Raw genomic sequence first — 57671 nt, forward strand, 5'->3', positions numbered from 1 at the left:
CCTACACCGCCAAGGACTACGGCCGCGCGGCGAGTGCGATCCAGCAGTACCAGAGCGCCGGTGGCAACGACGCGCAGACCATCGGCCTGTACGCGCAGTCGCTGTATCTGGCCGGACGCTATCAGGAAGCCGCTGCCGAAATCAGCCGCCAGATTGCCGCCGCCGAACAGGCCGGCCGGCGCCCGGACGACACGCAGCTGCAACTGCTCGCCAGCTGCGCGCTCAAGCAGAACGACATGAATGCGTACCGCCTGGCGCTGGAGAAGATCGTCACCTACACCCCCAAGCCGGATTACTGGCTCGACCTGATCGTGCGCACGGCCGGCCAGCCCGGGTTTTCGACGGCGCTGGACCTCGACGTCTACCGTCTGCGCAAGGCGACCGGCACGATGGACAAGGCCGGCGACTACTCGGAAGCCGCGCAGCTGGCACTGCAGGCCGGGTTCCCGAACGAGGCCAGGGCGTTCGTCGACGAGGGTTATGCGAAGAAGCTGCTCGGTCAGGGGGCGGACGCTTCGCGCGACCAGCGCCTGAGCAAGCTGGTGGTCAAGAAGATCGCCGAGGACAAGGCGACTTTGGCCGACGGCGAGAAGGCCGCCGCCGCACAATCCACGGGCGATGCGCTGGTCGCCACCGGCTTCAATTACGTCACGTACGGACAAGCGGCCAAAGGGATCGCCCTGATGCAGCAGGGCATCGCCAAGGGCGGTCTGAAAAATCCGGACGTGGCCAGGCTCCATCTCGGCTATGCGCAGCTGCTCGCCGGCAAAAAGGCGGATGCGTCGCGAAGCTTTGCCTCGGTGCGCGATCGCGAGGGCGCGAGCAACCTGGCGCGACTGTGGTTGATCGACATGCGCAGCGGCGCTCTTCGCTGATCTGCACATGTCGACTATCGACGAGACACTGCTGATTTCGGCCCCCGCGGCGGGTGTCCGGCTGATCACCTTCAATCGGCCGGCGGCACGCAATGCGTTGACGCTGCAGATGCAGGAAGCGCTCGACACGGCGCTGACCGCATTCGAGGACGACCGGGATGTGCGTGCGCTTGTGCTCGCCGGAGCCGGCGACCGGGCGTTCTCCGCCGGCTACGACATCCATGAAATGCAGCACTTCGACGAGGCCACGCTCGACGCTGCGCAGCAGCGCCGCGAAGTCTGGCTCTGGCATCTCGCGAGCTATGCCAAGCCGATCGTCGCGGCCGTCAATGGTGCCGCTCACGGCGCCGGCGCGATCATCGCCACTGCTGCGGACATCCGCATCGGCTGCGGCGCAAGCGACTTTCGCTACACGGCCGGTGCCTACGGCTATGCCAACAACACCTGGCAACTGGCACCGATCGTCGGTCTGGCGAAGGCCAAGGAATATCTGCTGACCGCCGCCCGCATCGATGCCGGTGAAGCCCTGCAAAGCGGCTTGCTCAACCAGCTTGTCGACGCCGCTTCGGTTCGCGAGCGGGCGATCGACACGGCGGCGATGATCGCCGCCAACCCGCCGGACGGCGTGCAAGCGACCAAGCGGCTGCTGCATGCGGCGATCGGCGATTCATATGAAGCCGCGTATCGGCGCGAGAACGCACTGATGCACGGCGCACTGCGCCCCGGCAAGCCGGCGGACATGTTCAAGGGATTTCTCGGCAAGCAATCGAAATCCTGATCAGGAGCCTGACGATGACAGATGAAAACGTGATCCGGAAAATGCGCGCGTTCGATCACACCTCGCCGCAGCAGATGAACGATCCGTACGCGATGTACGAGGCGTTCCGGACAAAGTGCCCCGTAGGGCGATCCGAGCAGCACGGCGGCTTTCATGTCGTGTCGCGCTACGCTTCGGCGAAGAAAGTGTTCGAGGACTACGGCAGCTTTTCGTCGACCGACGGCGTCGGCATTCCGCCGCATCCGTTCAGGATGTTTCCGATCGATCTTGATCCGCCGCTGCAGGCGAAATTCCGCCGTGTGCTGAATCGTCGCTTCACGCCAGAAGCCGTTGCCGAGAAGCGGGCCGAAATCCAGGGCGTGATCGACACGCTGATCGACGATTTCATCGAAATCGGTTCGGCCGATCTGGCCTCGCAACTGGTGCGTCCGCTGTTGCCGAGAATCGTGCTGCCGCTGCTCGGCGTGCCGTCGGAGGCACGGCAGCAGATGAGCGACTGGATCGAATATCTGACGCGTGGTCGCGCCACCGACATGCCGGGCGTCATCAAGGCCGGTGATGCGATCGGCATGTTTCTCGGCGGACTCGTGGCCACGCGCCGCGCCGCGCCGCCGGCCGATGACGTGCTCGGCATGCTCCTGGAATCGCAGATTGACGGCCGGCCGTTCACCGACGACGAGATCCTGCGCACCTTGCTGATCATTCTGTTCGGCGGTCTCGATACGACCAGCTCGGTGATGCTCGAATCGCTGCTGCATCTGGCCCGCAACCCGGCCGACAAGCAAAGACTGAAATCCGGCGAAGTGTCGTGGCAGATCGCGATCGAGGAGTTCGTCCGTTTCACGTCGCCGATCCAGGGTCTGCGCAGGACGGTAACGCAGGACACGACGATCGAAGGCGAGACGTTGAAGAAAGGCGACTGGGTATTCGGCCTGCACGGCTCGGCGAATCGCGACGAGGCGGTTTTTGAAAATGCCGGGCAGTGCCTGCTCGAACGACAACCGAACGCCCATCTCGCGTTCGGCAGCGGCGCGCACATCTGTCTTGGCCGCAATCTCGCGCGGCTCGAGATCCAGATCCTGCTCAGCACGGTGCTCGAACGTCTTGGTGATTTCGAAGTCGGGCCGCAGTTCACGCCGGACTATCTGGTCGGCGAAGCGCGCGGCATGAAATCGCTGCCGGTGCGCTTCACGCCGGCGCACAAGGCGGCTGCGGCCGGATTCGATCGCGGGGCGCACGCGGCCGGGGGCGCGCACGCCTGAGGTCGCCGCGCGTGCCGTCCGTCTCCCCGGTGCCGGCGATGTCCCATTGCCTGTGCCTTTGCCGCCCCGCTCGCATCGCGAACCGCGGGCGGCTCTTCTAATTCATCGAGCTTCTCATGGTCCAGATCACTTTCATCGAACACAACGGCAGGCAGCATCGGATCGACGTTCCCGAAGGGGAGTCCCTGATGCAGGCTGCGCAGAACAACATGGTGCCGGGCATCGACGCCGATTGTGGCGGCGCCTGTGCGTGCGCGACCTGCCACGTTTTCGTTGCCGATGACTGGATCGCGCGCCTGCCGGCGGTGTCCGACAACGAGGACGCGATGCTGGATGTCGTCGAAACGCGTCTTCCGGGCTCGCGGCTCAGCTGTCAGCTCAAGGCCGAGCCGTCACTCGATGGCCTGGTTGTCACGCTGCCGGCCAGCCAGCGTTGATGTACAGCACCACTCGCCGAGTGAAATGCCATGACGCTCATCCCTGAGTCGCCTCGATCCGGCGCTGCTGCGCGTTCCACCGATGCCGACGATCTGCAGAAGCTGCTGCGTCTGCAGCGTGCGGCGGTGATCGCAGAAGGCTACGTTGCGCAGAACGTTCGCGAGGACCGACTCGATCGCGCCACCGCGATGATGCTCGCGCATCGCAAGCGCTTGCTCGATGCCATCATGCAGGACTTCGGCGCACGCGGTCGCGACTGGAGCCTGCTGACGGAAGTCTTCCTGCCGGTACAGTTGCTGATGGCGGCGCGCAAGCAGCTCGGAAGCTGGATGCAGGCGGAGCGCCGCCAGGCACCGATGCCGTTCAGGCTGTTCGGCGCGCGCGCCGAAATCCAGTACCAGCCGCTGGGCGTGATCGGCATCATGGGAGCCTGGAATGCACCGATCAATCTGGTGCTGGCGCCGATGGTGACGGCGCTCGCGGCGGGCAATCGCGCAATGCTGTGTCCCTCCGACATGATGCCGGCGAGCGCCGCCGCACTCGCGGCCGCGGTCGACGACTATTTCGATGCCAGCGAGCTCGCGGTCGTTGCCGGCGGACTCGAAACCAGCAAGGCGTTTTCGGCCCTGCGTTTCGATCACCTGATGTTCACCGGCAGCCCGGCGGTCGGCGCGCAGGTGATGGCGGCTGCGGCGCCGAACCTGACCCCGGTAACGCTGGAGCTCGGCGGGAAGTGTCCGGTGATTCTCGGTGACGATGCCGATCTCGACGACAGCGCCGCGCGCCTGATCGCCGCCAAGACGCTCAATGGCGGGCAGGCCTGCCTCGCTCCCGATCTGCTGTTCGTGCCACGCCGCCGGCTCGATGATTTCATCACGCGGCTCGACGCGAAGATGGCGGCGCTGTATCCCGGTTCCGTGCAGAACCCGGACTACTGCGGCGTCGTCAATGAACGACATTACCGTCGCCTGGGTTCGCTGCTTGCCGAGGCCGGACAGCTCGGCGCGCGCGTCGTGCCGCTCGGCCTGGCCGGCGCCGACTTGCCGACACAGGACGATGCGCAGCGACGCCTGGCGCTGCACGCGATCATCGATCCGCCGGACGGCGCGCGTGCACTGGGTGAAGAATTGTTCGGGCCGGTGATGGTGATCATTCCGTACGACGACGTCCAGCGCCTCTGCACCCGCTTGCGCGAAATGGAAAAGCCGCTCGGCTTGTATGTGTTCTCCGGACGCAGCCGCTTCGTGCAGAAAGTGCTCGACGGCAGCTATTCCGGTGGCGTCACCGTCAACGATGCGATGTTCCACTACAGCGTGCCGGACCTGCCCTTCGGCGGTGTCGGCCGCAGCGGCATGGGCTCGTACAGCTTCGGCATCGAGGGTTTCCGGCGCTTCAGCCATGCGCGCTCGGTCTATCACCAGGCCGGTCCGGCGGCGCTGATGCGCGTGCTGCAACCTCCCTACGGTCGCCTGTTCGATCTCGCGGTCCGCAAGAATCTCGACCGGCTCGCAAGGCGCTACGAAAAGATCCCCGGACGTACGCGCGCATGACGGCATATCGGGCGCCGTTGACGCAGCTGCGTTACGCACTGCACGAGGTCTTCGACGTCGGAACCGCGCTGGCGGAGATGCCGGCGTACAGCGGTGTCGATCGCGCACTGATCGACCAGATCATCGACGAAGCGGCGGTGTTTGCCAGCGAAGTGCTGGCGCCGACCCGTGTTGCCGGCGATGCCGGCTGCACGCTGCGCGACGGCCGCGTCTTTCTGCCGGCCGGCTTCGCCGAAGCTTACCGTCGGTTCGTCGATGCCGGCTGGCCGGCACTGGCCTGTGCCGGCGAACACGGTGGGCAAGGGCTGCCGATGGTGCTCGGCAATGTCGTGCTCGAAATGCTCAACGCCGCGAATCCGTCGTGGGCGATGTTTCCCGGCATCGCGCACGGTGCCTATGATCTGCTGCACGCGCACGCCAGCCCCGAACTGCAAAGCCGATATTTGCCGAAAATCGCCAGCGGTGAATGGACGACCAGCATGTGCCTCACCGAAGCGCAGGCCGGCAGTGATCTCGGTCTGGTCCGCACGCGCGCCGAGCCCCTCGGTGGTGGCCGCCATGCGATCACCGGCGCCAAGCTGTTCATCTCCGGCGGCGATCATGATGCCGCTGCCAACATCGTCCATCTCGTGCTGGCGCGCTTGCCCGACGCGCCGCCCGGCAGTCGCGGACTGTCGCTGTTTCTGGTGCCGCGTCATCTTCCGGCGGACGACGATGACGCGACGCTCGCGGCCGCGATCAACGGCATCGACGTGGTCGCGCTCGAGCACAAGATGGGCATGCGCGGCAGCGCGACCTGCGCGCTCGCCTTCGATCGCGCGCAAGGCTGGCTGATCGGGACGCCGAATCGCGGCCTGGCCTGCATGTTCGTGATGATGAATGCGGCGCGGCTCGCGGTCGGCCTGCAGTCGGTCGGCGCCGGCGAACTGGCGTGTCAGCACGCGCTCGACTACGCGCAGTCGCGTGCGCAGGGACGCGATGCCGGCAACGCCGCAGTCACCCTGAGCGAGCACGCCGACGTACGGCGCATGTTGATGGCACAGCGGGCCTGGACGGAAGGCGGGCGCCTGCTGGCCATCTGGTTGTCCTTGCAACTCGACATCGAACGGCATCACCCGGATGCGGCTGCGCGCGAGCACGCGGCCGAAGTACTGGGTCTGCTGACGCCGATCGCCAAGGCCTTCCTGTCCGACAACGTGTTCGAGGTCGCGAATCTGGCCTTGCAGATTCACGGCGGACACGGCTACGTCAGCGAGCACGGCGTCGAGCAGATCGTCCGCGACGTGCGCGTGTTCTCGATCTATGAAGGAGCGAACGGTATTCAGGCTCTGGACCTGCTCGCGCGCAAGCTGCTGTCCGATCGCGGCGCCGCGCTCGGACGCCTGTTCGATGAAATCGAAAGCACGCTTGCCGGCGGCACCGATCATCTCGAAATCGCGGCGCTCCGGGATCTGCTCGCCGTCCTGCGCCCGCTCGTTGCGCAACTCGATCCGCTGCGTGCCAACGCTGTCGCGACGCATCTCCTGCGCGCGCTCGGCCTCGCGTTTCTCGGCTGGATGCTGCTGCGTGCCGCCCAGCTTGATGGCGAAGGCAGGCCCGACGGTCCGCGTGCGTTGATGAAGTTCTATTTCGCGCAGCTGTTTCCCGAGAGCGCCTATCGCATCGCCGTCGTGCGCGGTGCCTCGTTGCAGGAGCCGGCCACTTGAAGCTTGCACACTTGTGTCTCCCGGCGACGCTCGACACGCTGAAGATCGTCCAGCGCGACGAGCCGGATGTGCGGCCCGGCCTCGTGAAGGTCCGCTGGCGTGCATCGACGCTGAATTTTCACGACTACGCGGTCGTCACCGGTCGTCTGCCGAGCGCTGATGGCCGCATCCCGCTGTCCGATGGCGCCGGCGAGGTGGTCGCAGTCGGCGACGGCGTCACACAGTGGCAAGTGGGCGATCGCGTGATCAGCGTCTTCTTTCCGAACTGGCACGAGGGCAACCCGACGATCGCCAGGACCTTGACGATGACCGGTGACAGCACCGATGGCTGCGCGACCCAGTACAGTCTCGTCCCGCCTTCGGCGCTGACCGCAATGCCGCCGCATCTCGGCTTCGCCGAGGCGGCTGCCCTGCCGTGTGCGGCCTTGACCGCGTGGCGCGCGCTGGTCGTCGAATGTGCGATCAAGCCCGGCGATCGGGTGCTGGTACAAGGCAGTGGCGGCATGTCGCTGTTTGCCCTGCAGTTCGCGGCCATCGCGGGCGCCGAGATCTTTGCGACCTCGTCGTCACCGGAGAAGCTGGAGCGCATGCGCGCACTCGGCGCGCATCATCTGGTCGACTATCGTCGCGACTCCCGGTGGGGCGACACCGTGCGGCGTCTGGCCGGCGAGGGGGTCGATCATGTCGTCGATGTCGGCGGTGCATCGACGCTGGCGCAGTCGCTGAAGGCGACGCGCGTCGGCGCGAACATCGTCATGGTCGGCGTGCTCGGCGGACTCGAAGCCCCGCTGCAGATCGGCAGGCTGATAGCCAGGCAGCCACGCCTGCTGCCGATCGCCGTCGGCAGCCGGGAGATGCAATTGCAGATGTGCCGCAGCATTGCACTTGATGGTTTGCGGCCGGTACTGGACCGCAGTTTCGCCCTGTCCGAACTCGCCGAAGCATTTCGTTACCAGGAAAGCGGGCGACACTTCGGCAAGATCGTGATCGATCTCGACGCCGGCTGATCGCGTCGAGCGCGAAGCGCAACAGGTTCAGCGCTGCGAGCGCGGGATCGTCAGCTCGATGCCGTCGGTCGCGTCGTCGACCGGGATCTGGCACGACAGGCGCGCGCGCGGATGCGGTTCCGGGACATAGTCGAGAATTTCCGCTTCCATCGACGACTTCGGCGGCAGTTTCGCCAGCCAGTCCTCAGGCACATGGACGTGGCAGGTACCGCAGACCATGGAGCCACCGCAGTCGGCGTCGATGCCGGGCACGCCATTGGCGACTGCGACACGCATCATCGACGGTTCGCTGCCGCAGTCCAGTGCGATGCGCTCGCCTTCGGTCGTGATGAATACGGCACGTGTCATGTCGGGGTTCCTTGCAAGCCGTCCGGGTTCTTGTTCGTGCTGCCTAAATCTAATTATATTATATTTACGGTCGACGGCAATGACCAGAGCGTCGCGACACCCGTGAGGGAGGCAGCGGCCCGGAACGAGGAGAAAAAAATGACGCGCGATGCGGTGATCCGCTACGACTACCGCGGCCGCAGGGTGCTGGTGACAGGCGGTTCGCAGAGCATCGGGCTTGCGGTTGCGTCGGCATTCGCGGATGCCGGTGCCGACGTGTGCATCACCGGCACGCGCGCGGCAGCCGCCGACTACGATACCGATCTGACGCGCTTTCAGTACCACCGCCTGCGCCTGCAGGAAGATGAGGATCGCGCGCAGCTTGCGACGGTGCTGGGAAACACACTCGATGTGCTCGTCAACAACGCCGCGCAGGTTGGCGGCGATGAATATCGGACGCCGGATTTCGCGGCCACCATCGGCTCGAATCTGATTGGTGTCGCCGATCTCTGCTATCGCTTGCGCGCGAGCCTGGCGGCGCGCAACGGCTGTATCGTCAATGTCGGGTCGGTGGCGGCGTTCATTGCGCTGCGCCGCACGCCAGCCTACACGGCAAGCAAGGCCGGACTGCTCGGCTTCACCCGGGCGATCGCCGACGAATGGTCGCGTGAGGGCGTTCGCGTGAACATGGTGGCGCCCGGCTTCGTCGACACACCGATGACGGACTGGGCACGGCAAGACGAAGCGGCGTTCAAGAACCTGCTGCGGACGATTCCGGCGCGCCGATTCGCGCAGCCCGCCGAAGTTGCAGCGGCCGTGATGTTCCTCGCCGCACCGGAGGCAGGCTACATCACCGGGCAGAGCCTCGTCGTCGACGGTGGCCTGATGCTGCGTTGAACGGGAGACGCCGGTGAGCGACGAAGTCTTTACCCGCGATCTGTGTTCATGGCTGGACGCCAATCTGCCGGCCAGTCTGTGTACAGCCATGCCCGAGGATGAAATTCCCTGGGGCGGCAGTCGGGGAAGGTTTCCGAATCCGGACACGCGGCGCTGGATGGACGCGATGGCGGCGCGCGGCTGGACGGCGCCGACCTGGCCGCGCATGTATGGCGGCGGCGGTCTCGACGCGACAAGGGCGGCAATCCTGCAGCAGGAACTGAGGCGACGGGGCGCGCGCCCTGCGCTGTTCTCTTTCGGTTTGTGGATGCTCGGTCCGGTGCTGCTGGAATACGGAAGCGAGGCTCAGAAGCAGCGCTTCCTGCCGCCGATCGTGCGCGGCGAAGCGCGCTGGTGCCAGGGCTATTCCGAACCGGATGCAGGCTCCGATCTGGCATCGCTGCGCACGAAAGCCGTCGATGCGGGGGATCACTGGCGTGTCGACGGCCGGAAGATCTGGACGAGCTATGCAGACGAAGCGGACTGGATCTTCTGTCTCGTGCGGACCGACACCGGCCGCAAGCACGGCGGAATTTCCTTCCTGCTGATCGACATGAAAAGCCCGGGCATATCGACGCGGCCGATCCGCCTGATTTCGGGTTCGTCACCGTTCTGCGAGACCTTCTTCGATGACGTTGCCGTGCCCAAGGAACATCTCGTCGGGCCGCTGAACGGTGGTTGGGAGATCGCGCGAAAGTTGCTGCAGTACGAGCGGCAGAATGTCGCCGCCGCAGGCTTCGGCGGCGAGCTGAAGAGGATCGAAGCGCGTGCCCGGCAGCTGTTCGGCATCGACGCGCAAGGCCGGATCGCCGATGCGGCGCTGCGCGAGCGGATCGCCCACGCGGACATGTACGAGTACGCGACGCGGCTGACGATGCAGCGTGCGCAGCGCGAGGTCGATGCCGGGCAGGCCAGCTCGGCATCGTCGGTCGTCAAGTACGCCGCAGCACATGCCAACCAGCAGCACTACGAGTTGATGATTGAAACGCTCGGCTACGAAGGCCTCGGCTGGCAAGGCGCTCCCTATGAAACCGAGAGTCTGGAACAGACCCGCAAGTGGCTGCGCTCGAAAGGCAATTCGATCGAGGGCGGCACATCGGAAATCAATCTGAATGTCATTGCGCGCCGCGTGCTGGGTTTGCCGGGAGGCGCATGAACGCGATCGACATGCAGGCCGATATCGAGATGTTCGCCGACTCGGTGCGGACGTGGATCAGCGACCATGCAGCACTGTCGGCGCAGCGCACGCGTGGCGGAAACGCCGATCGGCAGCGCTGGCACGCGATGGCGGCGCTCGGCTGGGGCGGGCTGACCATCGGTGCTGAGTACGGTGGTGCCGGTCTCGGTCTTCCCGGCCTGTGCGCGGCGATGACGGCACTGGGCCGTGAATTGCTCGGCGCGCCGCTGCTGTCGACTGCGGTTTCGAAATCCCTGTTCGAAAACGCCGCGTCCGCCGAGCAGCGCGCCATCTGGCTGCCGCGTCTCCGTGACGGGGCCGTCGTCGCGCTCGCGATCGACGAGAGCGCTCGGCATGAGCCACAGCGGATCGCGACGATGGCGAGCACCGATCGCCAGGGCTGGCGCCTCGACGGCCGTAAAACCATGGTGATCGATGCCGGGCTTGCCGATGCCGTCGTCGTCGTCGCCGGCATGACGGGGGAGGCGTCCCGAATCGGCCTGTTTCTGGTTCCGGCAGACGCCCCGACCCGCAATCCGCGCCATACCATCGACGAACGCGATTACGCGGATTTGCATTTCGACGGCTTGCGGGTTGCCGCGTCGGCCTTGCTCGGCGGCGCGCCTGTCGACCGCGAAGTGCTGGATGACGCACTGGACGTCGCGCGCATCGGCCTGGCGGCGGAAATGCTCGGCGTCGGTGCGCGTGCGCTTGATTTGATCGTTGATCATCTATGCACGCGTCGGCAGTTCGGTCGCGCGATCGGCGAGTTCCAGGCATTGCAGCACCGTGCCGCGATCATCAAGGTCGATCTGGAACTGGCCGGCTCGGCGCTGGCGGCAGCGGTTGTGGCCGATCGAAGGGAGCGTCCAGCCCATGCCTCGCTCGCAAAGGCGATGGCCGGCGAAGCGCTGCATCGCGCTTCGGTGGAGATCGTGCAGATGCACGGCGGCATGGGCATGAGCGATGAGCATGTCGCGGGTCTGTTCCTGAAGCGCGCGCGTGTCGCCGAAGCCTTGTACGGCAATCGCAGCTTCCACGCCGGGCGCTGGGCCGGCCTGCACGGCTATTGAGATCGTCATGAACTTCGAACTGGACATGGCGCAGTGCCTGCTGCGCGACAATCTCGACAACTTTCTCGCCAGGCAGTATCGCTTCGAGGCGAGACGCCAGATCGTGCTTGGCGAGCCTGGCTGGCAGCCGACGCTGTGGCGTCGTTTCGCCGACGAACTGGGCCTGCTCGGCGCCGGTTTGCCGGAGCAGGCCGGTGGCAGCGGCGGTGGCGCCATCGAGCACATGCTGGTGATGGAGGCCTTCGGCAAGGCGCTGGTCGTCGAACCCTATCTCGAATGCTGTGTGCTGGCTGCCGGCGTGTTGGCGCGCTCGCCGGGGGATGCGGCAACGGCGTTGCTTGCGCGAATCGCCGAGGGTTCCGCCATTGTCGTCCCTGCATGGTCGGAGCCAGTCGGGGGCGTCGCCACGCAGGCGAGGCGCACGCCCGACGGCTGGCAGCTCGACGGCCGCAAAGCGGTGGCGGTGGCGGCGCCCTGGGCGACGCATCTGATCGTCAGCGCCCAGGTGGAAGGCACAACAGGGACCTCACTGTTCGTTGTGCCGCGGCAGGCGCAAGGTCTGGCGTTGCAGTCTTATCCGACCATTGACGGGCGGCGCGCCGCCGATCTCGAATGTGCCGGTCTCGCACTGACCGCCGAAGCCTTGCTGGGCACGGCGGGAGCGTCGCAAGCCCTGCTGGAGCAGATGCTCGACGAAGGCGCCGCAGCGGTCTGTGCAGAAGCCCTGGGCGTGATGGCGCGGCTGCATGCAGACACGCTTGCATACGTTTGCGAGCGTCGTCAGTTCGGACAGGCGATAGCCGGTTTCCAGGTCATCCAGCATCGTCTGGTGGCGATGCATCTGAAGATCGAACTTGCGCGAGCCGCAACGGTATTCGCGAGCCTGTCGCTGTCGAAGACAGCGCGCGAACGCGCGCTGGCGGTGTCGACCGCCAAGGTGACGGTGGCCGAGGCCTGCCGCTTCGTCGCCCAGAACGCCGTGCAGCTGCATGGCGGCATGGGCATGACGGATGAACTGCCGCTCGGCAGCTACTTCAAGCGTGCAACGGCGATCGAGCGCGAGTTCGGCGATGTCGATCACCATCTGCGCCGACATGCGCGACTGGAGCGAGTGGCGGCTTAGAGGCCGAGCGTCGCTTTCGCCAGGATGTTGTACTGAATCTCGGTCGAGCCGGCGTAGATCGTTCCGGCGCGATCATTGAGATACCGCAGGGGCGCGACCGCAGCGGCAAGCGGCCCCCGGGTCTGGCCGCAGCCGTGCGGCAGCCTGACATCGCCGCCCGCCCGGAAAGCTTGCGGTTGATAGGCGCGGCCGTAGGCGCCGGCGGCATCCAGCGCGAGCTCGGTGAGATGCTGGCTGAGTTCGGTGCCGACAATCTTCATCACCGACGCCGCGAGTCCCGGAGAGCCGCCGGCGGCGATCGTCGAGAGCGCCTGCAGTTCGTACTGCTCGAGCGTGGTGGCACGAATGCGCGCCGCTGCAAGGCGCGACGCGAACAGCGGATCGTCGAGCAGCGTGCCGCCGGCATCGTGCGGCACGGTCGCCGCGAACGCGCGCAGTTCGTCCAGGCGCAATTGCAGCTCCGGGGCAGATGCCAGATTGCTGCGCTCGAATTCGAGCTGGAACTTGGCGACGGTCCAGCCGTCGCCGATGGCGCCAAGCACGTTGCGCTTGGGAACGCGGACCCGATCGAAGAACACCTGGTTCTGGATGTGTTCGCCGGACGACATGACGATCGGCCGCACGCTGATACCCGGGCTGTGCATGTCGAGCAGGACGAAACTGATGCCGCGCTGCGGTTTCGCTTCGCGCGATGTGCGCACCAGTGCGAACATCCAGTTCGACACGTGTGCGTGCGTGGTCCAGATCTTCGAGCCGGTGCAGACCAGATCATCGCCGTCGTCGATCGCCGGCATTTGCAGTGACGCGAGGTCCGAGCCGGACTCGGGTTCGGAATAGCCCTGACTCCAGAGGACGTCGCCACTCAGTGTGCCGGGCAGAAAGCGCGCGTGCTGGTCCGGCGTGCCGAAGCGGATGATCGCCGGGCCGACCATGTGCACGCCGAGCGGCGGTGGTGGCGCGCCGGCAGCGAGTCGCTCGCGGGTGAAGAGGTAGCGCTGCACGGCGCTCCATTCGCAGCCGCCGTGTTCGCGCGGCCAGCTCGGTGCCCCCCAGCCACGTGCGGCGAGCTTCTTCTGGAAGGCAATCGATGCGTGATGATCGGGATAGACGCTGGTCATGCGCGTGCCGGCGGCACGTAGTTCGTCATCGACTGCATCCGCGAGAAACGCGCGGACTTCGTCACGGAACGCAAGATCGGCATCGCGCCAGTCCAGATACATCGCCGGCCCTTACTCGCCTTTCCAGCGCGGCGCGCGCTTCTGCGCGAACGCCAGTGGCCCTTCGCGGAAGTCCGGCGAGCGAAACATGTCGCGCACCGCGTCGTAGCGCAATTGCCTGCGGTAGGCGTCGGCCTGCGTCGCTTCGTCAGCACCTTCGCGGACGATGGCTTTCGACGCGCGGATCGACATCGGGCTGCAGGCCAGCATTTCGGAAGCCCAGCGCCGCGCCTCTTTCATCAGGTTCGCCGCATCGGTGACTTCATTGACGAAGCCGAGTTTGAGTCCTTCTTCGGCGCCAACGCGTCGGCCGGTCAGGATCATGCCCATCGCCTGCTTCAGCGGAATCTGCTGTGTCAGCCGCAGCAGACCGCCTTCGAGCGCGGCGAGGCCGACTTTCGGCTCGGGCAATGCGAACACCGCGCTGTCAACGGCAACGATGATGTCGCAGGCCAGCGCGATCTCGAAGCCGCCGCCCATGGCGGTTCCGTTGACGGCGGCAATCACCGGTTTGTCGAGATTGAAGCGGCCGGTCAGGCCGGCGAAACCCTTCAACGGCGGCGCAAAGCTCTCGCCGCGTGCCATTGCCGTGGCGGTGAATTTCAGATCGTTGCCCGTACAGAACGCGCGTTCGCCGGCGCCGGTGATGATCGCGACCCACTGCGACGGATCGGCGGCGAAGTCATCGAAGATTTCCGTGAGTTCCGCATTGGCCGCCGGATGCAGTGCGTTCATCGCCTCCGGGCGATTCATCGTGACGATGGTCAGGGGGCCTTCGCGCTCCACCGTGCAGTAGCGCCTCGGCAGGGCGCGGCGATCGCGCGGTGTGTCGCCGATTTCCCAGACCGGCAGGCCGAAGGTGTCGATGCGCACCTGGCCGACGGTGCCGATCGCGTTTCGTTCAGTCGACAGCAGCGGCGCCATCGACGCCTCGTCATCGGCTATGACCTTGGCCATCACGCGCTGACCCGTGGGTGTGCGTGCGACGACGATGCCGTGCAGCGGGGCGCCGTCGCGCGCGTAGAGAACGGTGTAGGTCTCGATCGTCGCCGCGCCGACGTAGTCGTCGGCGAGCGCCGGCACCGCATCGCCGGCGCGATCCGCAAGGTCCTGCACCGAATAGTCGAGTGCGAGCGCGGCCGGCGCCGGCCGCTGGCTCAGCACCAGCGTGTGATGTTTGTTGACGTAGCCGCCCTGGCCGTACAGCAGGCCGATGTCCTGTGGCGTCGCGCGCAGGATGCGCACCATGGAGCAGACGGCATGCGACATGTAGTTGTTGAGCGGACCACCGAAGAAGGTCAGCCCTCCCGCGACGGTCGGCGTGCAGGTCTTCGCGTCGAGGCCGAGCGTGCGCAGCGCCATCTTCGGCACCACCGGGAAACAGCTGTACAACTCGACGTGATCGAAGCGTTTGACGTCGCCACCCACCAGTTCGACGCTTTTGCGAAGCACCGCCTCCTGCGCCGTGCTGTGCGTGTAGGCGTCTCGCTTCAGATAGTCCTCGGATTCCTTCGCGGCTGCGCCGCCCCAGACATGGATCATGCGATCGTCCGCGACACCGGCGGCGCGCGCGAACGCGAGGCTGGTGACGATCACGCCGGCCGCCTGGTTGACCGACGGATTGGCGACCATGAACTTCGGGTACGGCCAGTTGATCAAACGATTCTGATCGCCGATGGCGGCGATCGTCGCGGCGTCGGGCGCCTTGCGGATCCAGGCCCGCTCGTTGCCGGCAGCGACCGCTGCGTATTGCGCCCACAGCTGCGCGGACTCGGCATGTGCCTGCGCCGGCGTCTGTTGCCAGGCGGCCTGGGTCGCCATCTCGTACAGCGGATAGATTTGTGCGGGATCGGTGACGCCCAGCTTTTTTGCGACGGCGCTCATTTCGAAGCGGCTGGAAGGGAAGCTGACAGCGGCTTCCCTGGATGCGGCCGGTGTCCACGCCAGCTTCGCCTTTTCCTTCATGGCGCGATTGCGCGCGTGCATCGCTTCGCCGCCGACGATCGCCGCCGCCTGTTGTTCGCCGCGTGCGATCCGCACGGCCGCCTCGTGGATCAGGCGGATCGGGGTTTCGCCGCCCATGCTGGCATTGACTTTGCGCGCCGGCGCGATGCCGAGCCGCTCGCAGAGCAATGACACCGGATCGGCGTAGCGCCAGCTGATCAGGCCGATCAGTTCGATCGAATCGATGCGCTTCAGCAGTGCCGCGCCGGCATCCTGCTCGGCGGCGCGCAGCGCGCGTTCCATCAGCGCGACCGGTTCCAGCGCGTCCGCCGGCTGCGTCGGACGATCGACGAATTCGCCGACTCCGACGATGACCGGAATGTGTTCGGCGTTCATCTCAGTGCTGCTCACGCGCGTCCTCCCAGACCGTCAGACCGTCGAGTGCCTCGATGCCGCCATCGAACGCCAGCAGCGGATTGATTTCAAGCGAGACCAGGTCGGGGCCCAGCGCCAGCGCGGCGTCGCCGATCGCGACGATGATCTTCGCCAGTGCCGCGCGATCGACTGCCGGCGCACCGCGGAAGCCGTCCAGCAAGGCGCTGCCGCGCAATTCGCTCAGCATGGTCAGTGCATCGTCCTCGCACACCGGCAACAGCCGCAGACTGGTGTCTTTCAGCACTTCGACGAACACGCCGCCGAGCCCGACGGCGATCGCCGGACCCCACTGCGGATCGCGCATGGTGCCGACGAACAGTTCGACACCGCTGCCGCGCATCGGCGAGACAATCACGCCGTCGAGCCGGGCGTCGGGCCGCGCCGCCTGCACGCGCTGCATCATCTGCTCGTACGCCGCGCGCACAGCCTCGGCGTCGCCGAGCCCGAGCGCGACGCCGCCGACTTCGGTCTTGTGCCGGATGTCCGGTGACGCGATCTTCAGCACGACCGGCGTCGCGAGCTTCTGCGCACATGCCGCCGCGGCTTCGGCCGACGTGACGACCTGCGCGGGGATCACCGGCACGCCCCGGTCGGCGAGAAAATCGAGCACGGCGCGCTCGCTGTCCGGACGCAGCGCCGCTTCCGGCACCACGTTGCGTGCCGTGCGGGCGCTGCGCTGCCAGGCGCCATGGCGCAGCAGCTGGCCGAGCGCATTGAGGCCGTGGCGAACGCCGCCGCCGCTGTAGATCACGCCCAGCTCTTCGGTCAGCGCACGCGCCTCGCCGGTGACGCCGCTGAAGGTGTGGCTGAACATCACGCAGGGCTTGCCGGACTCGCGGAAGCCGGCGCCGACCTGGCCGATGAAGCGCCGTGCGAAGCCGCGCGCGTCTTCCTTCGGCGGGGTATCGAAGACGAAGCTCAGTGCGGCGATCTTCGGGTCCTGCGCCAATGTCCGCAGCGAGCGGGCAATCAGTTCCGGTTCGACCATGGCGGCGCCCGTGACGTCGAGCGGATTGTTCGGCGTCGCGAGCGGCGGCAGCACCTCGCGCAGCGCCCTGCCGGTGTCCGCCGACAGGGTCGGCAGCTCGATGGCCTCGGCCTCGGCCTGGTCGGTGATGATTTCGCACATGCCGCCGGACATTGCGATGAACGCGACACCGCCGCCGTGAATCGCGCCAAGCCTGGCGAACAGATCGCTGGTGACGACCAGTTCCTCCAGCGAATGCACACGCGACAGGCCGAGCTTGCGGCACAGCGCATCGAACACGCGATCGTTGCCGACCAGCGAACCGGTATGCGCCTGTGCGGCTTTCGCCGAAGCCTCGCTGGACCCGACCTTGAGCACGACCACCGGTTTGCCGGCAGCATTGGCCGCATCGATCGCGTGTTCGAAGCGGACCGGATCGCGGACCGATTCGAGAAACAGCGCGATCGCCCTCGGTTCCGGCTGAGCCGCGAGATATTCGATGGCGTCGGCGACCTGCACGTCGGCTTCGTTGCCGGTCGAGATCATGTGCGTCAGACCGACACGCTGCTGATGGGCGAACTGCTCCAGCTGACTGGCGAGCGCACCACTCTGCGAAACCAGCGCGACCTGCGGCGTGCCGCCGGCCCGCCGCAGCGGTGTCGTCCAGATCGGCGTACCGGCGACGAAGTTCGCATAGCCGAGGCAGTTCGGGCCGAGCATGCGAATGCCGGCGACGCGTGCCTTGTCGGCGATCTGCTGCTGGCGCTGGCGGCCGCCGTCACCGGTCTCGGCGAAGCCGCCGGAGAGGATCACCGCACCGCCGATGCCGGCGTTGTGCAGGTCGTCGAAGACTTCGAGCATTTTCGACTCCGGCACCATCAGCAGGGCTGCGTCGATCGGCTCGCCGACGGCCGAGCAGGTCGGCGCCGCCTCGCTGCCGAAGATCGTGCCGCCCTTGGGGTTGATCATGTGGACCCTGCCGGCGTAGCCGAAACGCCGCAGGTTGTCGACCGCGGCGATCGACCAGACCGAGCGTTCGGTGGCGCCGACCAGGGCGATCGAGCGGGGATTGAACAGCGGCTCCAGCGAACCGGCGGACGGCCGGGCAGGCGTCACCGGTGCGGACGGTGCAGGGGATTTCGACAACGCGGTTCTCCAGTGGCGGCGTGCGCAACCGGCAATCCGAAGGGCCGGGGCTTCACGCGGTCTCGTTTTGTCTATTACCATTAGATAATAGAGTCGGCCGACGGCCGGCACAAGACAGCCGAGGAGAAGCGGATGCAGAACAACCAGACCGGTGCCCCCGTCTACAGCATGACGATCGGCGGCGAGCCGGTGATGACGACGGCGACGATACCGGTGATCAACCCGGCGACCGGCTCGGTGTTTGCCGCCGCCCCCGATGCCGGTGCCGCCGAGCTCGATCGCGCGGTGTCGGCCGCCCGCGCCGCGTTCGCCGGCTGGCGCGCGACGCCGTTGGCGGAGCGCCGCGCACGGCTGATCGGCGCGGCCGAGCGGATAGAACAGAACGCCAGGGAACTGGGCGCGCTGTTCACCCGCGAGCAGGGCCGTCCGGCCGGCTTCGCCCGGCAGGAAATCCACGCCGCTGCGTACTGGTTTCGTGCGATGGCGGCGATCGATGTGCCGGTGGAGATCGCCGAGGACAGCGAGACCCGCCGCATCGAGGTTCATCACGAACCGCTCGGTGTGGTCTGCGCGATCGTGCCGTGGAATTTCCCGGTGCTGCTGGCCGCCTGGAAGATCGCGCCGGCCCTGGTGGCCGGCAATACGATGGTGCTGAAGCCGTCGCCGTTCACGCCACTGTGCATGCTGCGTATCGCCGAACTGCTGCGCGACGTGCTGCCGCCCGGCGTGCTCAACGTGATCAGCGGTGGCGATGCGCTCGGGCCCATGATGACCGCCCATCCGGGGTTCGCGAAGATCAGCTTCACCGGCTCGACCGCGACCGGCAAGCGGGTGATGGAATCGGCGGCCCGCGATCTCAAGCGCGTGACGCTGGAGCTCGGCGGCAATGATGCGGCGATCGTGCTGCCGGATGTCGACGTCGATGCGGTGGCCGAGGCGCTGTTCTTCGGCGCGTTCTACAACACGGCGCAGGTCTGCATCGCAACCAAGCGCCTGTACATCCATGACGACATCTACGACGCCTTGCGCGACCGCCTGCATGCCATCGCCAGGAGCGCCCGGGTCGGCGACGGCGCGCTCAAGGAGACTCAGTTCGGGCCGCTGCAGAATGCGCCGCAGTACCGGCGCGTCAAGCAGTTGATCGAGGAGACCAGGGCCGCCGGTCACGTATTGCTCGAGGGCGGACCGGTACCGGAGCAGGGCTACTTCCTGCCGTTGACCCTGGTCGACAACCCGCCGGACGATTCACGGGTGGTCGTCGAGGAAGCGTTCGGCCCGATCCTGCCGCTGCTGCGCTACCGGTCGATCGACGAGGTCGTGGCCCGCGCCAACGCCAGCGAATACGGACTTGCCGGCGCGGTCTGGTCGGCCGACGTGGACAGGGCGCTTGAAGTTGCCCGACGCCTTGATACCGGCACCGTCTGGATCAACCAGAACCTGCAATCGACGCCGCAGGCGCCGCTGGGCGGACACAAGCATTCCGGCATCGGCGTCGAAAACGGCCTGGTCGGCCTGCTCGAGTTCACGCAGACCAAGTCGATCTACATCCCCAGGCAGGCCGGCTACAAGACCGGTTTCTGAGCGGCGCGGGCCACGGGCACGGTTTGACGCGTGACACGTGGCGGCATAATCTAATGAAGTAAGATAAAAGAACGGAATCCCATGTCAGATACCGCAAGCATGAGCGAGTCGCAGCAGGCGTCCGACGGCCAGTACGAGGCCGCGCTGCACCTGACGCGCCCGGAAATGGCGCACATCGAGCCGTGCACGACCTACGTCGACGCGCGCACCTATCTCGATGATGCCGTGTTCAAGCACGAGCAGACCGTCTTGTTCACGCAGTTGCCGGTACCGGTCGCGGTGTCGCAGGACCTGCCGAGGCCCGGTTCCTACCTCGGTGTCGAAGTCGCCGGCGTGCCGGTGATCCTGACGCGGCCCAAGGACGGGACCGTCAAGGCATTCCTGAACGCCTGCATGCATCGCGGCACCCGACTGCTGGAAAAGGGTGAATGCGGCGCGGCACTGAAGCTGAGCTGCCCCTATCACGCATGGACGTACAACCTGCAGGGCAAGCTGATCGGGGTGCCGCGCGAGGAAATCTTCGACAAGCTCGACAAGACCCGTTACCAGCTCAGCGAACTGCCGTGCTTCGAAGGCGGCGGCCTGATCTGGGTCAGTCTCGACCGCAGCGCGAGAGTCGATGCCGAAGCCGTCGGCGCGGAACTGATCGGCGATTTCGAGGCGATCGGCCTGCCGGCCATGCGGATATTCAAGACGCAGGACTACGACCTGCAGGCAAACTGGAAGCTGATCTCGGACGCATTTCTCGAGGGCTACCACGTCACGCGCCTGCATGCCAAGACACTGGCACGCTTCTTCGTCGACGCGCCGCAGATGATCGAGCGCATCGGCCGCCATCTGCGCCAGACATCCGGCAGCCGCCGCGGCTTCAGCGGCGCCGATGTCAGCCGCAGCTGGAACGAGTTGCGCAAGGCCGTCGTCTACGCCTACATCGCGTTTCCGAACGTCATCGTCGTCACCAGTCCGGTCTATGTCAGCGTGGTGATCCTGACGCCGCTGGCGACCGGCCGCACGCTCGCGCGCTACGTGATGCTGGTCGACGACGCCGAGCCGACGCCGCAGTTGCAGGGCGTCTACGAGCGTTCCTTCAAGCTGATGGCGGACGCGTTCGGCGACGAGGACTTCCGCGCCGCCGAACTCAGCCAGGAAGGCCTGCGCAGCGGCGCGCTGAAAACGCTGACGCTGGGCGGCATGGAGCAGGGCGTACGGCATTTCCACGATGTCATCGAGGAATGTTCGGGCGTGCCGACGGCGGCTTGAGGCATCGACGCCGGCAGGTTCCGACAGCAAGTGTGGGCATCGCATCCACGCAGAGGAGAGCATGGACAGTTTCGATTACGTGATCGTCGGGGCCGGAGCCGCGGGCTGCGTGCTCGCGCATCGGCTGTCCGAGGATCCGGCGGTCCGCGTGGCGCTGCTCGAAGCCGGGCCGAGCCACAAGCATCCGATGATCGCGATGCCGAAAGGTCTCGGCGTGATGATCAAGAACCCGAAGTACACCTGGCCCTTCCCGACTGCGCCGGAAGCCAGTACCGGCGGCAAGTCCGAGCCGTGGACGAGGGGCAAGGTGCTCGGCGGGTCGACCTCCGTCAACGGCCTGATGTACGTTCGCGGCCAGCCGGCGGACTTCGACGAAATTGCCGAACAGACCAGCGCCGACTGGTCGTGGCAACACATCGGCGCGGCCTATCGCGCGATGGAATGCCACGAGCTCGGCGGCGACGCGACGCGCGGTGACGCCGGCCCGCTGCGCATCACGATGCCGGGCGAGAAGAGCGTGCTGACCGAGGCGATGATCGCCGCCGGCGTTTCGATGGGCCTGTCGCGGCGCGGCGATCCGAATGCGCCGGATGGCGGCGAAGGCATCGGTTACGCGGCGCGCAACATCTTCGATGGCCGCCGCCAGGACGCGGCGACGGCATTCCTCGATCCGATACGCGCGCGACCGAATCTGAGCATCGTCACCGAGGCGCCGGTGCAGCGCATCCGCTTCGATCAGTGCCGGGCCGTTGCCGCGCAGGTGGTGCGCGACGGCAGGATCACCGAATACCTGGCGCGCCGCGAGGTCGTCGTGGCCGGAGGCGCACTGTCGTCACCCGGCCTGCTGCAGCGCTCCGGCATCGGCCCGGCTCGCCTGCTGCAGACGCTCGGTATTCCGCTGGTGTGCGATGTTCCCGAGGTTGGTCAGAACCTGATCGAGCATCGCGCGATCCTGATGTCCTGGAAGCTGCGGAAACCGGTGTCGCAGAACCCGAGCTTCGGCGGCTGGCGGCTGTTGCGTTCGGTTGGCCGGTATTTCTTGTCGCGGTCCGGGCCCATGGCGGCGGCGACCTACGAGGTCGGCGCCTGGCTGAAATCGCGACCCGAGCTGGTGCGGCCCGATCTGCAGTTCCTGATCGCGCCGTTTTCGCTCGATCCCGAATCCGGCCGCACGCGCCCCGAGCGATTCCACGGCTTTCACATGGTCGCCTATCCGTTGCGACCGACTTCGTGCGGCGAGATCAACATCGACTCGACCGATGTGCAGGCGATGCCGGTGCTGCGACCGAACCATCACGCGACCGCGCACGACCGCGAGCTGATGATCGCCATCGTGAACAGCGCGCGCGCCTATGCGGCGCAGCCGGCGCTGCGCGAGCTGATCGAGATCGAGACCTACCCGGGTCCGGATTGCCGCAGCGAGGACGAGATGATCGCCGCCTACGACAGCGGCGGCAGTTGCGGCTATCACGCGGTCGGCAGCTGCCGCATGGGACGCGACGAGCGTTCGGTCGTCGATCCCGAACTGCGCGTGCGCGGCGTCGACGGCCTGCGCGTGATGGACACTTCGATCATGCCGCAGATCCCGGCCGGCAATACCAACGGGCCGACAATGGCGATGGCCTGGCGCGCCGCCGACATCATCCGCCGGGCGGCCTGAGCGATGAGTACCGACAAGCACTCCGCTGTCCGACACACCGCCGGTGCCGACGGACCGTACTGGCAGGCGCTTGCCGAAGACCGGCTCGAACTGCCGCGCTGCGAAGGCTGCGGTCGCTGGCACTGGCCGGCGGTGTTCCGCTGTGGCGAATGCGGCAGCTGGACGCAGCACTGGCACGCGGTACCGGCGGAAGGCACGATTTTCAGCTGGACACGCAGCTGGCATGCCTTTGATGGCAGCGAGGGCATCGGCGTGCCGTATGTGTCGCTGATCGTCGAATTGCCGCAGGCCGGTGGCCGCCGCCTGCTCGGCCTGCTGGAAGGCGATGCCGCGGCGCTGCGCATCGGTGCGCGCGTGCGGGGCCGCATCGCCGTCACCGAGATCTGGGGCGAGCGCATTCCGTCGCTGCGCTGGAACCTGGTCGACGGGGGCGCCGCATGAGCGCCGGCTTCAAGGCGTCGGTGTCGGTGGCCGGTGTCGGCCTGCGTCAGTACCGACGCGCCCGGGCACCGCTGCCGGAACGCGGTGTGCTGGTGCGGGCGATCGTCGATGCCTGCGAGGACGCCGGCTTCGATCCGGCCGACGTCGACGGTTTCGTTGCCTATGGCGACGACAAGAACGAGCCCGTGCGCCTGATGTCCGATCTCGGCACGAAGGAGCTGTGCTGGTCCTCGCAGGTCTGGGGCGGCGGCGGCGGTGGCATCGCGGCGGCGTTCGGCAATGCCGCGGCGGCGATCGCCAGCGGTCAGGCTGGCGCGGTGATCGTGTTCCGCACGCTGGTGCAGGACGACAGCGGCCGCCTGTCCGGTGCGGTAATGCGCCACCATCTCAATGATCACATCCTCGGCGCCGGCCTGGTCTCGCCGGCGCAGCTCTGCGCGCTGCGTGCGCAACGCATGTTCGAGCATCACCGCGTGCCGCCATCGGTTGCCGAGCAGCTGGTGCGGGCTTCGTACTACCACGGCGCGCGCAATCCGAACGCCGTCAGCTACGGCAAGGAGCTCGATCTCGACGCCTATCGGAGCGCACGCTGGATCGCCGAACCGTTCCGGCTGTTCGACTGCTCGCGCGAGAATGACGGTGCCGGTGCCTTGCTGATGGTGTCGACCGAACGCGCACGCGATCTCAGGAAGAAGCCCGTACAGTTGCTCGGTGTCGCGCAGGGGGCGGGCAAAGGCTGGGGCGATCTGCTCGAAAACGACGACGACTACGCCTCGGCCGGATTCGCGTCGGTCGCACGCCGGCTGTGGGCACAGACCGGCCTGACGCCGGCCGACATCGATTGCGCGCAGCTTTACGAGAACTTCAGTGCGCAGGGCATCGCCTCGCTGATCGATCACGGCTTCTGCACGTACGAAAACGTCGCCGAGTTCGTGCGTTTCGACAATCTGATCGCGCCGGACGGAACGCTGCCGATCAATACCGCAGGCGGCAATTTCGCCGAAGGCTTCATCCACGGCATCGGCATGGCCGTCGAGGCCGTGCGTCAGCTGCGCGGCGAATCGGCGAACCCGGTGCCGAACGCGAAGACCTGTCTGCTCGCCGGTGGTCCCGGAGCGCCGACGGTCAGCTCGGCGATCTTCAGCAACGAGGTCGTGTCATGAGCGCACCGGCATGAGCAGCGAGTATCGGTGCATTCGTTACGACGTCAGCGACGGCATCGCCACGCTGTGCTATCGGCGGCCTGACAAGCTCAATGCGTTCACGGCGCAGATGACCCGTGAAGTCATCGACGCCTTCGATCGCAGCGACGCCGACGATGCCGTGCGTGCCGTCATCGTCACCGGCGCGGGCCGCGCTTTCTCGGCCGGTGCCGACCTGTCCGGTGGCGCCGATACGTTCGCCTCGTTTTCGCTGCAGGGTGAAGACTCGCCGCTGCGGCCCGACGGCAGTTTCGACTACGGCCGCGAGTGCGCGCGCGACATCGGCGGTCTGCTGACCCTGCGCATCTTCCGCAGCCTCAAGCCGGTGATCGCCGCGATCAACGGCGTCGCTGCCGGCATGGGCGTGACCGCGACCCTCGCCATGGATTTCCGGCTCGCCGTGCCCGGTGTCAAATTCGCGTTGCCGTTCGCGCGTCGCGGCATCGTGCCGGAATCGGCCTCGGCGTATTTCCTGCCACGACTCGTCGGCCTGCCGAAAGCACTGGAATGGTGCTACGGCGGCAACGCCTTCCTGTCGGACGAAGCGCATGAGGCCGGCCTCGTGCAGTCGCTGTACGCGCCGGACGAGCTGTTGCCGGCCGCGCGTGCGCTGGCCCGCCGCCTGACGGAAGGCTCGGCGCCGGTGTCGGTCGCGCTGACCCGGCAGATGCTGTGGCGCGGTCTCGACATGACGCATCCGATGGAGGCGCATCGCATCGACAGCCGCGGCGTGGTTTCGCGCTCGCGCAGTGCCGACGCGCGCGAGGGCGTGCAATCGTTTCTCGACAAACGCGCGGCCTGCTATCCCGACCGCGTTTCCACGGATATGCCGGACTTCTTTCCGTGGTGGCAGGAACCGCCGTATCACTGACGACATGAACCCGTTCCGACATTTCGCGGCGGCCCGCCACGGCGCGCCATTTTCGCAACACTGATGGGAGTGGTAGATCGATGGCTCAGACGCTGATCAGCGCACTGCAATGGTGGTCGCGCGAAACGCCGGACCATGTCGCGCTGCGTGTCGCCGATACGGCGGTCACGTTCGCGGAACTCGATCGCTGGACCGCGCGGGTCGCGGCCTGGCTGCGTGACGACGGTGTGCAGCCGGGCGACCGCGTCGGCACCATCGCCGGCACTTCGCTGGCGCACTGTGCGCTGCTGATCGGCAGCGTCCGGGCCGGCGCGATCGCTTCGCCGCTGAGTCCGCGCCTGTCGGCACGTGAAACCATCGAGTTCTGCGAGGACACCGCGCCGCGATGGGTGCTGACCGACGCCGATCAGGCCGGCAAGCACGAAGGCCTGAACGCGATCGGCTGCCGCACGGCGACGCTGGCGCCGATCGCCGCGTTGCGCGACGGCGGCGGCCCCGCCTTCACCGCCGACGCGGCGCCGGACGATGCCGTTGTCATCATTGCCACCAGTGGTTCGACCGCGCGGCCCAAGGGCGTGGTCTACACGCATCGCTCGATGCTGGCCTATGCGCAGGAGTTCGCGATCGAGGAGCCGTTCATCGGCTCCAGTGCGCGCATCCTTGCGCTGCCGCCGCTGTCGACCTCCGGTGGTTTCGTGCAGTTGATGGAATTCATGGTGCTCGGTGCCACCGCCCGCTTCGAGTCGGGGTTCGACGCCGAGCGTGCGCTCAAGCTGCTGCAGGACGAGCGCATCAATGCCTTCCAGGGCGTGCCACTGTTCTTCGAGCGCATTGCCGCCTGCGAGGGCTTTGCCGCCGCGGATCTTTCGGAGCTGAAGTTCACCAGCGTCGGCGGCGCGCCGGTGTCGCGTGCGCTGCTCGACATCTGGCAGCAGAAGGGGTGCCTGTTGCGTCAGATCTACGGCCAGACCGAAGCGGGCGGGGCGATCAGCATCATGAGCAAGCAGGATGCCGCGCAGCATCCGGAGAAGGCCGGCCGCGGCGGCATGTTCACCGAGCTGCGCGTCGTCGATCCCGAAGGCCGCAGCCTGCCGCCGAACGAACTCGGCCAGATCCTGATCCGCGGCCCGTCGGTCATGAAGGAATACTGGAACAACCCCGAAGCGACCGCGAAGACGCTGATCGACGGCTGGCTACACACGGGCGACCTCGGGCGCATCGACGAGAACGGCAACCTGAGTTTCGTCGACCGCATGAAGGACATCATCATCTCCGGCGGCCTCAACATCTCGGCCGCGGAAGTCGAGCGCGTGGTCGCCGGCTTCGATGGCGTGTTCGAGGTGGCGGTGATCGGCGCGGCCGATGCGAAGTTCGGCGAGACACCGCTGGCGATCATCCATTCGACGCTGCCGCTGCAGATCGAGCAGATCGTCGCCCATTGCAACCGCAACCTCGCCGACTACAAGGTGCCGCGCTACATCGTCGTCGAGGCAGAACCGCTGCCGCGGTTGCCGACCGGCAAGATCGCCAAGCCGGCGCTGCGCGCGCGCTTCGCTGCGCTGCTGCCGAACCTGCCACGCGTGCGCTGAGCATGCCAGACGACCGGAGACCGGCCATGTATTTCACGCCCGAGCGCAACGAACGGCTGGCCCGCAAGCTGTTCCGCCACATCGCCGAGACCACGACCGATCGCCTCGACGACATCTTCGAATACGAGCTGTCGATCTACAGTTGTCCGGAAATCGCGAAGCGCGAGTGCACGCAGATCTTCGAACAGGTGCCGATGATGGCGGCGCACGCCAGCCAGATCGCGACGCCGGGGTCGTTCATCACCGTCCAGCTCAATCGCAGCAGCGTCATCGTCACGCGCAGGGCCGACGGCAGTGTCGGGGCCTATCTCAATGTCTGCCGCCATCGCGGCTCGCGTCTGGTCAGCGTCGCCGGCGGCCAGCGCAACCGTTTCACGTGCCCGTATCACGGCTGGACCTACGGCAACGACGGCAAGCTGCGCGGCATCGGTTTCGCCGACTCGTTCGGCATGAAGCCCAATGACGACCGGAATCTCGTCGCGCTGCCGGTCGAGGAGCGTCACGGCTTCATCTGGATCGTCGAGAACCCGGCCGGCACGATCGATGTCAAGGCGCATCTCGGCGCCGGCATGGATCAGGCGCTGGGTGAATACGGGCTCGACAAGTGGTTCTTCTACAAGGACCACGTCTTCGACTTTCCACAGAACTGGAAAGTGATGATGGACGGTCTGATCGACGGTTATCACGTGCAATTCCTGCACGGCGCGACCATCAGCCCGTACTTCTATCCGAACATGATGGGCATCGAGGTGTTCGGCAACAACGCGCTGTGGGGCAATCCGCGACGCAAGATGCAGGAGCTGGCCGACCAGCCGCCGGAACAGGCGCCGCCGCTCGACCGCTACGCGATCATCGGCAATCTGTTCGTGCCGAACGCCGTGATGGTGATGCACCCGCATCACATCGAGTTCTGGACGATCTACCAGAACCCGGACAACGTCGCCGCCTGCCGTGTGCACCTGCGCTACCTGACGCCGAAGGCCGAGCACGATGCGCGCGGCGTCGAGATCCTCGACAAGAACTGGAAGATCGCGACCGACGCGATCATCAACGAGGACGTGCCGGTCGGCAACGGCATCCAGGCCTCGGCCCGGATGCCGCACACCGGCACGGTCTGCCTCGGCCGCAACGAGGTGACGAACCAGTTGTTCCATCGCGCGTACCGGGCCTACATGGACGCGCCGCGCTGAGCAGCGGCGGCCGCGTCCATGGACCGGCCGCGACGGATCGAAGGAAGTCCGCGCCATCGTGACGCGGACCGTGATCGAGGAGGAGCGCGCGATGCAGCTCGAAACGCCAGGGCGCGACACAAGGCGTGGCGCCAATCCGCCGACCGGCGCCGACGGCGAGCACGCGACCTTCTGTCGCCTGTGCGAGGCGCATTGCGGCCTGGTCGCGACCGTGCGCGAAGGCCGCGTCGTCAAGCTCGCACCCGACCGCGACAATCCGCACTCGCTAGGCCATGTCTGCGTGAAGGGCACGTCGGCCGCGCAGATCACCTACGATCCGGATCGCGTGCTGAAGCCGCTCAAACGCGTCGGTGGCGCCGGCGAATTCGTCGAGGTCGGCTGGGACCAGGCACTCGATGACATCGCGGCAACGCTGAAGCGCATCCGCCGCGAACACGGTGCGGAGGCGATCGCCTCGTATCTCGGCAACCCGACCTCGTTCGCCAGCGAGAACTTCATCACCCAGCTCGAATTGATGGCGGCCATGGGCAGCACGCGCCAGTACGGCGCCAGCTCGCAGGACACCAGCGCGCGCCTGCTCGCCAATCATCTGGCCTATGGTGCGCCGTGGACCACCGGCATGCCGGACCTGCCGTCCTGCGATTTCCTGCTCATCATGGGCGGCAATCCGATGGTTTCGAATGGCTCGCTGATGTGGGCGCCGCGCATTGCTCACGATCTCGACGCGATCGCCGCGCGTGGCCGCGTGGTCGTCGTCGATCCGCGTCGTTCGGAAACGGCGGCACGCTACGAACACCTGCCGATCCAGCCGAACGGCGACGTCTGGCTGCTGCTCGGCCTGCTACGCGTGCTGCTCGACGAGACCCTGCTCGACGAGGCACTGCTCGCGGCCAGCGTCAGCGGCTGGCCGGCGTTGCGCGGCGAAGTATCGAGGCGCGACGTCGAGCATTGTGCGGTGGCCTGCGGCGTGCCGGCGCAGGCGATCCGCGAGCTCGCGCGCGGCTTCGTCACCGCGCGGCGCGCCTCGATCTACGGCCGCATCGGCATCTGCCGGGGTCCGTATGCGACGCTGGTGAACTTCCTGCTGACCGCATTCAATGCGATCACCGGCAGCTACGACCGCGAAGGCGGCACGATGTTCGGCCGCGAAGTATTCCCGCGCGAGAAGCCGGTCGTCGGCGGCTATGGCGAAGCCCGCACGCGCATCGGCGGCGTGCCGGCGGTCGCCGGTTTTCTCGCCAGCGCGACGATGCCCGACGACATTCTCGTCGACGGACCGGACAAGGTCCGCGCCCTGCTCGTCACCTGCGGCAATCCGCTGCTCAGCGCACCGGGCGGCGAGCGTCTGGAGGAGGCCTTGCAGGCGCTGGAGCTGATGGTGTCGTTCGATCTCTACGTCAACGAAACCAATCGGCTCGCGCACTACATCCTGCCCGGCACGAGCTTCCTCGAACGCGCCGACGCGCCGGTCATCGGCTTCGGCTTCATGATCCGGCCGTTCCTGCAGTACAGCGACGCCGTGATCAAGCCGCTGGGCGAGGCGCGCGACGAGTTCGACAGCTATCTGGCGATCGTGCGACGCATGGGTCTCGGCGCCCCGGCGGCCTCGAAATGGCGTCGCCGCCTCGGCAAGTGGCTGCGCTGGACGCCGCGGCCGCTGACGCTGGTCGACATCGGTCTGCGCCTCGGCCCGGTCGGTGACCGCTTCGGCCTGCGCCGCGACGGCTGGTCGTTCAAGCGTCTGCGCGCACATCCGCACGGCGTGATGGTCGATCTGCCGCACCCGTCGAAGGACTGGCGCGAACGCATCGCCTGGCCGGACCGGCGCATTCACGTCTGGCATGAAGTGATCGAGCGCGAGTTCGCGCGGCTCGGCGCCGACGTCGCGCCGCGCGAGAAATTCCGCCTGCTCAGCGTGCGCGAGATCCGCTCGCTGAATTCGTGGATGCACAACGTCGGCCGCCTCGTGCGCTCGCAGAAGCCGAAATTGACGATGCACCCGGAGGATGCACGCGAGCTTGGCGTCGGCGAGGGGGATGCCGTGTGGATCAGCACGGCGGTGGCGCGCCTGCAGGTGCCGGTGACGCTGTCCGACGAGGTCGTGCGCGGTGCGGTCTGCTATCCGCACGGCTGGGGCCATCGCGGCGGCAGCTGGCAGACGGCGAACCGCACCGAGGGCGTCAACATCAATCGTCTGCTCGGTCTCGGACTGGACGCGATCGAGTTCGTGTCCGGTTCGTCCCTGATCGACGGCCTGCCGGTCTCGATCGAGCGCGTCGGGCCGGCGCAGGCCGACGTCAAGATCCAAGACAGGGCAGCCTGAGATGCAGGATTCGCACTATCGCTTCGAGCGCATCATCGTCGAACGCCGCGAAGGCGGCGTGGTGCTGTTCACCATCAATCGTCCGGAGCGCATGAACGCGACCGACGACGTGCTGCATCGCGAGTTTGCGCTGCTGCCGCGACTTTTCGACGAAGACGAAGAAGGCACGATCGCGATCATCACCGGTGCCGGTCGCGCATTCAGTGCCGGCGGCGACTATGCGACGATCGCATCCGACGACAACGACTACGCGCGCAAACTGGCGATGACGCGCGAAACGCTGCAGCTCGTCGGCAGCCTGCTCGACTGTCGCAAGCCGATCATCTCCGCGATCAATGGGCCGGCGGCCGGGGCCGGCCTCGCGCTCGCGTTGCTCGCCGACATCTCGATCGCCAACGAAGACGCCGTGCTGTGCGACGGCCATACGCGCATCGGCCTCGCCGCCGGCGATCATGCGGTGCTGATCTGGCCGCTGTTGTGCGGACTCGCCAAGGCCAGGCTGCATCTGCTGACCTGCCGCAGGATCAAGGGTCGGGAGGCCGAGCGTATCGGCCTGGTGTCCGAAGCCGTGCCGCCTGCCGATGTCTTGCCGCGGGCGTTCGAGATCGCCGCCGAACTCGCGGCACTGCCGCCACTCGGCATCGAGTTCACCAAGCGTTCGCTGAACCTGTGGCTGTGCCAGGCCATGCCGGCGTTCGAGGCATCGCTCGGTTACGAGCTGCTGACCTCGTTCAATCCGCAGCTCCAGGCGCGCGTGGGTCAGGTCGCCGGCGGCGCCGCGCGATGAACGGCCGACTGCAGGACAAGGTCGCGATCATCACCGGCGGCGCCAGCGGCATCGGTCTGGCGAGCGCCGAACGTTTCGTCGCCGAGGGCGCGAAGGTCGTCATCGCCGACATCAACGATGCCGCCGGCCGGCAGGTCGAGGCGCGCCACGCCGGCGCCTTGCGTTTCCGGTCCTGCGATGTCGCGGTCGATGCCGATGTCGAAGCACTCGTCGCGTTCGCCATTGAAACCTTCGGCCGGCTCGACATCATGTTCAACAACGCCGGCATCCAGGGCGATCGCGCCGGCTTCACCGAGATCGAGGCGACCTCGTTCGATGCGATGCTGCGCCTGCTGACCGGCTCCGTGCTGTCGGGCCACAAGTACGCGGCGCGGCAATTCCGTCGACAGAACAGCGGCGGCGCGATCCTCTCGACCACCAGCGCCGCCGGTCTGCTCGGTGGGTACAGCAATCTCGGCTACACGGCGGCCAAGCACGCGATCGTCGGCATCGTGCGCGCGGCGACCTTCGAGCTGGCGCCGTACGGCATCCGCAGCAACGCGATCGCGCCGGGCGTGACGGTGTCGCCGATCATGGCGAGCAGCTTCGGCGTGCCGGCCGAACATGCCGATGCGTTCCAGGATTTCATCGCCGAGCGCTGCGCGGTGCTGCAACCGGTACCGCGCGCCGGACGACCGCGCGACATCGCCAATGCCGCGCTGTTCCTGTGCAGCGACGAGGCCGAGTGGATCAGCGGTGTCGTGCTGCCGGTCGACGGCGGCGGCACCGCGATCACGCATTGCGATCCGACCACGGTCGTCGCGCAGGCCGGCATGGAATTCATGAAGACGGCCTCCTGAGATGTCGGAGTCGATGACGATCCGCTTCGAGCTGGTCACGCCGGAGCTGCTGACGCGCATGCTCGCGCTGCGCTGGCCCGGCATCCACCTCACCGATGTCGAAGTGCTGCGCGCCATTCCCGGCACCGCAACCAAGCTGCATCTGCGTCTGCGCTATGAGAAGGAGATGCCGGGCGCGCCGGCCACGCTGTGGCTCAAGGGCGGTCTCGAAGCGCACTCGGCCGACTACGCTTCGCTGTACGCGACCGAAGGCGGTTTCTACCGCGAGTTCGCTGCGATCATCGCGCCCGGCTGTCCACGTAGCTGGTATGCGCCGCCGCTCACCGGTGACGCGCCGCCGTATCTGCTGCTCGAAGATCTGGTCGCACGCGGCGCGCGCTTCGGCGATGCGCGCGAGGCGCTGAGCGTCGCCGAGGCGGAGCAGGTACTCGACAACCTCGCGCATGTGCACGCCGCGCGTTCGGTACACGAACTGGCGGAACATCCATGGTTGCCCGATGCAGCGACACAGGTATTTCCGACGCTGATCGAGGCGTGGACGACGCCGGCGCACTGGACCGCGCATCTGGCTTTGCCGCGCGGGCAGGCGGTCACGCCGGCCTTGCGCGATGTCGATCGCATCCGCGCGGCGCTGATGGCCTTGGTCGGCATCTCGCGCGCCGCGAGCAGCGGGCTCGTTCACGGCGACGCCCACGTCGGCAACCTGTACTTCGATGCCGATGGCGGTGCCGGTTATCTGGACTGGCAGACCGTGATGCGGGGCTGCTGGGCGCACGATATCGCCGAATTTCTCGGCTCGGCGCTGGCCGTCGAAACGCGGCGCGAGCACGAGCGTGCCTTGCTCGACCGCTATCTGCGCACCCTGGAGGCGCTGGGCGGCGCCGCACCGTCGTTCGACACGGCCTGGCTGTTGTATCGCCAGCACATGATCTGGGCGTACATGTGGGTGCTGTGTCCGGTGCAGCTGCAGCCGGAAGCGATCTGCACGAGCAACGCCGCGCGCGCCGTCGCCGCGCTCGAAGACCTCGATACGCTGCGTGCGCTCGGCGCCTGAAGCCGTCTGGGCCAGCGGGCGACGCTAGCCGAGCAGCGCGCCGCTGTCGCGATACGGCTGCGCCGCCTGCGCATCGAGGCCGAGCCAGTCGCGCAGCACTTCGTCGGAGTGCTGGAACTGCGCCGGTGCCGCGGCCGGCGCGAAGGTCTGACCCGAGGTCTTCACCGGCGTGCCGGTCAGGCGCACGGTGCCGATGCCGGGATGCTCGGTTTCGTAGACATTGCCGCGTGCGACAAAGTGCGGATCGCGCGCGAGTTCGGCGCGCGTGTTGGCGGGACCGCCCGGCACGTCGTGTTCGGTGAACAGCTGCATCCACGCCGCGCGCGGACGCGTCGCGAAGATCGCTGTCAGCTCGCGGTGGATCGCATCGTCGGTCGCGGCGGTATCGCCTTCGTTGCGCGCCAGCAGATCTTCGCGGCCGATCGCCGTGCAGAAGCGTTTCCAGAACTTCGGCGACAGGCCCTGGAAGAAGACCTTGCTGCCGTCCTGCGTCTGGTAGGCACAGAGCCGCGACCAGCCGGCCATCTTGCCGGCGCCGTTGGCAAAGCCCGGCCGCTCGTGCAGCAGGTCCGGATTGAGTTCGACGTTGACGCCTTCGGGTAACCAGTGCGCTGCCGATTCCGCGCCGCTGACTTCGATCTGCGCGCCGATGCCGCTGCGCTGTGCACGCACGACGGCCGACAGCACGCCGACTGCGGCATACAGGCCCATTGCATGCATGCCGACCGGATTGCGGCCTTCGCGCTCGCGCGCTTCGAGTGCGTACGGATTGAGCGACGACAGCGCGCCGAACGCATCGAACGACGGCCCGTGCGAGCCCAGGCTGTGGTATGGCCCCGTCAGGCCGAGGCCGGACAGCGAGCAGAACACGAGCCGCGGATTGTCGGCGCGCAGTGCGTCATAGCCGAGGCCGAGGCGCTGCAGCACGCCGGCGCGCATGCCCTCGATGACGACATCGGCCTGTGCCGCCAGGCGGCGAAACAGGGTGCGGCCGTCGTCGGTCTTCAGATCGAGGCCGATGCTCTTCTTGCCGCGATTCCAGCGCAGATGCAGAAAGCTGGGCCCGTCTGGCGCGCCAACGGCCGGCGAACTGCTATGGCGCAGCGGCTCGCCGTCATGGCCTTCGATCTTGACGACTTCGGCGCCCATGTCGGCGAGATAACCGCCGAGGCTGGACGGACCGAGCTGTGCCAGTTCGACGACGCGGATGCCGGCGAGAAAGTCGTAGCCGGACACCTCAGGCCGCCCCGTCGAGATCGCGCGCCAGCTGGCGATGCAGATGTGCACAGGCCAGCTCGCTGCGGCCGTAGCGGAAACTGCCCTGCGGCCAGGCCTGCGCGTTCTGCTGGATCCAGCGCTCCATCGGCCAGTCTTCCTGCGTCGCCGCCTGTTCGAGAATCTCCCAGCTCTTGTGCACGCGCTTCTCGATCTGCTCGTCGAGGATGTCGCTGCGTACCAGGAAGCGGATCTGCACGGTGCAGCGCGTCGCACGGTCGAGCGCCGGCCAGACCGTCCAGAACTCCACGTGCTCGGGCGCGCCGATCATCATCGAGTTCGGATACAGCACGAGGTTGGAGCCGATGTACCTGGAGCCACCGTCGAGGGCGCTGCCGTCCTTGGCCATCGTGCGCAGCTTGGTGCGCGCGCCGAAGTGCTTGCCGTGGCGGCCGTACTCGCGGAACACGCCGACGTTGGTTTCGATCAGCTTGCCGACGCCGTTCTGATGGAGGAAGCGGGGGTGGATGATGTCGATCGCGCCGTCCATCACCAGCTTCCAGTTGATGTCCATCGTGAACGACTTGTCGATGACGATCCGCGAATCCTGCAGCCGCCAGGGCGCGATCTGGGCATCGACCTGCGGACCGAACCAGTCGGCCAGTGTGCGCGTCGCATCGTTGGCGAGATCGACGTAGACGAGGCCGTGACGTTCTTCGCATCTGAATGCGATCAGACGGCTCTGTTCGCGTTCGATGCTGCCGAACGAGGTCTCGTACGGCACATGGCGCAGGCCGCCGCCGTCGCGTTCGTAGGACCAGCCGTGATAGCGGCACATGAACACGCGCTTGTTGCCGGCGGCGTCCTGCTCGACGCGGCCGCCGCGGTGGCGGCACATGTTGAGATAGGCGCGCACGCCGCCGTCGCTCTGTCGCGAGATGATCAGCGGCAGGCCGAGAATCTCGCGCGTCACGAAGTCGCCGGGGCTCGGCAGCTCCGAGCAATGCGCGACCAGCAGCGGCAGGCGCTTCATCAACGCGATCTCGGCCCTGGCGCGCTGCGCATCGACGAAATGCGAAACCGGCACGAACAGATCGTCGGCGGCGAGATCGGTCGTGTCGCGACGCAGATGCTCGATGAGCTGGGAGACCACATCGGCATCGACCTCGATATCGAGATTGCTGTTCATGTCAGGGGTCCGGGCTCAGGGCGCCAGCTGCGCAAACAGTTCGGCCAGCTGCGTGCGCGCGATCTTGTTCGAGGGGGTCTTCGGCAATGGCTGGTCACTGAGGCGCAGCTGCTTGGGGGCCTTGTAGGTGCCGAGCAGCGTGCGTGCATGGTCGAGGACGATGGCCGCATCCTTGAGCGTCGGTGCATGCACGATCGCCGCGACTTCCTGACCCCAGCGCTCGCTCGGCAGGCCGAGCACGACGCATTCGATGACGCCGGGGATCTGCGCCATTGCGCGCTCGACTTCGGCAGGGTAGATGTTGACGCCGCCGGAGATCAGCATGTTCTTCTTGCGATCGACGATGGTGAAGCAGCCGTGCTCGTCGATGCGCGCGAGATCGCCGGTGCGGTACCAGTCACCGTGGAAGGCGGCGCGTGTTTCCTCCGGCTTGTTCCAGTAGCCCGACATCAGTTGCGGACCGCGCGCAAGCACTTCGCCGACCTCGCCGTCGACGACCGGGCGGCCGTCGCTGTCGCAGATGCGCAGCTCGATGCCCGGCAGCGATTCGCCGCAGGAGGCCGGAAAACGCACTGCCTCCTCGAGGCTCGGCGACGAGACGCCGGCACAGCCTTCGGTGAAGCCGTATTGCTGGCGAATCGTCACGCCCTTGCTGCGGAACTGCTCCAGCAGCGGACGCGGCACCGGCGCGCCGCCGGTATAGGCGCTGCGCAGTTGCGACAGATCGGCCTGCGCGAAATCCGGTGCCTGCGCGATGCGCTCCCACAGCGCCGGCACGCCGCCGAAAAAGGTGATGCGTTCGTCGCGCAACAGTCGGTATGCGCGCATCGGGTCGACGGCCTTCTCGACCCAGGCCGTGCCGCCGCAGACCAGCCATGGTGCGAGATTGGAGATCACGCCGCCGGTGAACGCCAGCGGCGCCAGAATCAGCATCCGTTCTTCGCCGCCACGCAGCGCGAAGTTGAGGATCAGGCCCTGCATCGCCGCATCGACGGCACGATGCGTCATGGTCGCGCCCTTGGGGACGCCGGTGGTGCCCGACGTGTAGCAGATCGCCATCACGTCGTCGTCGCCGAGTTGCGCGTCGGCACAACGCTGGCCGCTGGCGATGACCGCTTCGTAGGCAGTGGATGATCCCGCTGCGCGCAAGTCGAACACGCGCAGTTCGTCGGCCGCTGCGTCGCCGGCATCGATGCCGAGCTTGGCGATCAGCGCCGCGGTCGACAGCACCGCGACACAGGCGGCGTCGGCGGCGATCTGTTCGAGCTCGAAGCGGCCGAACATGACGTTGAGCGGCACGAAGATCGCTCCCATGCGCAGCGACGCGAGAAACTGCACGCACCAGGGCAGCGAATTGCCGAGCAGTACACCGACCCGGTCGCCCCGGCGAACGCCGATGTCCTGCAGGTGCGCCGCCAGCGCCGAGGATGCACGGTCGACGTCGGCCCAGCTCAGGGTCTGGTCTTCGCAATGCAGCGCCGGCGCCTCGCCGCGACGCTGGCTCCAGAATCTCAGATAGCGGGAGAGATGCACGGCTCAGGCTCCGTTTCGTGTTTCAGTGGCCGGCGTCGGCGCGGATCAGGTCCGCCGCCTTCTCGGCGATCATGAAGGTGGCGGCATTGGTGTTGCCGCTGGTAATCGTCGGCATCACCGAAGCATCGATCACGCGCAGGGCGCCGATGCCGCGCACGCGCAGTTGCGGATCGGTGACGGCACCCTCGTCGCTGCCCATGCGACAGGTTCCGACCGGGTGATAGGCCGGCGCCGCCTTTGCGCGGATGTAGGCCGCCCAGTCGGCGTCGCTGCGCGGCAGCGGATCGGGCCGACGGTCGGCGATCACCAGCTTTTCCAGCGAAGGCGTGCGGAACAGCCGCGCGATCAGTTTCTGACCGTCGATCATGGTCTGCAGGTCGCGTTCGTCGGCAAAGAACTGGTGAACGATGCGCGGCTTGCCGTCGACATCGAGTTCGACGCGGCCGCGACTCCTGGGCTGGCACAGTGTCGCCAGCACGGTTGCCGTCGGTTCCTTCGGCATCGCGGCGCTTGCCGTCGATTGCGTGTCCGGCTCGATGTCGTAGGCCAGCGGCAGAAAGTGCAGCTGCACGTCGGGTTCCTGCAGGCCGGCACGGCTGCGTGCGAGCGCCATCGCCTGCACTGCGGGGGCGCCGAACGCGCCGCGGCGGCCGAACACGAACTGGCCGGCCATGCTCAGCATGCCGAGCGGATGCATCTGCGAATTCAGGCTCGGACGATTGATGAATTTGTTCTGGCCGACGCCCGCGTGTTCCTGGAGATTGGCGCCGACACCCGGCAGGTGATGGTGGCTGGCGACACCGACTGCCTGCAGGGCGGCGCCGGGGCCGACGCCGGAACGCAGCAGCAGTGCGGCGCTGCCGACCGTCCCGGCGCAGATCAGCAGCTCGCGATTTGCGCGCACCGTGCGCAGCTCGCCGTTGCGCGCGACCAGCACACCGTTCGCGCGACGTCCGTCGAAACGTATCGAGCGGGCTTCGGTGCGCGTCATCACGGTGAGATTCGCTCGACTGCGGGCCGGTCTCAGGAACGCCTTTTCGGTGCTGCAGCGCCAGCCGTCGCGCTGTGTCGCGTCAGTGAGAAAGGCACCTTCCATGTTGCCGCCGTGATAGTCGGCGAGCCGCGGCATGCCGGCCTCGCCACAGGCCGACAGGAAGCTGTCGCACAGCGGGTGCGCTTCGCGCATCGGCGAGACTGTCATCGGGCCGCCGCGGCCGTGGGCGGGATGCGGGCTTCCCGCCCAGTCCTCGGATTTGAGGAAGTAGGGCAGTACGGCGTCAAAGCCCCAGCCGCTCGCGCCGGCAGATTCCCAGCGATCGAAGTCCTGACGCGTGCCGCGAATGTAGACCTGGCCGTTGATCGAGCTGCCGCCGCCGAGCAGTTTGCCGGCCGACCACAGAAAGCGGCGGTTGTTGATCGAGGGGTCCGGTTCCTGCAGGTAACGCCAGTCGTAGGCGGGATGGCCGACCAGCCGCGCGAAGCCGACCGGCAACTGCACGAGCATCGATTTCGCTTCGCCGCCTGCTTCGATCAGGATCACGGAGGTCCGCGGATCTTCGCTGAGGCGCGCGGCCAGCAGCGCACCGGCGCTGCCGGCGCCGACGATCACGTAGTCGGCCGCCGGGGCGTCGGCAGTGCTGGTCGCAGCCGTCGGGATGCGATCGTCCATGTTCTCTCTCCATGTCGGTCGGTCGCCGACTGTGCATGCCGGGGGTGCCGGCTCGGGCGGGCGGAATCATGCGATATAAATCTAATGATGTAAAATAAAAACCGGAACCGATTGCCACCGGCTTACGCATGTCCGGTATTGTCCATGAGCAATTGCGTTGACGATTTGTGAAATGGACGAAAGCAACGCGAGACAAATTTTGGATTTTGTTCTATTCTTCGATTTACCTAATGTCGTAAGGCCGTCGGTCGCCGCCTCGAGACGCGGCCGTCCCAGAACATAGAGAGACCCGGATGGAGACCACCCTGAAGCCGAAGGTTCCGGACCACGTTCCCGCGGAACTGGTGCACGACTTCGATATCTACAACGACGAGCAGATCAAGCGTGATCTGCATGCGGCATATGCACGCCTGCATCGCGAAGCGCCGCCGGTTTTCTACACGCCCGCCAATGGCGGTCACTGGCTGATCACGCGCCACGATCTGATGTCCGAAGTCGTGCGCGACTTCGAGACTTTCTCGGCGCGCGAATCGCAGATTCCGCGCGTCGAGAACGCGCCGCTGCTGATTCCGCTGAACCTCGATCCGCCGGAGCACACCTGGTATCGGCAGGCGGTGGCGCCGTTCTTCGGGCCGCGCTCGGTCGCGGCGCGTGAAGCCGAGCTGCGCGATTTCGCGCGCGAGGTGGTCGGCAAGGTTGCGGCGAAGGGAAGTTGCGACTTCGTGCGCGATGTCGCCGCCCCGTTTCCGGTCACGGTCTTCATGCGCATGATGGGGTTCCCGCCGGAACGCTTCGACGACTTCCGGGCGCTTGCCGACCGCTTCTTCAATGCGCGCGAGCCGCAGGAGATCGGCGCCGTGTCGCAGGCCATCATCGGCGAGCTGATGGGCTTGATCGAGGTCAAACGTGCGCAGGCCGCAGCCGGCGGCGAGAAGGTCGATCTGCTGTCGCAGCTGCTCGACGCAAAGATCAACGGCGGACCGATCCAGGCCGACAAGCTCATCGCGCTGTGCTTCCTGCTGTTTCTCGGCGGACTCGACACTGTCACCAATGCCCTGAGTTTCGCGATCCGCTATCTGGCCGGCGACAAGCCGCTGCAGAAGCGCCTGCGTGAAGATCCGGATGCCTTGATGCCGTTCGTCGAAGAGGCGATCCGCCTGTACGGCGTCGTCAACACGCCGCGGCTGGTCACGCACGACTGCGAGAAGCTCGGCGTCAAGTTCCGCGCCGGCGACATGGTCCTGTGTCTGCTGCCGATGGCGGGCTGGGATGCGATGAAGAACGACAGTCCGGAGAAGTTCGACATCGACCGCAAGGCGCGGTCCTATCTGACCTTCTCGACCGGCCCGCATCTGTGCCTCGGCCACTTTCTCGCACGCCTGGAACTGCGGATTCTCTACGCGGAGTGGATCAGGCAGATCGGCGAGTTCTCGCTGGCAGACGGCTACCTGCCGAGCTATCGCGCCGGCATGGTGATGTCGCTGGAGTCGCTGCCACTGACCTGGAAGACGGCAGGCTGAGCGGTCCGCTGGTCGACGGTGCTGCGCCGTCAGCGCCCGGTCACGCGCCGGCGGGTGGCGGGCTTCTTTGCCGGCGCCTTTTTCGCAACGGCTTTGCCGGCCTTGCCGACGGCCTTCGGCACCGTGGAGGTGAAACCGTCCAGATAGTGGCGGACCGTTGCGACGAACAGGGCTTCGCCGTCGAGGTGATTGGCTCGCAGCGCCTCCGACAACTGCGGCAGGCGGCTGCGATCGAACTGCGGCATCGGTTCGATGCCGCGCGAGCGATAGGCCGCTTCGAACAGGGCCGAGCCGAAGGTCAGTTTCTCCAGGCCTTCGACCAGCACCATGCGTTGCTCCATCGGGATCGGGTACAGGCCGATCCAGTGATCGTAGGCGCCAAGCAGCAGATGCCTGGGGAAGAACTGCAGCAGCAGCGGCGCCGCGTTCGGATGCTGCAGGATGGAACGGCGCACGGCGATGTTCAGCGCGAGCATTGCCTCCTTCCAGTCCGGCGAGGGGTCCCTGGGCAGCTTGGCGTCCATCAGGATCAGGCGCGCGACTTCCGCCATCAACTCCGCCTTGTGCCGGAAGTGGTAGTACAACGAGGGGGCCTTCACTCCCAGACGTTGCGCGACCAGTTCCAGGCTCAGCGCGTCCAGACCGTGGATGTCGATTGCGCCCAGAGCCGCACGCGCGGCGCGCTCTCGTGAAATCAGCGGTTTTGCAGGTCTGCCCACGGTCTTCCCTTGATCGGATGAATTTGCGCGATTGCGGCGGCGCCGCCGCGATCTGCCGCAGCTTTGGATTCCCGGCAAGCGCTGTCAAGCGAGGCCGGCGATCGTGGCACGGCGCCGGCGCTCAGGCCGCCGGTACCAGGCTCGCCATCGCCACCTTCTGCGCTGCTCTTGCCGCCAGATAGGCCGGCCGTTGCTGCAAGCGGCCCCAGTACGCCTGCAGGGCCGGCGACAGGTCGCCCAGCAGCTTGAGCATGCGTGCGAGGACGAAGGCATAGCCGACACTGATGTCGGCCACCGTGAAGCGGTCGGCCACCAGATATTCGCGATCCTGCAGTGCACGCTCCACGAGTTGCAGGCGATCGAGGAAGATCGTCCGATGGTCGGCAACGACGGCCGGCTGCCGTCGCGGCTCCGGCTCGAAATGGGCGTAGCGCATCATCGTGGCGAGCGGCGTGGTCAACGAAGCCTCGCCGAAATGCAGCCAGTTCAGCCAGGCGCCGAAATGCGGATCATCACTCGCCACGGCCAGTCCGCGGCTGCGGTCGCGGCATGCCAGGTATTCGAGGCAGGCCGCCGATTCGAACAGGATCTGCTCGCCGTCGAGCAGCAGCGGCACGGTCCCGGTCGGATGCAGGCTCAGCAACTCCGGTGCGTGCACGCGCGGCGGGAACGCCATGGCCTTGAGTTCGTACGGCAACTGCAGTTCCTCCAGCGCCCACAGGCAACGCAGCGAACGTGCATCCTGGCAGTGATAGAGCGTGATCATGATCTGGCCGTCTCCCCCGGCGCATGCCACTCGTCGATATGATGCTTGATTGTATCTATCATTATTAGTTATAACAAAGTCGATCGGCGACCGGACGAGCACGATGCAGCGACTGGATGGCATGAAGGGCACGATGGCGCGAGCGTGCAGCGGCCTGGCCCGGCAGGCGCGCCTGTTCGTTGCCATGCGGTGGGCCGGCATGCCGCGATGACGCCGATCACCGCCGCCGTCGTCCGCGAGCCTCGCGGGCGCTTCACGCTTGAGACCCTGCAGCTCGACGAGCCGCGCGACGATGAAGTGCGGGTCCGCATCGCCGGCACCGGGCTTTGCCATACCGACCTGAGCATCCGCGATCAGCAGGTTCCGTTTCCCTTGCCGGCGGTGCTCGGCCACGAAGGTGCCGGCGTGGTCGAAGCGGTCGGCACCGCGGTCAGGAGCGTGCGGCCCGGCGATCACGTGGTGCTCAGCTTCGCGTCCTGCGGCCGTTGCGCCGCCTGCGACGACGGCAGACCACCGTATTGCGAATCGGGCCGGACGCTGAACTTCTCCGGCCGACGCGGCGATGGCAGCGGAGTGTTCAGTGGCGCATCGGCTGCGGTGACCGGCCGCTTCTTCGGCCAGTCTTCGTTCGCCAGCCACGCGCTCGTGCAGCAGAGCGGCGTTGTCAGGATCGCCGACGATGTGCCGCTGCAGCTGATGGGGCCGCTGGCCTGCGGTCTGCAAACCGGTGCCGGCGCGATATTCAATGTGCTGAAGCCGGTACGCGGCAGTTCGATCGCGATATTCGGTGTCGGCACGGTAGGCCTGGCAGCGGTGATGGCGGCGCGCATAGCCGGCTGCGCGCGCATCATCGCCGTCGATCAGCACGCCGGACGCCTGGCCCTCGCGCGCGAACTCGGTGCGACCGATGCCATCGACGCGTCGACCGCAAAGGTCGTGCGCGAAATCCTGGCCTTGAGCGGCGGCGGCGTGCATTGCAGTGTCGAATGCACGGCACAAGCCTCCGTGCTGGAGCAGGCCGTACGCGTGCTGCGGCCGGCCGGCAGCTGCGTACTGCTCGGCATGGCGGCCCCGGACGCCGAGGTCCGGCTCAACATGCTGAGTCTGCTCAACGGCCGCTGCCTGCGCGGCGTGATGGAGGGCGACAGCGTGCCGCAGACCTTCATTCCGCGGCTGATCGAACTCTGGCGATGCGGCGAATTCCCGTTCGAGCGCCTGGTCCGTTACTTTCCGTTGTCCGACATCAACGAGGCGGTTGCGGCCGCCGAGCGCGGCGAGCTGATCAAGGCCATCCTGACGCCCTGAGCGCCGCGCGCATGGCTCCGCGGCGCGTTGTTTTACGTGTCTATTGTCATTAGGTATAGTGACGCGACAGACTGCCTGAAGGCGGCGCCCGAGGAGGTCTTGCGGTGAGCGAAACGATCTACAGCTACTGCCAGTACTGCATGTGCATGTGCGGCACGAAGATCGTGGTCGATGGCAATCGGGTAGTCGATATCGAGCCCGACCGCGAGAATCCGTTCAGCTGGCGCGATTTCTGCCGCAAGGGCAAGACCGCCGCGCAGGTCATCGATCATCCGCAGCGGTTGACCCGGCCGATGAAACGGGTCGGCGATCGCTACGTCGAAGCCAGCTACGAGGAAGCGATCACCGACATTGCCGCGCGCCTGCAACGGATCATCGAGCAGCACGGTGCGGACGCCGTCGGCAGCTACAGCGGCAATCCGCTCGGCTTCAATTTCGCCGGCACGATGTTCTGGAACGGTCTGCTCGATGCGATCGGCACCGGCAATCGCTACTGGGTCGGCTCTGTCGACCAGAACAATACGCACGTCGTGCAGGAGCAGATGTACGGCACCGAGCTGATGGCGCTGATCGGCGATGTCGACGATGCGAAGTGTTTCCTGTTCATCGGCATGGACCCCGCGCAGAGCAAGTTCGTCTGGATGGAAACCGTGCCGGACGGCTGGAACCGGGTGCTCGAAGCGCAGCGCAAGGGCGCCGAGCTGATCGTCGTCGATCCGCGTCGCTCGACGACGGCGGAGCGTGCCGACACGCATGTCGCGATCCTGCCGGGCCAGGACTGGGCCTTCCTGCTGGGCTTGCTGCACGTGATCTTCAGCGAACGGCTGGAATGCACCGATACCGCCGTGCCGCTGTCCGGTGTCGCCGAGATTCGGGCGATGGCGATGTCGGCGCCGCTCGATGACCTGGCCGATCGCTGCGGTGTCGCGGTCGAGCTGATCCGCGATGTCGCACGCCGTTTCGCGACTGCCGAGCGTGGCATGTGCATCACGCACACCGGCGTTTCGCATACGCCGACCGGGACCATCGCCGAATGGCTGGCGGCGGTGCTCAATGCGGTCACCAATCGTCTCGACCAGCCGGGCGGCAAGCGTATCGAACCGGGTTACATCGATCTGATCGCGATCTGGTCGAAATTCGCGCCGCCGGGCAAGCACCGCACACGCCTGCGCGACCAGCCGACGGTTGCCGGCTTTCACTCGCTCGCCGAACTGGCCGACGAGATCACGGTACCCGGCGCTGGCCAGATCAGGGCAATGCTGATCGCGGCCGGCAATCCGGTCACTTCCGGGCCGGACGGTGATGCGCTCGATCAGGCGCTGTCGCAGCTGGACCTGCTGGTGTCGATCGACTTCGTGCAGCGCGAAAGCCATCGGCATGCGCACTGGCTGATTCCCGGCACGCACTTTCTCGAGCGAGAGGGCCTGCACGTGCTGTTCGCCGGCCTGGTCGAGCTGCCGTTTGCGCAATACGCAAGGCGGGCCGTCAAGCCGCCGGACGGCGTCATGGAGGAGTGGCAGTTCTTCACCGAGCTGGCGCTGGCGCTGAACCGCAATCTGTTCGGCAAGCCCGGTGTCAACAAGATCATTCGCGCCAGCCGCTGGCTTGCGCGACTCAGCGGCAAGCCGGGCTGGGCGCTCAATCCGCGCTGGATCGAACGCCTGCTGGTGAAGAGCGGCAAGCGGCTCAAGTACGACGATATCCTCAGGCATCCGCATGGCTGGCTGTACGGCAAGAAGGAATACGGACATCTCGCGCGCGCCTTGCGCACGCCCGACAAGACCGTGCATTGCGCGCCGCCGCGGTTCCTGTTTGCGCTGCGGCGCGAACTCACCGAGCACCGCACCCGGACCAGCGCCGCGTTCCCGATGCTGATGGTCAACCGCCGCGTCCGCGAATCGATGAATTCCTGGCTCAACGAGACGCCGGGATTGTTCGAGCAGCACCGCAGCAATGCGGTCGAAATGCATCCGGACGACGCGGCCGCGCTCGGGCTCGAAAGCGGGCAATGGGCACGCGTCAGCTCGGCGACCGGCACCGTCGAACTGCCGGTCGTGATCGTTGCCGGTGGGCGGGCCGGTGTCGTGGCGATTCCGCATGGCTGGGGTTCCCGCATCTTCGATCCGCGGGCAGCAGGCCGGACCCGGACATTCGGCGTCAACCGCAATCTGCTGGTCGACCGACGCGAGCTTGATCCGTTCTCGCAGATTCCGTCGCTCAACGCGACGCCGGTACGGGTCGAGGCGCTGGCGGTGCGGCCGCAACACGCCGCGCCGGCAACTTCCGCGGTTCACTGAGCGACAAGGCGGACGCATCGAAAATGGCCTACGTGATTCTCGGCACCTGCATCAACGACGCCGCCTGCGTCGACGTCTGTCCGGTCGCTTGCATTCACCCGGCGCCGGCCGAAGCGGGGTTCGCGACCGCCGACATGCTGTATATCGATCCGCAGATCTGCATCGACTGCAACGCCTGCGCGGAAGCCTGTCCGATCAATGCCATCGTGCGCGAGCAGGACTTGACACCGAAGCTGCTGCGCTACAAGACGCTGAACGCGGAAATGGCCCTGGCGCGGAGCAAGGTCGCATGAGCGTGCCGAACCAGGCCGCGGCGCTGCGCGTTGCCATCGTCGGTGCCGGTCCGTCCGGCCTGTATGCCGCGGTCGAGCTTCTGCGTCGCGACGCGCGGGCGACGGTGGAACTGTACGACCGCCAGCCGTGCTTCGGCGGACTCGTGCGCTCCGGTGTCTCGCCGGATCATGCCGAGCGTCGTCGGGTCTCCGCGTTCTACGAACGCCTGGCGCTGGCGTCCGGACGCTTCCGCTTTCACGGCAATGTCGAAATCGGCGAGCGGATTTCGCACGCCGACCTGTGCCACCACCATGACGCCGTGATCTACGCCAGCGGCCTGTCGGCCGACCGCTCGCTGGGCATCGCCGGCGAGGATCTGCCGGGCAGTCACGCCGCCAGCGACTTCGTCGCCTGGTACAACGGGCATCCTGATCATGCGCAGCGACACTACGACTTCGACCACGAACGCGCCGTCGTGGTCGGCAATGGCAATGTCGCGCTCGATGTCGCGCGCATGCTGCTGCTTGGCGCGGCGCGGTTGCGACACACCGACATCGCCGAGCACGCGCTGCAGGCGCTGGCCGGCAGCCGGATTCGCGAAGTCGTGATCCTCGGTCGCCGCGGTCCGGCGCAGGCGTCGTTCACGGCGCCGGAACTGCTCGAGCTGATCGAGCAGGACGAATTCGAGGTCGTCATCGAGAACGACAATTCCTTTCAGCATCCGGCCGAAGCAGACCCCGGCATTGCACTGCGCCTGCGCCTGTTCGAGGAAATCCGGCGGCGTCCCGGCAGCGCCGGCGCGCGCCGTCTGGTCCTGCGGTTTCTCGCGACACCGCTGGAGATCGTCGGCGGCGAGCGCGTCACGGCGATTCGCGTCGCCGACAACGAACTCGTGGCGCACGCCGACGGCGCGCTGCGCGCCAGGGCCGGCACTTCGACGCACGTGATCGACGCCGGGCTCGTGTTCCGCTCCGTCGGCTATCGCGGGCGCCCGCCCGCAGGTTTGCCGTTCGATGCGGCGACCGGCGTCGTGCCGAATCGCGCCGGGCGCGTGTTCGATCCGCGCGGCGGCGATCAATACCGTGGCGTCTATGTCGCCGGCTGGTTGAAGCGCGGGCCGCGCGGCGTGATCGGCAGCAACAAGCCGTGTTCGCGCGAAACCGTCGATGCCCTGTTGCAGGACGCCGCAGCCGGGAAGCTCGAATGCGTGGCGGATCGCGATGCGCTCGATGCGCTGCTCGCCGAATGCGGCGCGGATCGCGTCGACTACAAGGGCTGGAAGGCGATCGACGAACAGGAGCGGCTGAACGGACTGGCCTGCGGTCGTCCGCGCGTGAAGCTGGTCGAGATGACCGATCTGCTCGCCGCGGCGCGCGCGCCGGCAAGACGTCGTGCCGCGTGACGGATTGGCCGGCGCGGCCATTCGTCGGCGAGCCGGAAACATCGGGTATCAACGGGTGCCGTGGTCATGGTGACCGCCGCGAATCTGAACACTGGAGCGAGGAGAACGAATCATGAGTGGTGGACTGGAACTGGACACGGGCGCCGGAAAGGCGAAATTCATCGTGCTGGGCGCGATCGCGCTGGCTTTCGGCGTCGTCGGCTACCTGGTCGCCGGCCATGGCGCCAAGGCCCAGGCCGCGCCGAAGGTGGTTGCGACGGTGGCCGCAGCGCCCACCGCGACGCCTGCGTCGGCGCCGACTTCCGTCGCGGCGCCTGATCCGCTTGCGGCCGATGCGGGCTCGTCTGCGCAGCGTGCCGACACGTCGGCGGCCGACGCCGGCCTCGCGGCGACTGAAACCACGGCCGCGCCCGCGGCCATGACCGCGACGTCGGAGCCCGCGAGCGACGTGGCACCGTCTCCTGCGCCGAGTTCGCAGGCTGCGGTGAGCGACGTCGACGCCGATCAGCTGTTCGCGGCCGGTGCCGACACGCCGGCGGCGGCTCGCGAGGTGTCGAGTGCTGCAGCCCCGCATTCCACTCCGCGCCTTGCCGTCAGGGCACCGGCGCCGCCGGCGCTCGACGCGCTGCACGCCTGGTGGGCGGACGCCTCGACGCATGACTTCAATGTGCAGTACGTCGGGCAGGCAGCCGGCACCGATGCGCTGGTGTTCCGTTTCTCGAAGAACATTGCCGATTCGGCTGCGGCCGCGCAGCACATCAGCGTCATGTCGGACAGCGGTGCGGCAGTCGGCGGTACCTGGAAAGCCGGCAGCAATCCGTACGTGCTGGTCTATGAAGGCGTGGCGCCGGGCCGCTATCTCGTGCGCATCGACCCGCAGCTGGCGAGTGCCGGTGGCAAGCGACTGGGCGAGCCGCTGCAGGGCGCGGTCTACGTGCAGTAGGAAAAAGCCGCCAGCCACATGACGTGGCTGGCGGCTCGGCTGCAGCCGGTTCGTGGCGTCAGCGCGGCGCCATGCGGATCGAACCGTCGAGGCGCACCACCTCGCCGTTGAAATAGCCATTGCGGCACATCTCCAGCGCCAGCGACGCAAACTCCGGCGGATTGCCGAGGCGCCTGGGGAACGGTACCGAAGCGGCGAGCGCCGCCTTGACGTTGTCGGGCGCCGCGTTCATCAGCGGTGTCGCGAAGATGCCGGGCAGGATGGTGTTGATGCGCACGCCTTCGCTGGACAGGTCGCGTGCGATCGTCAGCGTCATGCCGGCGATGCCGGCTTTCGATGCGGAGTAGGCCGCCTGACCGATCTGGCCGTCCTGCGCGGCGACCGAACCGGTGTTGATGATCACGCCGCGTTCGCCGTCGTCGAGGCCCGGCAGGCTCAGCATGCCGGCCGCCGACTTGGCGATGCAGCGGAAGGTGCCGACGAGGTTGATCTGGATGATCCTGTCGAAGGCGTCGAGCGGGAAGTGCTTGATCTCGCCGCTGTCCTTGCTGCGTGACGCGGTCTTGATCGCGTTGCCGATGCCGGCGCAGTTGACGAGGATGCGTTCCTGGCCGATCGCGGCACGCGACCTGGCGAACGCGGCGTCGACATCCGCGTCCGAGGTGACGTTGACCTTGCAGAACACGCCGCCCAGTTCGCGGGCGATGGCTTCGCCCTTTTCCTCGTTGAGATCGAACAGCGCGACCTTGACGCCCTGCGCGGCCAGCGCGCGTGCGGTGGCTTCGCCGAGGCCGGAAGCGCCACCGGTGATGACGGCGGAAACGGATGCGTCGAGCTTCATGGTGTGTATTCCTCGATTGATGGATCAGAGCCGCTCGACGATCGTGACGTTGGCGAGGCCGCCGCCTTCGCACATCGTCTGCAGGCCGTAGCGCTTGTTCTGCTGTTTCAGGGCATGCACCAGCGTCGTCATCAGCTTGGTGCCGGAACCGCCGAGCGGATGGCCGAGCGCGATCGCGCCGCCGTTGACGTTGAGGCGCGCCGGATCGGCGCCGGTGATCTGCAGCCAGGCGAGCGGAACCGGGGCAAAGGCCTCGTTGACCTCGAACAGGTCGATGTCGTCGATCTTCATGCCGCTCTTTTTCAGCGCCTGCACGGTCGCCGGCAACGGCGCTTCCAGCATGATCACCGGGTCGTGGCCGATCACGGTCATGTGATGAATGCGCGCGAGTGGCTTCAGTCCATGCGCCTTCAGGGCCTTTTCGTTGACGACCATCACCGCGGATGCGCCGTCGCAGATCTGGCTCGCGGTCGCCGCCGTGACGCGGCCGTTCTCGGCGAGCAGCTTGACGCCGGCAATGCGTTCCAGGGTCGCGTCGAAGCGGATGCCTTCGTCGATCGTGTGCATCTCGCCCGGCGGCTGCGCGCCATCGTACTGACGGACTTCGAGCGGCAGGATTTCATCCTCGAAGGCGCCGGCACGGGTGGCGGCGATCGCGCGCTGCGTGGTGTCGAACGCGTACTGGTCGAGCTGATCCTTGGTGATGTCGTACTTCCTGGCCATCATCTCGGCGCCGACGAACTGGCTGAATTCGATGTTCGGGTAGCGCTGCTGCATGGCCGGGCTGACGTAGTAGCCCATGCCGGCTTTCTGCGCGAGGACCGCGTTCGAGAACATCGGCACCCGCGACATGCTTTCGGCACCGCAGGCGATGACGACATCCATCGCCCCCGACATCACCGCCTGCGCGGCGAAGTGCAGCGCCTGCTGCGAGGAGCCGCACTGGCGATCGACTGTCGTGCCCGGCACGGATTCCGGCAGTTTCGACGCAAGCACGCCGTTGCGCGCGAGGTTCATCGCCTGTTCGCCGACCTGGCCGACGCAACCGGCGATCACGTCTTCGACGGCGGCCGGGTCGATACCGGTCCGGTCGACGACGCCGTCGATGACCTTGCCGAGCAGATCGGCTGGATGCCAGCCGGACAGGCGCCCGGCCTTGCGGCCTCCGGCGGTGCGTGTGGCGGCGACGATATAGGCTTCAGACATGGGGAACTCCGGTCATGAGGAGGTGGCTTGGGGGTCGGTCAGAGAGTGTTGCAGAGGTGGCCGCCATCGACGACGATCTCGGCGCCGCTGATGTAGGCGCCGGCACCGGACGCGAGCAGCAGCAGCGGCCCATCGAGTTCGTGCTGTTCGCCGAAACGCTGTGCGGGTACGCGCGCGCGCAGCCGCTGGCCCGCCTCGCTGGCGAGAAAGTCGCGGTTGAGATCGGTCGCCACGTAACCCGGCGCGATCGCATTGACGCGAATGCCGAAGCGCGCGAATTCCAGTGCCAGCACCTTGGTCAGATGCTTGAGGCCTGCCTTCGACACGGTGTAGGGCACGACGCCCGGCGAGACGCGGCTGGCGTAGATCGAGCTGATGTTGACGATGTTGCCGGGCTGTCCGGCCGCCACCAGCCGTTTCGCCGCTTCCTGCGCGACGATCCAGGCGCCGCGCAGATTGGTGTCCATCACCGCGTTCCAGTCGTCGTCGCCGTATTCGAGCACACGCCTGGTCGCGGTGACGCCGGCGTTGTTGACGATGATGTCGATCGTGCCGAGCTGCGCCGCCGCGGCGTCGAGTGCAGCCTCGATGCTCGGGCGTGCGGCGACGTCCATGCCGACCGCGACGGCGCGACCACCGCTGTCGCGGATTTCGGCAACGAGCTCGGCGAGCTTGTCGGCGCGTCGTGCGGCGACGGCGACCGCGGCGCCGGCCCTGGCCAGCGTCAGCGCGAAGTGACGGCCAAGACCGCCGGACGCACCGGTGACCAGCGCCGCATGGCCGGACAGATCGAACAGGCGGTCGGCAAAGTGTGCCTGCATGGCCTTAGTGCTTCTCGCTCAGAATCTTCCGGGCGATGCTCCAGCGGTGCACTTCGCTGGGGCCGTCGTAGATGCGGAACGCCCGCATGTCGCGGAAGATGCGCATGACCACGGTTTCCGAGGTCACACCCTGACCGCCGAGCATCTGCACGCAGCGATCGACGACGCGCCAGACTGCTTCGGAGACGAAGACCTTGCTGACGCTCGATTCGAAGTTGCCGCGGCTGCCCTGATCGAGTGCCCAGGCCGTGTGCCAGATCGACAGGCGCGAGGTGTGCAGGTCGAGTTCGTTGTCGGCGAGCATGAAGCCGACGCCTTCGTGTTCGCCCAGCGGCTTGCCGAAGGCCTGACGCCTGCGTACATAGGCCAGGGCCACATCGTTGGCGCGCCGCGCCTGGCCGAGCCAGCGCATGCAGTGCGTCAGGCGCGCCGGCGCCAGGCGCACCTGGGCATAACGAAAGCCCTTGCCGATTTCGCCGAGCACATCGTTCGCCGGCACACGCAGCCGGTCGAAATGCAGTACGCCGTGTCCGCCGGTGAAGCAGGCGTCCAGCGAATCCATCAGGCGTTCGAGGCGGATGCCCGGCTGGTCCATGTCGGCGAGGAACATCGTCGCCGAACCGTCTTCCATCTTCGCCATGATGATCGCGAAGCGCGCACCCTCGGCGCCGGTGATGAACCACTTGGTGCCACTGATCAGGTAGTCGTCGCCGTCTTTCACCGCCATGGTCTGCAGCATCGCCGGATCGGCGCCGGCACCCGGTGCCGGTTCGGTCATCGCAAAGCAGGAGCGCGTGTGGCCGGCGACCAGCGGCTGCAACCAACGCGCTTTCTGTGCCTCGGTCGCGACCGCTTCCATCAGATGGATGTTGCCTTCGTCCGGTGCATGAATGTTCAGCGCCACCGGACCGAGCGGTGAGTAGCCGGCTTCCTCGAAGACGATGGCCTTCTCGACGTGACTGAGGCCCATGCCGCCGAGTTCGGGCGATGCGTGCGGCGTCAGCAGGCCGGCGCGTCGCGCGCGTGCAACGAGTTCGTCGCGCAGTTCCTCGGCGGGGCCGTGCGCGCCTTGACGCGCGTCGTTCTCCAGCGGAATCACCTGCTCGGCGATGAAGGCGCGCGTGCGCTGCTGCAGGTCGACGAGCTTCGGAGAAAGCGAGAAATCCATACGATCGGAACCGGTCAGAAGAAGCGGTCGGCGGCGACATCGAGCGCCAGACCCATCAGGTCTTCGGCGATGCGCGCGAATTGTTCGTAGCGTGGGTCGGATGTCGCACCCGAGCGGAAGCGCAGATGCAGCTGCTGCAGGATCACGGCGGTCTTGAACATCGCCAGCACGCGGTGGAAACGGAAGTCCGAAACATCGAAGCCGGTGGCGCTGGCGTAGGCGTCGACGACCTCGCGGCGCGACAGGAAGCCCGGCTGGGCGGTCGGCATCTGCTGCAGCGCATGCATCACCGGCGGATCATCGGCCTGCGTCCACCACGACAGCAGTGCGGCAAGATCGAACAGGCCGTCGCCGCGCGTACCCTGATCCCAGTCGACCACCGCGACCGGAGCCAGCGTGTCGGGGGCGAGCAGGATGTTGTCGAGCTTGTAGTCGTTGTGCAGCAGGACGATGTTTTTGTCGGGCACCACGTTGGCGCGCATCCAGCGGCCGAGTTCGGTGATCAGCGCGTCGGTGCGGGTACGTCCCCAGTCCGCGGTCGCCAGCGTCGCGCGCTTGATCCAGCCTTCGACCGCGCGATGGAGAAAACCGTGCGGCTTGCCGAGATCGCCGAGGCCGACGGATTCGGGATCGATGCGATGCAGCCGTGCCAGCACTTCGACCATCATGTTGCTGAGCTGAAGCCCGATGTCGGCTTTTCCGGCAAAGGCCGCAGGCAGTTCGTCGCGCACCGACAGGCCGCGCCGGAATTCGCTGATCTGGAACGGCGCGCCGAGCACGCTCGCGTCCTGGCACAGATGCAAGGCGCGCGGCGCCAGCGGAAACTGCGGGCCGATGTGCGAGAGGATCTTCGCTTCGCGTGCCATGTCGTAGGCACCCGGCGGCAGCGGCCCCATCGGCGGGCGGCGCAGCACGGCCTCGTGACCGTCGATCATCACCAGATAGTTGAGATTGGCGAAGCCGCCGGCGAACTGCCGCGGCGCCGGTTCGATCGCGAGCTGCAGGCCGTGAGTGGCCAGATAGTCGCGCAGCCGCGGCCAGTCCTGCACGACCGTGTCGGTGGCACTGCGCAACTGGATCGTCGCCGTGTCCATCAGCGCCCCTCGAAGACGGCGGCGCGGCGCTCGCCGAAGGCCTTGATGCCTTCCGCGAAATCGGCGGTTCCGACCATCAGCGACTGGGTGTCCGCTTCCCAGGCGAGCATGGTGTCGAGCGGCATCGGCAGGCGCGAGAGCACGGCCTTGGTCGTCGCCACGCTGGCCGGCGGCAGCGCGGCCAGCTTTTCGGCCAGCGCGACGGCGCCGGCCAGGACCTGACCCGGTTCGGCGAGGCGATCGGCGAGGCCGATGGCCTTGGCCTGTTCGCCGCGGACCGGCTCGCAGAACATCAGGATCTCGCGCGTCATGCCGATGCCGACACGCTGCGGGAGACTCCACATCAAGCCGTAGTCGGGTGCCAGGCCGACACGCGCGAAGGCGGCGCCGAACGTGCTGTTGGCATCGACGACGATGAAGTCGCAGGCCAGTGCGAGCGAGAAGCCGGCGCCGAACGCGGTGCCTTGCACGGCTGCAACGACCGGCAGCCGACCGCCGGTCAAGCTGCGCACGCTGCGCTGGCCGCCGAGCATCGCTTTGCGCATCTCCAGCGCGGGAACCGACAGATCGCCGAGGTCGCCGCCGGCGCTGAAGTGCTCGCCGCCGCTCAGCACCAGCGCGCGCAGCGTCGTGTCGTCCTGCAAGTCCGCAAGGGTCTGCGCGAGCGCACTCGACAGCGCGCGATTCAGCGCATTGCGCCGGCGCGGCTGATTGAGGGTCACGATGGCCACGTTGCCGCGGCGTTCCACGAGTACCAGGTCGCTCACGTCTCCTCCGGAGAGCCGCGGCCACGCCTTGTCTGCCGGCGAGGTCGTTGACGATCGATGGGTGTCGAGTATAAGTTGCGTGTCACCAACAAGTAAATATCGACGATGCCCGATCCGGTTCCCGCCCGCCGCACGCAGGAAGAGCGCACTGCCTTGTCCGATCAGCGCATGACGGACGCGGCGGTTGCGCTGATCGTCGAGCACGGCATCGCCGCGGCGACGCTGGCGGCGATCGGCGAACGCGCCGGCTATTCGCGCGGACTGGTCACGCATCGCTACGGCACCAAGGCGAAATTGCTCGCGCACCTGCACGACACCTTCGTGGCGGACTGGATCGCGCGCGTGCAGCAGGCGGTCGGCGAGCACAGCGGCGTCGAGGCGCTGAGCCGGGTCGCCGACGCGCTGTACGGTTTCATCGAGGAGGCGCCGGACGAGATGCGCGTGATGTATCTGCTGCGCTACGCAAGCATCGATCCCGGCGCAGCGTTCCGCACCAGCGTGGCCAGGGCCCACAAGGCGCAGCGCCGCGACGTGCAGCGCTGGATCGAAGGCGGGCAGAAGGCCGGCACGGTGGACCGGCGCGTCGACGCGGCGCTGTCGTCGGAGCTGTTCTGCGCGACCGTCGATGGCCTGATCTATCGCTGGCTGGTCAATCCGAAGATCGCGAGCCGCGCGCTGCACGAGCTGCTGAAGAAGCAGATCACGCTGGCGATCGCCGCGCGCGAATCGACCTGATCCGTCACGGCTCGCAGCAAACAAGGCCGTTGCATGAATACCGCTGCCGCGCCCGGCCAGGGCGCGGCGCAAACGAACGAGGAGACATCGGGCAGATGAAGGTGAGCTATCAGGGCAACAGCATCCGGGTCCAGGCGATCGGCGAGGGTATTGCGGAGTTGTGCTTCGACCGCGAAGGCGAGGCGATCAACAAGCTCGACAGCCGCACCATGCGACAGCTCGGCGAAGCCGTTGCCATGCTCGCGGCGGAGCCTGAACTGCGCGGCGTGCTGATCTGCAGTTCCAAGGATGTCTTCATCGTCGGCGCCGACATCACCGAGTTCGGCGAGAACTTCAAGCTGGCGCCAAGGGATTTGTGTGCGCTCAACCTGCGATCGAACGAGGCGCTGCTCGCGATCGAAGCGCTGCCGGTGCCGGTCGTCGTCGCGATCAACGGCTTCGCGCTCGGCGGTGGCCTTGAACTTGCGCTGGCCGGTGACTACCGCGTGATGTCGGACGCGGCGATGGTCGGTCTGCCGGAGGTCAAGCTCGGCCTGTTTCCCGGCCTCGGCGGCACGGTGCGGCTGCCGCGCGTTGCCAGCGTCGAGGTCGCGATCGACTGGATCGCCGGCGGTGCGCCGGCCAAGGCCGCCGCCGCGCTCGCGGCCGGCGTGGTCGATGAGCTGGCGACGCCCGAGACCCTGCGCGAAACGGCGCTCGTGAAATTGAAGACAGCTGCCGCGGCCGGCGACTGGCGACTGCGCCGCAAGGCGAAGTCCGCGGCCTTGCCGCAGGACGCGGCGTCGGCCACGGCGTTGTTCGCAGATGCCCGCGCGAAGCTGGCCAGGCGTTCGGCCCCGCATCAGCCGGCGGCGCTCGCGGCGGTCGAGCTGATGGAAGCCTGCGTGGCGATCGGCGGCCGGGCGGCGATCGAGAAGGAAGCCGAGGCGTTCGTGCGTATCGCCAGGACCCAGGCGGCCGCGTCGCTGGTGCAGATCTTCCTCAACGATCAACTGCTGAAAAAGAAGTACAAGGCGTACGCCAGGCAGGCCGCGCCGGTGAAGCAGGCTGCCGTGCTCGGCGCCGGCATCATGGGTGGCGGCATTGCGTACACCAGCGCGTTGCGCGGCACGCCGGTGCGCATGAAGGATATCCAGCAGAGCCAGCTCGAGCTCGGCATGGGCGAAGCGCACAAGCTGCTCGCGAAGCAGGTCAGGAGCGGACGGCTCAAGGCCGAGCGTGCCGACGCCATCGCCGCGACGATCACGCCGCAGCTCGACTACGCCGGTTTCGAGCAGGTCGATGCGGTCGTCGAAGCCGTGGTCGAGAATCTCGACATCAAGCATCGCGTGCTGTCGGAAATCGAAGGTCTGGTCGGGGCCGACACCGTGATCGCGTCAAACACCTCCAGCCTGCGCATCGACGATCTGGCAGTCCCGCTGCAACGGCCGGAAAACTTCGTCGGCATGCACTTCTTCAATCCGGTGCCTGCGATGCCGCTGGTCGAAGTGATCCGCGGCAGTCGCAGCAGCGTGTCCGCGGTCGCGAAGATCGTCGGCTACGGCGTGGCGATGGGCAAGACACCGATCGTCGTCAAGGATGGTCCGGGCTTTCTCGTCAATCGCATCTTCACGCCGTACATGCAGGCCTTCGGGCAACTGATTGCCGACGGCGCCGACTTCGTCGCGATCGACGCGGCGATGGAAAAATTCGGCTGGCCGATGGGGCCGGCCTATCTGAACGACGTGATCGGCATGGACACCGCGATCCACGTCTCGCAGATCATCGCCGCCGGTCATCCGCAGCACATGCGCACGAGCTGGCCGGATTCGCTGCAGGTGATGGTCGATCACCGGCGATACGGCCAGAAAAACGGCGTCGGCTTCTATCGCTATGAAGTCGATCCCGCCGGCAAACCGCGCAAGTCCCCGGCGCCGGACAGCCACGAGCTGCTGAAGGCCGTGCAAGCGAGCGGCATCCGCGAATTCGCGGACGCCGAGATCGTCGAACGCATGATGCTGCCGATGATCAACGAGGCGGTGCGTTGCCTCGATGAAGCCGTTGTCGAAACCGCCGCCGAGCTGGACATGGCGCTGCTGCTCGGGCTGGGTCTGCCGCAGTATCTCGGTGGCGCACTGAAGTTCGCCGACTGGCTGGGTCTGGAACGCGTACTCGAATGGTCGCAGCGACTCGGCCATCTCGGTCCGCAGTGGGTAACGCCGCCATGCGTGAGCGACATGGCGGCCAGCGGCGCCCGCTTCTACGGAAATTGAACAGTCCTTCGCGCTCGCCGGCATCGTGAATGCCTGCCGCGCCGTCCGAGCCGCGCCCGGTATCCGCCGGCGTGAACGGTGATTAGTCCTGTAATTGACTAGGCAATAATTTGCCTATATTGTCCGGTCCCGAAATCCATCGTCGTCACGAGTTCCTCGTCATGTCCCTGCCTCCCGTTCTCGCCAAGGGGCTGCGCCTGCCGGCCATGGCGGCGCCGCTGTTCATCGTTTCCAATCCGGATCTGGTCATTGCGCAATGCAAGGCCGGCATCGTCGGCTCGTTCCCTGCGTTGAATGCACGGCCGGCCGGGCAGCTGGAGGTCTGGCTGCAGAAAATCACGGAGGAACTGGATCGCCACAACCAGCAGCATCCGGACCGGCCGGCGGCGCCGTTCGCGGTCAACCAGATCGTGCATCGCTCCAATGACCGTCTGGAGCGCGATCTCGAAACCTGCATCCGCTACCGGGTGCCGATCATCATCACCTCGCTGGGCGCACGCGAAGATCTCAACCAGGCCGTGCATGCCTATGGCGGCATCACCCTGCATGACGTCATCAATAACCAGTTCGCGCGCAAGGCGATCGAGAAGGGCGCCGACGGCCTGATCGCGGTGGCCGCGGGCGCGGGCGGCCACGCCGGCTCGATGTCGCCGATGGCGCTGATTCACGAAATCCGCGAATGGTTCGATGGTCCGCTGCTGTTGTCGGGCGCGATCGGCAGCGGCGACGGCATTCTCGCAGCGCAGGCGATGGGGGCCGACCTTGCGTACATCGGTTCGGTGTTCATCGCCACCAACGAAGCCAATGCCGATGCCCGCTACAAGCAGGCGATCGTCGAGGGCTCGGGCGCGGACATCGTGTACTCGAACCTGTTCACCGGTGTGCACGGCAACTATCTGCGGCCCTCGATCGTCGCCGCCGGACTGAACCCGGACGATCTGCCGCAGTCCGATCCGTCGAAGATGAATTTCGGCTCCGAAGGTGGCGTCGCCGCCAAGGCCTGGAAGGACATCTGGGGCTGCGGTCAGGGCATTGCCGGCGTCAAGGCCGTGCTGCCGGCCGCCGAGCTGGTCGCACGACTGCAGGCGGAATACCAGCGCGCCAGAACGCGGCTGCTCGCCGCCTGAGCGATGGCGCTTTCGCACGCCATTCTGGTGACGCTGCTCGATCGGCCGCACAGCGGCTACGAGATCAGCAA

At 66.9% G+C, this 57671-nt stretch carries 47 protein-coding genes and 1 pseudogene (1 of these 48 running past the window's edge); 32 read left to right on the plus strand and 16 right to left on the minus strand.

Features of this window, described 5'->3' with window-relative positions; translation table 11 throughout:
• The 7 genes from G7Y85_RS06010 to G7Y85_RS06040 form a co-directional block, all read left to right on the plus strand.
• Positions 1-875: hypothetical protein (locus tag G7Y85_RS06010; RefSeq protein WP_166253402.1), on the plus strand; the 875-nt coding region annotated here is incomplete at its 5' end.
• 7 nt (positions 876-882) lie between these two features.
• Positions 883-1653: an enoyl-CoA hydratase/isomerase family protein gene (locus G7Y85_RS06015; protein WP_166253405.1), complete on the plus strand. Its 771-nt coding sequence runs from the start codon at positions 883-885 to the stop codon at positions 1651-1653.
• Positions 1654-1667: 14 nt separating this feature from the next.
• Positions 1668-2915: a cytochrome P450 gene (locus G7Y85_RS06020; RefSeq protein ID WP_166253408.1), complete on the plus strand. Its 1248-nt coding sequence runs from the start codon at positions 1668-1670 to the stop codon at positions 2913-2915.
• 116 nt (positions 2916-3031) lie between these two features.
• Complete coding sequence (locus tag G7Y85_RS06025; protein ID WP_166253411.1) at positions 3032-3352, plus strand: 2Fe-2S iron-sulfur cluster-binding protein; 321 nt, start codon at positions 3032-3034, stop codon at positions 3350-3352.
• A 30-nt stretch (positions 3353-3382) separates the two neighbouring features.
• On the plus strand, positions 3383-4903 hold the full coding sequence (locus G7Y85_RS06030; RefSeq protein ID WP_166253414.1) for an aldehyde dehydrogenase family protein: 1521 nt from the start codon (positions 3383-3385) through the stop codon (positions 4901-4903).
• Positions 4900-6609 carry an acyl-CoA dehydrogenase family protein gene (locus tag G7Y85_RS06035; protein WP_166253417.1) on the plus strand — a complete coding sequence of 570 codons (1710 nt, stop codon included), beginning with the start codon at positions 4900-4902 and terminating at the stop codon, positions 6607-6609. Before G7Y85_RS06030 ends, G7Y85_RS06035 begins: the two co-directional genes overlap by 4 nt.
• Positions 6606-7616 carry a zinc-dependent alcohol dehydrogenase family protein gene (locus G7Y85_RS06040; protein WP_166253421.1) on the plus strand — a complete coding sequence of 337 codons (1011 nt, stop codon included), beginning with the start codon at positions 6606-6608 and terminating at the stop codon, positions 7614-7616. The genes G7Y85_RS06035 and G7Y85_RS06040 overlap by 4 nt, the downstream gene beginning before the upstream one ends.
• A 27-nt stretch (positions 7617-7643) precedes the next feature.
• On the opposite strand, the gene G7Y85_RS06045 is transcribed toward G7Y85_RS06040, so the two are convergent.
• On the minus strand, positions 7644-7964 hold the full coding sequence (locus G7Y85_RS06045) for a 2Fe-2S iron-sulfur cluster-binding protein (RefSeq protein ID WP_166253424.1): 321 nt from the start codon (positions 7962-7964) through the stop codon (positions 7644-7646).
• Between the two features lie 138 nt (positions 7965-8102).
• On the opposite strand from G7Y85_RS06045, the gene G7Y85_RS06050 reads away from it, so the two are divergent.
• The 4 genes from G7Y85_RS06050 to G7Y85_RS06065 are packed head-to-tail and all read left to right on the plus strand — an operon-like array spanning position 8103 to position 12252.
• Complete coding sequence (locus tag G7Y85_RS06050) at positions 8103-8840, plus strand: SDR family NAD(P)-dependent oxidoreductase (protein ID WP_166253427.1); 738 nt, start codon at positions 8103-8105, stop codon at positions 8838-8840.
• Between the two features lie 13 nt (positions 8841-8853).
• Positions 8854-10035: an acyl-CoA dehydrogenase family protein gene (locus tag G7Y85_RS06055; protein WP_206675514.1), complete on the plus strand. Its 1182-nt coding sequence runs from the start codon at positions 8854-8856 to the stop codon at positions 10033-10035.
• Positions 10032-11129 (plus strand): acyl-CoA dehydrogenase family protein, encoded by a 1098-nt coding sequence (locus G7Y85_RS06060; protein WP_166253430.1) that lies wholly within the window; start codon positions 10032-10034, stop codon positions 11127-11129. Before G7Y85_RS06055 ends, G7Y85_RS06060 begins: the two co-directional genes overlap by 4 nt.
• Before the next feature lie 7 nt (positions 11130-11136).
• Positions 11137-12252 (plus strand): acyl-CoA dehydrogenase family protein, encoded by a 1116-nt coding sequence (locus G7Y85_RS06065; RefSeq protein ID WP_166253433.1) that lies wholly within the window; start codon positions 11137-11139, stop codon positions 12250-12252.
• Here G7Y85_RS06065 and G7Y85_RS06070 read toward each other — a convergent pair.
• From G7Y85_RS06070 to G7Y85_RS06080, 3 genes are read right to left on the minus strand one after another with little or no spacing between them, the layout of a single operon-like run.
• Positions 12249-13472 carry an acyl-CoA dehydrogenase family protein gene (locus G7Y85_RS06070; protein WP_166253436.1) on the minus strand — a complete coding sequence of 408 codons (1224 nt, stop codon included), beginning with the start codon at positions 13470-13472 and terminating at the stop codon, positions 12249-12251. The two genes, G7Y85_RS06065 and G7Y85_RS06070, sit on opposite strands and share 4 nt — an antisense overlap.
• A 9-nt stretch (positions 13473-13481) precedes the next feature.
• Positions 13482-15824 (minus strand): enoyl-CoA hydratase-related protein, encoded by a 2343-nt coding sequence (locus G7Y85_RS20615; protein ID WP_206675515.1) that lies wholly within the window; start codon positions 15822-15824, stop codon positions 13482-13484.
• Positions 15811-17961 (minus strand): acetate--CoA ligase family protein, encoded by a 2151-nt coding sequence (locus tag G7Y85_RS06080; RefSeq protein ID WP_166253482.1) that lies wholly within the window; start codon positions 17959-17961, stop codon positions 15811-15813. The genes G7Y85_RS20615 and G7Y85_RS06080 overlap by 14 nt, the downstream gene beginning before the upstream one ends.
• 132 nt (positions 17962-18093) lie before the next feature.
• On the opposite strand from G7Y85_RS06080, the gene G7Y85_RS06085 reads away from it, so the two are divergent.
• From G7Y85_RS06085 to G7Y85_RS06140, 12 genes are all read left to right on the plus strand, one after another.
• Entirely contained in the window at positions 18094-19542 is a 1449-nt protein-coding gene (locus G7Y85_RS06085; RefSeq protein ID WP_166253486.1) for an aldehyde dehydrogenase family protein, read from the plus strand.
• 99 nt (positions 19543-19641) lie between these two features.
• Complete coding sequence (locus G7Y85_RS06090) at positions 19642-20802, plus strand: aromatic ring-hydroxylating oxygenase subunit alpha (protein WP_166253489.1); 1161 nt, start codon at positions 19642-19644, stop codon at positions 20800-20802.
• 61 nt (positions 20803-20863) lie between these two features.
• On the plus strand, positions 20864-22462 hold the full coding sequence (locus tag G7Y85_RS06095; protein ID WP_166253492.1) for a GMC family oxidoreductase: 1599 nt from the start codon (positions 20864-20866) through the stop codon (positions 22460-22462).
• 3 nt (positions 22463-22465) lie between these two features.
• Positions 22466-22903, plus strand: a complete 438-nt coding sequence (locus G7Y85_RS06100; protein ID WP_166253495.1) for a Zn-ribbon domain-containing OB-fold protein — start codon at positions 22466-22468, stop codon at positions 22901-22903.
• A complete protein-coding gene (locus G7Y85_RS06105) occupies positions 22900-24066 on the plus strand; it encodes a thiolase C-terminal domain-containing protein (RefSeq protein WP_166253498.1) in 1167 nt (388 codons plus the stop codon). Before G7Y85_RS06100 ends, G7Y85_RS06105 begins: the two co-directional genes overlap by 4 nt.
• Before the next feature lie 10 nt (positions 24067-24076).
• A complete protein-coding gene (locus G7Y85_RS06110) occupies positions 24077-24976 on the plus strand; it encodes a crotonase/enoyl-CoA hydratase family protein (RefSeq protein WP_166253501.1) in 900 nt (299 codons plus the stop codon).
• An 80-nt stretch (positions 24977-25056) separates the two neighbouring features.
• Complete coding sequence (locus tag G7Y85_RS06115; protein ID WP_166253504.1) at positions 25057-26565, plus strand: class I adenylate-forming enzyme family protein; 1509 nt, start codon at positions 25057-25059, stop codon at positions 26563-26565.
• Positions 26566-26591: 26 nt separating this feature from the next.
• Positions 26592-27755 (plus strand): aromatic ring-hydroxylating oxygenase subunit alpha, encoded by a 1164-nt coding sequence (locus tag G7Y85_RS06120; protein ID WP_166253507.1) that lies wholly within the window; start codon positions 26592-26594, stop codon positions 27753-27755.
• A gap of 58 nt (positions 27756-27813) precedes the next feature.
• The gene (locus G7Y85_RS06125) at positions 27814-30078 is read left to right on the plus strand and encodes a molybdopterin-containing oxidoreductase family protein (protein WP_166253511.1); all 2265 of its coding nucleotides are present in this window, start codon (positions 27814-27816) and stop codon (positions 30076-30078) included.
• Position 30079: 1 nt separating this feature from the next.
• The gene (locus tag G7Y85_RS06130) at positions 30080-30865 is read left to right on the plus strand and encodes an enoyl-CoA hydratase-related protein (RefSeq protein WP_166253515.1); all 786 of its coding nucleotides are present in this window, start codon (positions 30080-30082) and stop codon (positions 30863-30865) included.
• A complete protein-coding gene (locus tag G7Y85_RS06135; RefSeq protein ID WP_166253518.1) occupies positions 30862-31704 on the plus strand; it encodes an SDR family NAD(P)-dependent oxidoreductase in 843 nt (280 codons plus the stop codon). The genes G7Y85_RS06130 and G7Y85_RS06135 overlap by 4 nt, the downstream gene beginning before the upstream one ends.
• Before the next feature lies 1 nt (position 31705).
• On the plus strand, positions 31706-32758 hold the full coding sequence (locus tag G7Y85_RS06140) for a phosphotransferase (RefSeq protein WP_166253521.1): 1053 nt from the start codon (positions 31706-31708) through the stop codon (positions 32756-32758).
• Positions 32759-32782: 24 nt separating this feature from the next.
• Here the strand turns inward: G7Y85_RS06140 and G7Y85_RS06145 are convergent, their stop codons facing one another.
• From G7Y85_RS06145 to G7Y85_RS06160, 4 genes are read right to left on the minus strand one after another with little or no spacing between them, the layout of a single operon-like run.
• Positions 32783-34045: a CaiB/BaiF CoA transferase family protein gene (locus G7Y85_RS06145; RefSeq protein WP_166253524.1), complete on the minus strand. Its 1263-nt coding sequence runs from the start codon at positions 34043-34045 to the stop codon at positions 32783-32785.
• The gene (locus G7Y85_RS06150; protein ID WP_166253529.1) at positions 33996-35162 is read right to left on the minus strand and encodes an aromatic ring-hydroxylating oxygenase subunit alpha; all 1167 of its coding nucleotides are present in this window, start codon (positions 35160-35162) and stop codon (positions 33996-33998) included. The genes G7Y85_RS06145 and G7Y85_RS06150 overlap by 50 nt, the downstream gene beginning before the upstream one ends.
• Positions 35163-35177: 15 nt before the next feature.
• Positions 35178-36695 (minus strand): class I adenylate-forming enzyme family protein, encoded by a 1518-nt coding sequence (locus G7Y85_RS06155; RefSeq protein ID WP_166253532.1) that lies wholly within the window; start codon positions 36693-36695, stop codon positions 35178-35180.
• 22 nt (positions 36696-36717) lie between these two features.
• Entirely contained in the window at positions 36718-38364 is a 1647-nt protein-coding gene (locus G7Y85_RS06160) for a GMC family oxidoreductase (protein ID WP_166253537.1), read from the minus strand.
• A 293-nt stretch (positions 38365-38657) separates the two neighbouring features.
• Here G7Y85_RS06160 and G7Y85_RS06165 point away from each other — a divergent pair, with 293 nt between their 5' ends.
• On the plus strand, positions 38658-39884 hold the full coding sequence (locus G7Y85_RS06165) for a cytochrome P450 (protein ID WP_166253540.1): 1227 nt from the start codon (positions 38658-38660) through the stop codon (positions 39882-39884).
• 29 nt (positions 39885-39913) lie between these two features.
• Here G7Y85_RS06165 and G7Y85_RS06170 read toward each other — a convergent pair whose 3' ends face one another.
• Both G7Y85_RS06170 and G7Y85_RS06175 read right to left on the minus strand, forming a co-directional pair.
• Positions 39914-40603 (minus strand): TetR/AcrR family transcriptional regulator, encoded by a 690-nt coding sequence (locus G7Y85_RS06170; RefSeq protein WP_166253544.1) that lies wholly within the window; start codon positions 40601-40603, stop codon positions 39914-39916.
• Between the two features lie 121 nt (positions 40604-40724).
• Positions 40725-41369 carry a glutathione S-transferase family protein gene (locus tag G7Y85_RS06175; RefSeq protein ID WP_166253547.1) on the minus strand — a complete coding sequence of 215 codons (645 nt, stop codon included), beginning with the start codon at positions 41367-41369 and terminating at the stop codon, positions 40725-40727.
• Positions 41370-41576: 207 nt separating this feature from the next.
• Between G7Y85_RS06175 and G7Y85_RS06180 the strand changes: the two genes are divergently transcribed.
• The 4 genes and pseudogenes from G7Y85_RS06180 (at position 41577) to G7Y85_RS06195 (ending at position 47589) form a co-directional block, all read left to right on the plus strand.
• A complete protein-coding gene (locus G7Y85_RS06180; RefSeq protein ID WP_166253550.1) occupies positions 41577-42674 on the plus strand; it encodes an NAD(P)-dependent alcohol dehydrogenase in 1098 nt (365 codons plus the stop codon).
• 104 nt (positions 42675-42778) lie between these two features.
• Positions 42779-44971 carry a molybdopterin-containing oxidoreductase family protein gene (locus tag G7Y85_RS06185; RefSeq protein WP_166253553.1) on the plus strand — a complete coding sequence of 731 codons (2193 nt, stop codon included), beginning with the start codon at positions 42779-42781 and terminating at the stop codon, positions 44969-44971.
• 23 nt (positions 44972-44994) lie between these two features.
• Positions 44995-46646, plus strand: a pseudogene (locus tag G7Y85_RS06190) (FAD-dependent oxidoreductase).
• 112 nt (positions 46647-46758) lie between these two features.
• Positions 46759-47589 carry a hypothetical protein gene (locus G7Y85_RS06195; protein ID WP_166253556.1) on the plus strand — a complete coding sequence of 277 codons (831 nt, stop codon included), beginning with the start codon at positions 46759-46761 and terminating at the stop codon, positions 47587-47589.
• 58 nt (positions 47590-47647) lie between these two features.
• Here the strand turns inward: G7Y85_RS06195 and G7Y85_RS06200 are convergent, their stop codons facing one another.
• Genes G7Y85_RS06200 through G7Y85_RS06225 form a run of 6 tightly spaced genes read right to left on the minus strand, consistent with a single transcriptional unit; the run spans position 47648 to position 53486 of the window.
• On the minus strand, positions 47648-48430 hold the full coding sequence (locus tag G7Y85_RS06200; protein ID WP_166253559.1) for an SDR family NAD(P)-dependent oxidoreductase: 783 nt from the start codon (positions 48428-48430) through the stop codon (positions 47648-47650).
• A 24-nt stretch (positions 48431-48454) separates the two neighbouring features.
• Complete coding sequence (locus G7Y85_RS06205) at positions 48455-49636, minus strand: acetyl-CoA C-acetyltransferase (RefSeq protein WP_166253562.1); 1182 nt, start codon at positions 49634-49636, stop codon at positions 48455-48457.
• A gap of 38 nt (positions 49637-49674) precedes the next feature.
• On the minus strand, positions 49675-50457 hold the full coding sequence (locus tag G7Y85_RS06210) for an SDR family NAD(P)-dependent oxidoreductase (RefSeq protein WP_166253565.1): 783 nt from the start codon (positions 50455-50457) through the stop codon (positions 49675-49677).
• A gap of 4 nt (positions 50458-50461) precedes the next feature.
• Positions 50462-51625: an acyl-CoA dehydrogenase family protein gene (locus G7Y85_RS06215; RefSeq protein ID WP_166253568.1), complete on the minus strand. Its 1164-nt coding sequence runs from the start codon at positions 51623-51625 to the stop codon at positions 50462-50464.
• A 14-nt stretch (positions 51626-51639) separates the two neighbouring features.
• On the minus strand, positions 51640-52719 hold the full coding sequence (locus G7Y85_RS06220) for a phosphotransferase family protein (RefSeq protein ID WP_166253571.1): 1080 nt from the start codon (positions 52717-52719) through the stop codon (positions 51640-51642).
• The gene (locus G7Y85_RS06225) at positions 52719-53486 is read right to left on the minus strand and encodes an enoyl-CoA hydratase/isomerase family protein (protein ID WP_166253574.1); all 768 of its coding nucleotides are present in this window, start codon (positions 53484-53486) and stop codon (positions 52719-52721) included. Before G7Y85_RS06225 ends, G7Y85_RS06220 begins: the two co-directional genes overlap by 1 nt.
• A gap of 105 nt (positions 53487-53591) precedes the next feature.
• Between G7Y85_RS06225 and G7Y85_RS06230 the strand changes: the two genes are divergently transcribed.
• From G7Y85_RS06230 to G7Y85_RS06245, 4 genes are all read left to right on the plus strand, one after another.
• On the plus strand, positions 53592-54221 hold the full coding sequence (locus G7Y85_RS06230; RefSeq protein WP_241696045.1) for a TetR/AcrR family transcriptional regulator: 630 nt from the start codon (positions 53592-53594) through the stop codon (positions 54219-54221).
• 95 nt (positions 54222-54316) lie between these two features.
• Positions 54317-56473, plus strand: coding sequence for a fatty acid oxidation complex subunit alpha FadB (gene fadB, locus G7Y85_RS06235; RefSeq protein ID WP_166253577.1), 2157 nt, complete (start codon positions 54317-54319; stop codon positions 56471-56473).
• 161 nt (positions 56474-56634) lie between these two features.
• The gene (locus tag G7Y85_RS06240) at positions 56635-57600 is read left to right on the plus strand and encodes an NAD(P)H-dependent flavin oxidoreductase (RefSeq protein ID WP_166253580.1); all 966 of its coding nucleotides are present in this window, start codon (positions 56635-56637) and stop codon (positions 57598-57600) included.
• A gap of 3 nt (positions 57601-57603) precedes the next feature.
• Positions 57604-57671, plus strand: partial view of a PadR family transcriptional regulator gene (locus G7Y85_RS06245; RefSeq protein ID WP_166253583.1) — the 5' portion only. It continues 487 nt past the right edge of the window; 68 of the gene's 555 nt are visible here — the first part of the coding sequence; the start codon lies at positions 57604-57606; its stop codon lies beyond the right edge, outside the window.

The sequence above is a fragment of the Solimonas terrae genome (genome assembly GCF_011067135.1).
Lineage (GTDB): Bacteria > Pseudomonadota > Gammaproteobacteria > Nevskiales > Nevskiaceae > Solimonas > Solimonas terrae.

Bases quoted from the DNA above. Each gene is read 5' to 3' on its own strand.
- G7Y85_RS06205 (WP_166253562.1), bottom strand. From the start codon at position 49,636: ATGTCTGAAGCCTATATCGTCGCCGCCACACGCACCGCCGGAGGCCGC.
- G7Y85_RS06045 (WP_166253424.1), bottom strand. From the start codon at position 7,964: ATGACACGTGCCGTATTCATCACGACCGAAGGCGAGCGCATCGCACTG.
- G7Y85_RS06100 (WP_166253495.1), top strand. From the start codon at position 22,466: ATGAGTACCGACAAGCACTCCGCTGTCCGACACACCGCCGGTGCCGAC.
- G7Y85_RS06160 (WP_166253537.1), bottom strand. From the start codon at position 38,364: ATGGACGATCGCATCCCGACGGCTGCGACCAGCACTGCCGACGCCCCG.
- G7Y85_RS06140 (WP_166253521.1), top strand. From the start codon at position 31,706: ATGTCGGAGTCGATGACGATCCGCTTCGAGCTGGTCACGCCGGAGCTG.
- G7Y85_RS06165 (WP_166253540.1), top strand. From the start codon at position 38,658: ATGGAGACCACCCTGAAGCCGAAGGTTCCGGACCACGTTCCCGCGGAA.
- G7Y85_RS06135 (WP_166253518.1), top strand. From the start codon at position 30,862: ATGAACGGCCGACTGCAGGACAAGGTCGCGATCATCACCGGCGGCGCC.
- G7Y85_RS06230 (WP_241696045.1), top strand. From the start codon at position 53,592: ATGCCCGATCCGGTTCCCGCCCGCCGCACGCAGGAAGAGCGCACTGCC.
- G7Y85_RS06240 (WP_166253580.1), top strand. From the start codon at position 56,635: ATGTCCCTGCCTCCCGTTCTCGCCAAGGGGCTGCGCCTGCCGGCCATG.
- G7Y85_RS06195 (WP_166253556.1), top strand. From the start codon at position 46,759: ATGAGTGGTGGACTGGAACTGGACACGGGCGCCGGAAAGGCGAAATTC.
- G7Y85_RS06130 (WP_166253515.1), top strand. From the start codon at position 30,080: ATGCAGGATTCGCACTATCGCTTCGAGCGCATCATCGTCGAACGCCGC.
- G7Y85_RS06085 (WP_166253486.1), top strand. From the start codon at position 18,094: ATGCAGAACAACCAGACCGGTGCCCCCGTCTACAGCATGACGATCGGC.
- G7Y85_RS06050 (WP_166253427.1), top strand. From the start codon at position 8,103: ATGACGCGCGATGCGGTGATCCGCTACGACTACCGCGGCCGCAGGGTG.
- G7Y85_RS06175 (WP_166253547.1), bottom strand. From the start codon at position 41,369: ATGATCACGCTCTATCACTGCCAGGATGCACGTTCGCTGCGTTGCCTG.
- G7Y85_RS06015 (WP_166253405.1), top strand. From the start codon at position 883: ATGTCGACTATCGACGAGACACTGCTGATTTCGGCCCCCGCGGCGGGT.
- G7Y85_RS06025 (WP_166253411.1), top strand. From the start codon at position 3,032: ATGGTCCAGATCACTTTCATCGAACACAACGGCAGGCAGCATCGGATC.
- G7Y85_RS06215 (WP_166253568.1), bottom strand. From the start codon at position 51,625: ATGGATTTCTCGCTTTCTCCGAAGCTCGTCGACCTGCAGCAGCGCACG.
- G7Y85_RS06110 (WP_166253501.1), top strand. From the start codon at position 24,077: ATGAGCAGCGAGTATCGGTGCATTCGTTACGACGTCAGCGACGGCATC.
- G7Y85_RS06065 (WP_166253433.1), top strand. From the start codon at position 11,137: ATGAACTTCGAACTGGACATGGCGCAGTGCCTGCTGCGCGACAATCTC.
- fadB (WP_166253577.1), top strand. From the start codon at position 54,317: ATGAAGGTGAGCTATCAGGGCAACAGCATCCGGGTCCAGGCGATCGGC.
- G7Y85_RS06115 (WP_166253504.1), top strand. From the start codon at position 25,057: ATGGCTCAGACGCTGATCAGCGCACTGCAATGGTGGTCGCGCGAAACG.
- G7Y85_RS06105 (WP_166253498.1), top strand. From the start codon at position 22,900: ATGAGCGCCGGCTTCAAGGCGTCGGTGTCGGTGGCCGGTGTCGGCCTG.
- G7Y85_RS06095 (WP_166253492.1), top strand. From the start codon at position 20,864: ATGGACAGTTTCGATTACGTGATCGTCGGGGCCGGAGCCGCGGGCTGC.
- G7Y85_RS06220 (WP_166253571.1), bottom strand. From the start codon at position 52,719: ATGGACACGGCGACGATCCAGTTGCGCAGTGCCACCGACACGGTCGTG.
- G7Y85_RS06120 (WP_166253507.1), top strand. From the start codon at position 26,592: ATGTATTTCACGCCCGAGCGCAACGAACGGCTGGCCCGCAAGCTGTTC.
- G7Y85_RS06030 (WP_166253414.1), top strand. From the start codon at position 3,383: ATGACGCTCATCCCTGAGTCGCCTCGATCCGGCGCTGCTGCGCGTTCC.
- G7Y85_RS06200 (WP_166253559.1), bottom strand. From the start codon at position 48,430: ATGAAGCTCGACGCATCCGTTTCCGCCGTCATCACCGGTGGCGCTTCC.
- G7Y85_RS06150 (WP_166253529.1), bottom strand. From the start codon at position 35,162: ATGAACAGCAATCTCGATATCGAGGTCGATGCCGATGTGGTCTCCCAG.
- G7Y85_RS06180 (WP_166253550.1), top strand. From the start codon at position 41,577: ATGACGCCGATCACCGCCGCCGTCGTCCGCGAGCCTCGCGGGCGCTTC.
- G7Y85_RS06020 (WP_166253408.1), top strand. From the start codon at position 1,668: ATGACAGATGAAAACGTGATCCGGAAAATGCGCGCGTTCGATCACACC.
- G7Y85_RS06070 (WP_166253436.1), bottom strand. From the start codon at position 13,472: ATGTATCTGGACTGGCGCGATGCCGATCTTGCGTTCCGTGACGAAGTC.
- G7Y85_RS06060 (WP_166253430.1), top strand. From the start codon at position 10,032: ATGAACGCGATCGACATGCAGGCCGATATCGAGATGTTCGCCGACTCG.
- G7Y85_RS06210 (WP_166253565.1), bottom strand. From the start codon at position 50,457: ATGCAGGCACACTTTGCCGACCGCCTGTTCGATCTGTCCGGCCATGCG.
- G7Y85_RS06090 (WP_166253489.1), top strand. From the start codon at position 19,642: ATGAGCGAGTCGCAGCAGGCGTCCGACGGCCAGTACGAGGCCGCGCTG.
- G7Y85_RS06035 (WP_166253417.1), top strand. From the start codon at position 4,900: ATGACGGCATATCGGGCGCCGTTGACGCAGCTGCGTTACGCACTGCAC.